We start from the raw sequence: 54756 nt of genomic DNA on the forward strand, positions 1-54756 counted from the left end.
GAGGAAGTTACCTTCAGGGGTTTCATCCTGAGGGAGCTTTTGCCCATGGGTCCGATGAGGGCCATCTTCCTCAGTTCGCTCATGCACTCCCTTTCCCACCTTTGGTATGCGGAGTTGGGTGTACCGGGTCTCACCATGTTTGGCTCGGCCTTTCTTTTTTTCCTCTGGATGGGAATGGTTTATGCCAAGACGGGGAACCTCATAGCACCTATCTTCATGCATGGTTTGAACAACTTCTCCCTCTCCCTAAGATTTTTCTTGGGTGAGGGAGCGGTGGAGGTCCTTTCCCTCTTCCTCCTCTTCCTCAGTTGGCTTTCCCTGCTCTATCTGCTCCTTTTCCGAGGGAAAGGTCTGAGGGAGGAGAGAAGAAAGGAGGAAAGACTCAGGGCGAGGGAGGAAGGATTGAAGAGGATGATGGAAAGACTGGATTCCTTCAGGAAGGAAGGAAAGATCTCGGAGGAAGAATGGAAGAGATTGAAGGGGGTCTACAAGGCTAGGCTGGAGGAATTGGAAAGGGAAAAGTCGGAGAAATAAATATAGGGAAAGGAGGAGAGGGAGTAGGATGCCAGAACTGACGGAAAAGGAAAGGGAGGAATTGGAGAAGTCCCTTTTGGAGCTGAACAGGGGAAGGGTCTTGATGGAGGCCATGAGGGAGCAAATAGCCCTCCTGAGCACCACCCTTTCCGAGCTTTCCTCGACCATAGAGACCATCAAAAAGCTCAAAGAGTTGCCGGAAGGGACGGAGATCCTGACCCCCATAGGTTCGGGTTCCTTCGTGAGGGCCAAGCTCATGCCCCTTGAGAAGATTTTGACTGGGGTGGGTGCGGAAGTCGTGATAGAAAGAACGCCCGAGGAGGCTTTGAAGTTCCTGGAGGAAAAATCCGCTGAGGTGGGGAGGGCAGTTCAGAGGCTCCAGTCGGAGATGGCAAACCTACAACAGAAAATGGAAGACCTCCGACCCCAAATAGAGAAGCTCCTTTCGAAGGTTAAAGAGAAGTGAGATGCTCGAGAAACTCAAGGAAAAACTGCGCAAGGTAAAGGCGAAGCTCACGAAGAAACTGGAAGAGAAAGCCACCCAGAAAGAAGAGGAACCAAAAAAACCCTCCAAGACCGCTCCAAAGCTTAAGGTGAAGAGGGCACTGAAGAGGGCCATAGGAATTGAGCTCTCTCCTCAGGATCTGGAGGACATTCTTTGGGACTTGCAGGTTTCCCTCTTGGAGAGTGATGTGGCGGTACCTGTAGCGGATGAGGTCCTACGGAGGGTGAAGGAAAGGCTCACGGGAAGAAAGTTGGGACTAAGGGAAAATCCAAGGAAGGTGGCAGAAGAGGTGCTGGAAGAGGCCCTCAGGGAAATCCTAGAACCGAAGGAGAAGGTGGATCTGATGGAAGTGATAAAGGCCAAGAACGAGAAGAACGAGCCTGCGGTGTTGGTTTTCTTCGGCATCAACGGAACGGGAAAGACCACCACCATAGCCAAGTTAGCCAAGTACCTCAGGGACAAGGGGTTCAGGGTGGTCCTGGCGGCTTCGGATACTTTCAGGGCCGGAGGGATAGAACAACTGGAAATACACGCCAAGAGATTGGGAGTGGAACTGGTGAAACAGAAACAGGGGGCGGACGCAGCCGCAGTGGCCTATGATGCCATTTCCCATGCCAAGGCCAGAGGTTTTCAGGTGGTTTTGGTGGATACCGCGGGCAGAATGCAAACCGATAGGGACTTGATGGATGAGATGAAAAAGATCGTGAGAGTCATCAAACCGGATCTCAAGATTTTCGTGGGGGATGCCCTAACGGGAAACGATGCGGTGGAACAGGCTAAGACCTTCAACCAGGAGGTGGGAATAGACGGTTCCATCCTTTGTAAGATGGATGCCGATGCGAGGGGGGGAGCAGCCCTTTCCATTACTTACGTGACGGGTAAACCAATCCTCTTCTTGGGTGTGGGGCAGGGATATGAAGATCTGGTGGAGTTCAAGCCGGAGCTAATCCTGAAGCCCCTCTTGGAGGAGGGCTGAAAGGCACTATCCTTCGGTTGGGTAAAGGGCTTTTTCAATCAACCCCAGTTCTGCTCCCGTCGTGGGTTTTCCTGTCAGGAAGCCTTTGGAGTTTGCGGCCACGCACATGCCCACATATTTTTCTCCATCGCATGCCGTCCCGGTGAAGACGGGTACTCCCAGTGTTTCCCTTATCCTCTCGATTTCCTCCTCCGTGGCGTCTGGATGGAGGAGGGCTCCCCTGTTGGTGACCACACCTGCGCTCCCCACCGTCTTGAGACCCGAAATGGTCCCCCTCTCTATGGGAACTCCTAGGGCTGAGCTGAGCTCCTCCACCATTTTCTCCGGGAGGGCTGAGCTGGCCAGCCCCCCCTTATCGTTCACCAGTAGGAGGTTCCCCAACGCCGTGAACTTTCCCTCGATCCTCTCCACTTCCACACCTCCTTCCTTCAGGTTTTTTTCCTCCTCCTCCGCGAGCAGGTGGGGGGCCACCACACAACGCGAATTCCCGGCCAAGAACACACCCAGCAGGGAGGAACCCATTACTTCTCCCCTGATTATCGGTACCCCCAGTTTTTCCTCCACTTCTCGCTCATCCAACTTCAAATGGCGGGGAAAGATGGCCACCTTGTCCGTGACGAGACAGAAAAGCCCTAGGTAGGGAGTCCTTCCAAAGTTGAGACGTAGGAAAGGCATACACCTTTACTCCGCGAGGAAAACCTCCACTGAGCCATCCTCCTTCTTCACCGCTTTAACCCTTATCTTGGAGGGAGGTTTTTTGGCCCCCCTGCTCCAAATCCTACGGTTGAGTTCCTGGTCTATCTTCACTTTCTCCGTCTTCAAATGTTTCATCAAGAACTTCCTGATGAGGTCTATAGCCTTGTTCGCCCTCTTGTATCGAGGCTTTTCCTTGGTTTCCCTCAGGGGGATGACATAAATTCTCTCTTCAGGCATGGGGCTCCCTCACGGTTTTAGTTTGGATCTGTACCAGCGCCTGCGCTTTATACTGTCCCTCACCCTTCCCCTCGTTTTTACCACAGCCCAGATGGGGGCTCTCCTCGTTCTCCTCCCAGCCTTGATGAGCCTCTTCTTCACCGAAAGCAGCTTGTTCCTGCTCATTTAAACCCTCCTTATCCTTATTTCCCTCCTCCTTTCCTGTAGCCTCCTCAGGAGCTCTTTTAGCTGGGCATCGGTGATGGGGGCCCTCAGCCTTCCCGCCTGGGCTAGGGCGATTAACTCCAGCTCTAGGCTTTCGGCGAATTCTGGTTTTACCATTTTCAGGTTGGTGAGCCTGCTCCTAGCCTCCGGGGTGAGGATCTGCTGAAGGATGAGTTTCTTCTGGAGTTCCAGTTCCCTCCTCATTTCCTCCCTCCTCTGTTGTTCTTGGAGTTGGGCCTGTAGTTCCAAAAGTTTCCTCCTCCTTATCTCCTCGAGTTCAGCTTCCTCCTCCAGAGCCCATCCCTCCCTTGATTTCCCTTGCCAATCTTTCCAAAAGTTCGGCCCCCTTTTTCGTAAGTTTTCTCCCTTCCCTTTCCTTCTTTTCCGCCAGTCCAGCCCTCTCCAATTGCTGGAGAAGGGTCCTGATGATTTTTCCCCCTCCCTTCCTGAAATGCTCGGGGGCGCTTCCCCTGTTCTTCCTTCCTCCGTAGTAAACGCGAAGCCTGGAAACCCCCACTGGACCATCCAAGTAAAGTCTCCGGAGGAGGGAGGCTCCCCTGATGTACCACCAATCCAGTTGCTCGGGGGGCCTTTCCTTATGTACCCCCGTCTTTACATACTTGCTCCACTCCGGAGGCTTCACCTCCTTTAGTTTTTTTAGTTCCTCGGCTGTCTTGGCAATGAGGAGTTGGGGTGGAACTTCTCTGACGGACATCTTCTTCGTCTTCCCCCCCTGCTTAATAATCCTATCGTCCTTTTCTTCCTCCCAGAGGTATGCGTACGGCATGTCCGCAGGTTAGGCAAACCTTCACCACCCTTCCCGATCTCACCCTTACCCTGCATGAAACACCCGGTTTCAAGAGGGTTCTGCATTTCCTACAAAACTTTTCACGCAGGTGGGGAGGAAGTTTGACCCTATATTTGAGTTTTAGTTTCCATGCCAGTTCTACATATCTCTTGGAAAGGGTCCTATCGGCGGACCAAACCTCCTCAGCCAATTGGAGGAGTCTCTCTATCCTCTCTAAGGCTATGGTCCTGTTGTCTTCCCTCACTTCCTCCCCAGCCTCCTTTCCTGTATCCCCCTCTTTTCTTCATAGGAAAAAATCAACCTAGCCACGATGGTGCTGGAGGGAAGGGGCTCGGGATCTACACAGACCCTTTCTAGAGAAAGTTCGCTCAGGTCGGAGAGGTATCCCCCTTCGGGAAAGCCACCCACTACCGCACAGACCTCTTCCTCCCCTCCGTAGAGTTCCTTCCAGAGTTTGGGTTCTCCCTTGGGGTCCAAAAGAAGGGTTCTAGCACCTATTCTTTGTATGAGCTCCCTCAGGCTTCCCCTCTCTAACTTCATCAAACCTCCTTCCGTCTCGCCCCGTAGAAAGAGCTCTTCCATCAGCCCCACGAAGCGGTGGAAGGATCTGGGAAGCCTAGTGGTTGGGTCTACGTGGATTATCTCGTTGTTTCTAGTGTGGACATAGATTTTCAATAGACCCTCCCTGTTCAGGGGAGAGTCCAAGCTGAGGAGTAGGCATCGATGCACGATATCTGGCCTTCCCCTCCGGAATCCATCCTTCAGTTTCTTCATGGCCGGATAGAAGAGGCTGGAATCCAACAGGAGCTCCGTAGGCTTTCTCCCCCTCCTCCTGGCCCACCACCTCACCACTTTATGATCCGCTATTTCCAAAGGTACCCTCTCGAGCTCGCAGTCCGCCAACACCAGATGAAGCATCAGTAGGCTTTTCATCCCGAGAGAAAAAACTTTTAAAGGTCTCCGTTAAAGGAAGGGGATAAGATGGATTTGAAAGGGATATTGCTGCTGGTGAGTGGATTGTACCTGTTGGTGATCTTTGCGGTGCTGGGGAGATTGGGACTAAAGGGGGACCTTCCAAAGTTCGTAGCGGTGATGAGGGCTGCCGTGCCCATTGGGATGCTCTTGGGTCTCATCGATCTACTTTTCCTTGCCTTGAGCCAACTTTAGACATTCGACAGTTTTATTAAGAGTAAAGGAAAAGGAGAGTCGTGAGGACTTCCGAAGAATATAGAGAAGCGCTCCGACGAATGAAGAAAAATGTTTACATAGATGGCAAACTCGTGGAAAGGGATGATCCCCTTCTCCAACCATCTCTCAACGTTCTTTCCAAGAGTTTTGATCTGGTGGAGGATCCCAACTTCAAAGACCTCATCGTTGTCAGATCCCACTTGGATGGGAGACCCATTAACCGTTTCACCCACATCAATCAAAGCGCAGAGGACCTCTTGAAGAAGCAAGAGCTGATAAGAAAGGCCTGTCATTTGACGGGCGGGTGCATTCAGAGGTGTATGGGATGTGACGCCATCAATGCCCTTTCCGTAATCACTTATGAAGTGGACAAGGCCCACGGTACAGAATACCATAGAAGGTTCACGGAGTACCTCAAGTATTTCCAAAAGGAGGACCTCACAGCGGCAATGGCTCAAACGGATGTGAAGGGTGATAGGAGTCTGAGGCCCCATCAACAGAAAGATCCCGATCTTTACGTGAGGGTGGTGGAAAGGAGGTCAGATGGGATAGTGGTGAGGGGAGCTAAAAATCACATCACCATGGCCGCTAATGCAGATGAGATCATCTGTGTGCCAACAAGGGCCATGGTTGAGGAGGACAAGGATTGGGCGGTAGCCTTTGCCATACCCGCCGATACGGAAGGGGTGAAGCTCATTACTCATGTGGCCAATGCGAGGCCCAGACAATACCTTAAAGCACCCATGGGCGAACTGGGAGCTGCCGATTCTTTCGTCATTTTCGACGATGTTTTCGTGCCCGAGGATAGGGTTTTCATGTGTGGGGAGTGGGAGTTCGCAGGTTTGCTGGCCCATGCGGCCGGCGGTCTTTTCCACAGGCATAGCTATTGCGGATGCAAACCAGCCCTGACCGATTTAGTGATGGGATCCGTGGCCCTTACCGCCGACTATTTGGGCATCGCCAACAAACCACATGTGCGTTCAAAGCTGGCCGAGCTGGCTTGTGTGGCGGAGTTGGTTTATGCGGCAGGGATAGCGGCCGCCGTCACGGGAGAAAAGCATGCTTCCGGTACCTTCCTCCCGAACATGGTTTACGTTAACGTGGGAAGGAGGCATGCGGGGGTTAACGTATACAAGGAGCTGGAAATCCTCACGGAGATTGCCGGGGGGCTCCCCGCTACCCTTCCCTTTGAAGGGGATTTCCTCAATCCCGAGACAGGGAAATATTTGGAGAAGTACATTAAAAGGAGGGAGGGTGTTTCCTCTGAGAACGTCCACCGCTGCTTCCGTATGCTTTCTGACATGCTGGCATCCTCTTTGGGTGGAGTAATGGCTATAGCCGGAGTCCATGGGGGCGGATCTCCCATTATGGAAGAAATCCTAATCCTCCTTACCTACGACTTTGATTCCAAAAAGGAATTAGTTAAATACTTGGCAGGCATAAAAGAGTGAGCGAAATGGGAGATAGGTTAGAAGCACTCTTGAGGATCCCTTTGGCTTTCGTCTACGGAATCATCATAGGTATCTGGGGACTGATCACGATTCTGGCCGTGATAATACACTGGCTCTACGCCATTATCTTGGGAAAACGACACAGGGGAATAGCCGAATTTACGAATCGCTTTGTATTCTATGTCTACGAGGTCTATCGTTACCTCTATCTGGTGACGAACGAGAGACCCTGGCCTATCGGAAAGACCAAAAGGACTCCTTCCCTACCGGCGGAAGTGGACTAGCTACCTTTCCCTCCATCTGGAGCCATACCTAGCAATGGCCCAGAGGAGGAAAGTTTGTAAAACTAGGGAAATCCAAGCCAGTCTCACGAAGCTCCTCGGGAAATGAAGGAGTCCGGTCTCTTGTTGGAGGATGATAGCACCACTTCCCGTGGGGATGAGTAGGGAGAGGGGTCTAATCTCTGGAGGAATGAGGGCAGCGGGATAATAGAGAGGTGGTAGGACGCTGAAGAGGATGGAAAGAATTCCCACCAGAGGCCAGGCATGTCTCGGTTCCCTAATGAAGGTGGAGAGGGTGAAGCCTAGGGAGGTGAAGGAAATCCAAACCAGCAGTAGGACGAGAAGGAGCTTCGGGAAATGTTGGGGGAGGAGGGGACCGTAAAAGTAGGAAATGAGGATGAGTAGAAGGAATCCAGGTAAAGAGTAGAAGAGGCTGGAAAGGGCCAGCCCAAAGAGGTAGGCAGAGGGAGAAACGGGGGAGGCTACAAACATATCCTGAATCTTACAAACGGTTTTGAAGTAAACCACGTCTCCTAATACCTCGATCCCAGTGTAAGCAAAAATGCTCAGGAAACCGCCTAGGACAGCGAAAGCCACCAGTTCTTCGGAGTAAAGTCTGAGGAGAAAAAGGAGGGAAAGGGGGAACATCAAGTAGGAAATGACCCAAAAGGGAGTACGCTTGATGGGGATGATACCATTTAGCCAGCCCAAAACGAGTGAGGCCTTAAGCTGTTTGAACAAGTTCATTTTCCCCACCCACCAGCAAGAAGAAGTCTTCTAAGTTGACTGGTCTGGATCTGGCCCTAATTCCTCTCCTTACAGCCCTCTTTACTATCTTTTCGGCCCCTTCTTTGCTGGTGTAAAGGAGAAGGGAGCCTGCATGGGGAAAGCACTTTCCGTACCTCTCCAGTTCTTCCCGTTTCCATCCACCTTCCACTTCCACCCTCACTTCCCATCCTATTCTGCGGACCAGGTCCTCCGCCTTCCCTCTTGCCAAGATCCTACCCCTTTCGATGAGGAAGACCTCATCGCTCAAGACTTCAGCCTCTTCCATGTTCTGGGTAGTAAGGAAAATGGTTCTACCTTCTTTTCTGAGTTCCCTGAGGAGCCTCCACACCTCCCCTCTACTCGGAAGATCCAAGCCGGCGGTGGGTTCATCCAAGAAAAGGACCTCCGCGTTCGTGGCTAGGGCCATGCCCAACAGGAGTTTTCTCTGCATACCTCCCGAAAGTTCAGAGGCCAGAGCTTTCCTCTTTCCCTCTAGACCTATCACTTTCAATACTTCCTCCGTTTTCATGCGGGCTTCCGAGGATCCTATACCCCTCATGAGGAGATAACCGTAAAGGTGTTCCCATACGGTGAGAAAACCTATCGGTTCCGCTTCTTGGGGGATACAAGCGATTTTTTTCCTAATCTTGTCTGGTTCCTTAACCACATCGTATCCCAATACTTTCGCCTTGCCAGAGGTAGGCATAAGCTGGGTGGCCAAAATGCGTATGAGGGTGGTCTTTCCCGCCCCATTCCTACCGAGGAGGCTGACTATTTTGCCCTTCTTAACCCTTAGAGTGATGTCCTGAAGGGCAAGGACACCACTTTTGTATCTCTTGGAGAGGTTCTGGCTTTCCACGGCGTTCATCACCAACTACCAAAGGAGGGTGGTTAAAGCCTTTGTACAGAGCGGGGTTCTGCGGGACCTTGTAATCAAGAGGGCCTGAAAAAGATTTCCAAAAGAGTGCGGCAGGCGGGATTTGAACCCGCGCTACAGGCTCGGCAAGCCTGTGTCCTGACCAGGCTAGACTACTGCCGCACCATAGGAATTCTCAGGAAGAGAGATATTTAAGTCGAAGGGGAGATTTAAGCGAAGGAGGGAGAGGGACTTGACCCTGCTGGAAGGTTTACTAGCCCTGGCCTTGGTCCTTTTGATAGGTTGGGTTTTCCTACCTGGCTGGAGGGTGCTGGAGGGAAGAAGGCTGGCAGTCAAGGTTAACAGGTTGGAAGGAGAAGTGAGAAGACTTACCCAAGAGAACATGAAACTCAAGGAGGAACTGATGAAAAGACCGGAACAAGAGAAGATAGAAGCCGATAAGATTTCTGCTTTGGTGAGGGATCTCGAGGCCCTTAGGAGTGCCATAGCGGGAGCTAAAGTAAGCACGGAGAGGCTCCAGAAGAAATATGGAGTGGGTCCTGGACCGGAGCTCCTCAGGAAGATCCTCCAATCTCAGCCTGACTTGACTTGGAGCCTGAAGGAGAAGCTGGCCCAAGACATCCTAGTGGGAGAAGTGGGAAGGGCAGTGCTTCGGTCCTTGGCTTCTTCCCCCTCGCTGGACCAAGCTTCTGCCAATACTGGTATTCCCCTGGCAGTAGTGAAGAGCGAGGTGAAGAGACTTCAAATTCTCGGATACCTGGACGAAAGGTTGGGTCTCACCCAGTTGGGAAAGATGAGTCTCAGCTGATTCAGAGGATCTTCAGGGCGGCTTTCCTTACTTTCTCCACTAGCTCGGGAAGGGTGAGCACTCTCAGGATGTATCTTGAGGCCAAGGTTCTCCTCAACGCTTCAGCGATCGGCGAAATTTCTGAGAGTTTGGTCTTTCCCCTCTCTAGGAGGACGGGTATTTCTACCTCTTCCATTCTTGGTTCGGACAAGAAGAGATCCACTAGGGGTATGTCCAGTAGCACGTAGCCTCTAGGCACCTTCGCCTTATCTGCTATTTCCTCCTGTAGATTCAGAAGAGAACTCCATCCCCTGAACCTCTTCAAAAAGCTTTCCCTCTCCCTTCCCTCCAGCCTCCTCCTCCTTTCCTCGTAGGCGGATTTGAAGAGCCTACGGTATTTCAGTCTCAGTACCATTTCCTTTCCATATCCCTCCATCCTCTTCAGCTCCTCCAACAATTCTCCGTCGGTTTTGGCATAGAGCTCCATGGGCGATTTACCTTCTTTGATGGACCATTCAACGGCATTGGCGAGCATGAGCTCCGCAGCCCTAACGGTGGGATGGAAGTAAACGGAAGAGTACATGAGGGCCCTCGCCGTGAGCATGCCTTCCACAGCTTCTATCCCTTTGCTCAGTATCATGAGGTGATTGTCTTGGACGACCAGTGTGCTCAGCAATCTCTCCACATCTATCATCCCCAAAGCTACACCCGTGAAATGGGCATCCCTGAGAAGGAAGTCCATTTGATCGAGATCCACCTCGCTCGAAAGTAATTCGACTAGGTATCTCTTCTTGTGCTTTTTTTCCAAAAGGGAAGCCACTTCCCTTGGTTTTATTCCCCATTTTTCGAGTTTTTCAGGAAGATTTTCGGTTTGTATTTCTTCCCCTTCCTCTCTTAGGAAAGAGGTTTTTCCTTCCACTAACTCACAGCTCATCTCCACGTGGTCTTTACCCAATTTTTCCAGCATCAGGGCTTCCAGAGTATGAGAAAAGGGAGGATGTCCTATGTCATGGAGGAGGGCCGCAGCACCTAAGAGGAGGAGCTCCTCTTCCTCCAGTCCTTGCAGTTCTCCGAATTTCTTCACCAAGTGAAGAACTCCAAGGGAATGCTCGAATCTGGAATGGTTGCCTCCAGGAAAAACCAAGTAAGCCATTCCCAGCTGTCGGATGCCCCTCAGTCTTTGCATCTCGGGGGTATCTAGGAGGTCCAGATAGGGACCTCCCACGCGTAGGCTTCCATGAATGGGATCATGAATGGTTTTTTCTTCCTTACCCACCTGTTTCCTCCTCCAAGAAATGAAGGAGGGGTGCGTAGGGGTCATCTTTGATGGTGCTGTGTACGATGAAGGTTTCCGTTTCCCTAACCCCCTCCAGGTCATGGATTTTCTTTACCACCTCTTTCAGCTCCTCGGGGCTCTTCACCATTACCACCATAACGGCGCTGTATCTTCCGAAGATGCGGTGAAATTCGCTCACATGTGGAATCCCCAAAATGACGCGTTCATTTTTTCTCCTTACCTCTTCGTGCGGATCTTCACTGATAAACACATAGGCTCTGGTTTCCAAGCCCAATTCGGAAGGATTCACTTTAACGGTGAAGGATAGCCCCCTTTTTTTCATTTCTTTGATCTTCTTGGATGCAGTTTGGCGGGAAATTCCCACTCTTCTCGCCAATTCGCTTACGGGTAAGGAACTGTCTTTGAGGAGCTCCAGAAGTAAACGTTTTTCGATTTCTTTCATCACCAAAAGTTTGTGTCTCTCTCTTTTAACATTTTGTTAATTTCATACCATTGGGGTTATCCAAAGGTAGGATTTAAGGAATCCTTAATGGAGTACATACAAAAAATTTTTTATAAGGATTTCCAAATTTTGCAGTTCATATGTCGGGATTCAAAGGGGGAGTCCATCCTAAGATTCAAAAGCTTACGGGTTACAAAAAAACCGAGGTTCTTCCGCTACCCCCTAGGGTAGTGATACCTTTGAGACAACACCTGGGTGCCCCCTGCGATCCTTTGGTAGAAAAGGGGGCCCAAGTAAAAACTGGGCAGAAGATAGGAGATTCCACAGCACCCGTTTCCGCACCCGTTCACGCTTCGATTTCGGGTACCGTGGTGGAGCTTTCCCCTAAGAGACTCCCGACGGGTGAGAAAGTGCTCTCCGTGATAATAGACTCGGATGGGAAGGATGAGTGGATCAAGATGCCCGCCTTGGACCCTGAGAAGTCTTCAAGGGAGGAGCTTCTTCAAAGGGTGAGGGAGGCAGGAATAGTGGGAATGGGTGGGGCAGGTTTTCCCACCCATATCAAGCTCAATCCTCCCAAGAAAGTGGATACACTCTTGATTAATGGGGTGGAATGTGAACCTTACATTACCGCCGATCATCGTCTGATGCTTGAGGAAGGTGAAAAGGTAGTGGAAGGGGCCAAGATCATGGCCAAGATCTTGGGTGTGGAGAGGATCCTCATAGCTATTGAGGACAACAAACCCGATGCCATAGAACACATGCAGAAGTTGAGCGAAGGGGTAGGTCGGGTGGTCAAGCTCAAGACCAAATATCCACAGGGGGATGAGAGACATCTTTTGAAAGCCGTTTTGGGCAGAGAGGTACCGGCAGGAGGCTTACCTTTCGATGTGGGTGCAGTGGTTCAGAACGTTGGCACAGCTAAGGCCGTCTACGATGCCGTGAAACTGGGGATCCCATTGGTGGAAAGGATAGTTACGGTGACGGGAGAAGTGGCGGAGCCCAAGAACTTGAGGGTTAGAGTGGGGACTCCCTTCACCTATCTTTTGCAGCAATGCGGTGGGACGGTGGGAAAGGTGAGAAAAGTGGTGGCGGGCGGACCCATGATGGGATTTGCCGTTCATGAAGATGTTCCGGTGATCAAGACTACGGGCTGTGTGCTGGTGATGGGAGAAGTAAAAGAGGAAGAAGAAGGACCATGCATCCGGTGCGGGAGATGTATTGAAGCTTGTCCCATGAGCCTGATGCCCACCCATCTTGTAAAACTGGTAAGGGCGAAGGACTTCGAAGCCTGTTTACAATATAACCTCTTGAGTTGTGATGAGTGTGGATGTTGTGCTTATGTTTGTCCCTCCAAGATTCCCATCGTTCATGTGATAAGGGAGGGGAAGAAAGGAGTGAGGAGGTTGAGGAAGTGATACCTGAAACCAAACTGCAGGTCTCCCCGAGTCCCCACATTAAGGACAGGGTTTCTGTTAGAAGGATCATGTTCACGGTCGTGTTGGCCCTCATGCCTGCCACGCTTTGCGGAATCTATCTCTTTGGTTTGCATGCCCTGTTCGTGATCGTGGTTTCCGTGAGCTCGGCCGTGGTTTCCGAATTCTTGGGATACAGGGTGATGGGCAAGAAGTTCACGATGGACGGTAGTGCGGTGATCACGGGTCTGCTCCTCGCCCTCTGTCTTCCCCCCTCCGTTCCCCTCTGGATACCCGCCGTGGGTTCTTCCTTTGCCATCTTGGTGGGGAAGTGTGCCTTTGGTGGTTTGGGTCAGAACATCTTCAATCCAGCCCTCGTGGGAAGGGCCTTCCTCTCCCTCAGCTGGCCCGCCCTCATGACCACTTGGGTTTCCCCCTTCGAGGGCGTGAGCACGGCCACTCCGCTGGGAACTTGGAAGACGGGAGGAGGGTATGCCTCCTATTCCGATCTCTTCTTAGGGAGAGTGGCTGGATGCATAGGGGAGACTTCTGCCCTGGCCATCCTGATCGGAGGACTCCTTTTGATAGCCCTCAAGTACATAGATTGGAAAACTCCCGTATCCTACATAGGCACCGTTGGTTTGCTCATGTTCTTGCTCGGTCAGGATCCCCTCTTCCACATCTTGGCCGGGGGGCTTTTCTTGGGAGCCTTTTTCATGGCCACCGACTACGTTACCACCCCCCTGACGGGAAAGGGCAGAGTAATCTTTGGCTTTGGGGCTGGGCTCCTCGTGGTGGTGATAAGGATGTACGGAGGCATGCCCGAGGGTGTCACCTATTCCATCCTCATCATGAACGCCTTCACTCCCCTGATAGATAGGTATACTAAACCCAGGGTTTACGGGACGGTGAGGAAAAGATGGTGGGAAAGGAAGAAGTGAAGCCGGTAGCGGTGTTGGTAATAACTTGCGTGGTATGGGGAGCCCTCTTGGGTCTCATTCACAGTGCCACAGAAAAGAAGATAGAGGAAGCGGAGAGGTCAGAACTTTATCGTACCCTTTCAGAAATCTTTCCCAACGCTCAGTTCGAAGAAGAGGAGGGCCACTATCTCTGTTTGGAAAACGGAAAAGTGGTAGGATATGCCATCGTGGTGGAGGAAAGGGGATTCGGTGGAAAGATGGAGGTGCTCGTGGGGATTTCCGAGGAGGGAACGGTGGCTGGGGTGAGAATACTTACCCACGGTGAAACTCCAGGTTTGGGATCCAGGGTGGCTGAGGAAGAATTTCTAGTTCAGTTCATAGGTAAGGATTTGGAAAAAATAGCCCTTAAGAGGGATGGGGGAGAAATAGAGGGAGTGACGGGAGCCACCATAAGCTCCAGGGCGGTGGTTAGGGCCGTGAGGAGCGGGTTGGAGAACCTCTTGGGAGTGGTGAGATGAAGGTCCAAGAATTCACGAAAGGGATCCTGAAGCGAAATCCCGTGCTGGGATTGGTCCTGGGTCTTTGTCCCGTTCTTGCCATTACTACGAAGGTGGAGAATGCCCTTGGCATGTCCTTGGCCTTCACCTTCGTGATAGTTCTTTCCAACCTTCTCATCTCTTCCCTCAAGAAGTTCATTCCCAGGGATGTGAGGATCCCTACCTTCATCGTGATCATAGCGAGTTTTGTAACCATCGTGGAAATGCTCATACACGGTTATTCCCCTCCTCTTTACGAACAACTGGGAATCTTTCTACCTCTCATCACCGTGAATTGTATTGTGCTCGGGAGGGCTGAGGCCTTTGCTTCCAAGCGCCCCGTTTCCGAAACCTTGCTGGACACCCTCGGTATGAGCGTGGGGTTCGCCCTTTCCATCATCGTCATTTCCTTTCTAAGGGAGTTCTTCGGAACGGGAAAGATAGTGGTTTTCGGTCATCAAATAATCCCTGGCCTCCTCTCCTCTCCTGCCGTGGGCATGATTTTGCCCCCAGGAGCTTTCTTGGTAATGGGTATCCTGTTGGCCGTCATGAAGAAGGCGAAGGTGATGTGAAATGGAAAACCTCTTGGGAATAGTCATAGCGGCCATCTTCATCAACAACATCGTTCTGACGAAGTTCCTCGGTCTCTGCTCTTTCTTCGGTATCTCCACTAGGATCAGGACTTCGGTAATGATGGGTATAGCCGTGACCTTCGTGGCCACATGTTCCTCCCTCATCACCTGGTTAATCCACAGGTACTTCCTCATGCCCTTCCACATAGAGTACATGAGGATCGTGGCTTTCATTCTGGTGATAGCTTCCTTTGTCCAGTTGGTGGAGATTACCATCAGAAGGTTCTCTCCTCCTCTCTACAGAGCTTTCGGGATCTATTTACCCCTCATCACGGTGAATTGTGCCATCCTCGGCGTGACCTTGATCAACGTGGATGTGGAAAGGTATTCCTTCGTGGCTTCGGTGGTTAACGGTTTCGCCACCGGTCTCGGCTATACCTTGGCCATCCTCATGATGTCGGGAATAAGGGAGAGATTGGAGATTTCCGAAGTTCCCTCTTCCTTCCGCGGTCTTCCCATAGCTTTCATTACAGCTGCCCTTTTGGCCCTGGCTTTCCAGGGCTTCAGTGGGATGGTGGAGTGAATGATAGAGGAGATGGGAATCATGGGGATCGTGGGCGCCTCCTTCGCCATCATGCTGGTGGTAGCCGCTAGGAAGATGGCCGTGAAGATAGACGAAAGGATTGAGAAGATCAGGGAAAAACTTCCGGGAGCATCCTGTGGGGCCTGTGGACTCAAGGGAGGTTGTGATGCCCTAGCAGAGGAACTGGTGAAGGATCCCTCCCTTCTCGGCAAGTGCAGGTTGGTTGGCCCTGAAGAGAAGAGGGAAATAGGGAAGATTTTGGGAATAGAGGTGAAGGAGGAGGAAGAAAAGAAGCTGCCACGGGTAAGGTGTACGGGAGAATCCAAGATCCTCTTTGAGGCCGCAGGTGAGAGGACTTGTTCAGCCTTTTCGGACCTGGCTGGGGGTCCCCTGGCCTGTCCTTACGGATGTTTAGGGATGGGTGATTGTGTGAGGGCCTGTCCCTTCGATGCTTTGAGGATAGAAAATGGGCTTCCCGTGGTGGACGAAGAGAGATGTAGGGGGTGCGGGCTCTGTGAACAAGCCTGTCCGAGGGGGGTGATAAAACTTCTACCCAAAGAAACCAAGGTCCTCCTCCTCTGTAATTCTCCAGCTTCAGGGAAAGAGGTGAATGCTTCATGTGCCAGCGGTTGTATCAAATGCAGGATATGCGAAAAGTCCTGTCCCGTTCAGGCCATAAAACTCGATCCTCTTCCCATCATCGATTCTTCCCTATGTAACGTCTGTGGAACCTGTGTGGAGAAATGCCCGCGAAAGGTGCTGAAACTTGGCGTGGCTCCACTCGCTTCGACCCCACCCATGCCTTCAGGTTAGTTCCCATATCTTGGGAAGATCCCAAGAAGCAGAGTAGGTGATTTTGCCATTTGAACCCACCAGCATGGCTTTCACCGTTCTTCCGGTGGAGGAAAGGTAATCTGCCAGGGCTCTTCCTTTCTCGGGTCCCAGCACGAAGAGGGTTGTGCTCAGGGCGTCGGCTTCCATGCAATTCTCCGCTATCACCGTGACGCTCATGCATTCCGTTGCCGGCTCCCCCGTCTTTGGATCCAAGATATGGTGGATCCTTCTGGAGCCGAGGAAGAAGAATCTCCTGTAATCTCCGGAAGTAGCGATGGAGAAGTTCTCCAATTCCAGTGCCAGCATGATTTCCTCCTTTCTCGGGTGCTGTATTCCTATTTTCCAAACCTTTCCGAATCCCCTCATCTCCCCCCCTACATTCACCAGGCCTGCCTTCACTCCCGCATCCTTTAGGATCTGATAGGCCCTATCCACGGCATATCCCTTTGCTATTCCACCCAGCGTTACTTCCATTCCCTCTTTTAGGAACCTAGCCCTACCATTTTCCACTTCCAAGCTCTCCCATCCCACTCTTTCCAGGACTTTTGAAAGGAGGTAGGAAGAAGGAAGTTTCCCCTTTTCTTTCACCTCTTTCATCCAAAAGTCCACGAGTGGTTTTACCGTGATGTCGAAGGCCCCTCCTGAGAGTTCGGAATACTGGAGGGAAGAGCGCAAGAGGAAAAGGGTCTCCTCCGAGAGCTCCACCCAGGAGGTCCCGCTTCGGTTCAGGGAGTAGATCTCGGTTCCATCTTTTTCCGCCGACATCAGGCTTTCCACCCTTTTTATTTCCCTGTAGGCCTTTTCCACAGCTTCCTTTGCCCTGTTTCGGTTTTCGTCCACCACCTGGATTTCCACGAAGGTATCCATAGCCAGACCCCTTCCTATCACCTTCTCTCCCCTGACTTCGATGGTTAGGGGATGTGCCGCCATGGAGCTGAGGAGGAGGGCGGTGAGGGCGATCATTCCCAGAAAGGCACCAGCCAGTTTTCTGTCTTCTTCTTCCAGTCTGGGAAGGAAGAAAAGAGAGGAGGAGAGGACGAGCTGGGAGAGGAGAAAGCCATACGCCATTCCTCCCACTCCGAACTTTTTTCCCAACACCACAATCCCCGCTAAGCCAACGGCTAAGGAAGAAAAATAGGAAAGGAGAACGGATGAGGTTTCTTGTCTGGAGTAAAGGCGGGAAAGTTCGATTTGGGTAAACGTAACTAGGGGAAGGGAAAAACTCATCACGCGCAGGACTATCGCACCCTTTTCAAAGGAAGGGAAAAGGGAGGAAAGGAACAAGGAAAGGGAAAGGGCGGAGAGGAGCAGGAGAGGAGAGGCTAGGAGGGCCTTCTTTTCGGTTTCCCCCACTTTTCTTCCAGATGCCCTTTCCGGGAGGAGATAGAAGAAAAAGATCTGGGGGAAGGAAGCGAAGAGGAGGAAGAACCTGTTTCCAAACTGGTACATGGCTAGTTCCTCTTTCCCGAAGAGTGGTCCTATGACCACCTTGTCTAGGAGGTTGAAGGAGGCCATCCCGATATCCACCAACCAGAGACCGAGCAGGAAGGTGGGAGGGGGGAAGGAAAACTTGCCTTCCTTCAGCTTGAGGAGAGGGAGAGAGAAGGGTAGGTAGGAGAGGGAAAGTCCCAACAGGAGCCCCTTCACTTCCCCCAACCTTAAGTAGAGGAGAAAGGGTAGGAGGAGGGTAAGGCTCCTGGCCCCTATCCAGAGCAGGAGATAACGGGAATAGGAGCGTTTGGAAAGCTCGAAATGAAAGCTCAGAGAAAAAAGGGAGAAGGAAAGGAGGAGAAGACCCGTCCATGGGTCCAGCAGGAGGGAGAGAAGAACGGCGATGGAAAGGCTGGGGAGGAGCCCCAGCAGTAGGCAACCCTTCAGGACCCCTTCCCCCCCTTTGGAATAAAGGGCTAGGGATGCCTTGCCAACCCCGAGGAGAGAGATTCCAGAAAGGAGCATGGCTAAAGAAACTCTCCAAGCTACTTCCCCGTATGCGAGGGGATGGAGGAGGAAGGCCAAAAGGACCCAGAAAAAAAAGCCTGAGAGGGTAGCGAAAACCTGTGCCATCGCCACTTGGAACACGCCGGTTTCCATCTCAGTCCCTTTTTCCAACCGCTTATATACTATCCTGCAGAGTCTCTTTGTGTTGGTTCCTTCTTCCCATGGGGATGTGAAGGTGGTGAAGAGTGGGGTGGAGTTCTCGGGTAGGGTGCCCTATTGGACGCACTTTTACCTCTACAAAGACCTGATCGTGGATACCGGGTGTTCGCATACGGCAGTGGAGGTGAGGGAGTTCTTGGGTGAAAGGAAGGGGGTGGTTTTGCTCACCCACCATCATGAGGACCATGTAGGGGGAGCGATAGCCCTTCAGGGAAGGCTCAAAATCTTTGCCCCCCTTAAATCCCTCCCGCTACTCGAGCACCCACCGGAGCTCCCAGATTACAGGAAGCTGGTGTGGGGCCAACCCCAACCTCTCAAAGCCCATCCCCTTCCTTCTTCCCTTTGCTTCGGTGGTTTGGAGGTGGAGGTTTTCGAGACTCCGGGGCATACCTTTGATCACGTTTCCTTCTTGGTGGATGGTAAGCTTTTTGCAGGTGACCTCGTGGTGGCGCCTGGACAGATGGTATGTATGAGACAAGAGGAGCTAAGGGATACGATGATTTCACTACGAAAAATCTTGAAGCTCGATTTCGAGTACGCCTATACGGGTGTGGGTGTTTTTTCCAAGGAAGAAGTGAGGGCCTATCTAGAGTATCTGGGAGGGTTGAGGAAGAAGGTGGAAGAGCTCCACCGAAAGGGGAAAAGTCCGAGAGATATAGTGGAAGAAGTCTTTCCCCATCCACCCGAAATAGTTCAGTTAATGGAAGTAGTGAGCGACGGGGAGTGGAGCAGGGAAAACATGGTGAGATCTCTGCTCGGCCTTCCGCGCTGAACATGCGGTGGAGATAAAAAGGGCCAGAACAAGGGGAATGATGCTCGGAGAAGTGGGGAAGATCCTCATGGCCCTTTTTGTCATCATGGATCCTTTCGGCAGCATCCCGATCTTTCTTCTTGTGACAGAAGGAATGGATGGAAGGAAGGTGAGTCGTGCGGCGGGTTACGCGGTAGGGGTAGCGGGTTTGGTGCTCTTCTTCTTCCTCTTCTTGGGTGACCCCCTCTTCAGGGTCCTGAGGGTGGAATTTTCCTCCCTCAGGATTGGAGGGGGTTTGGTGCTGGGCGTGCTCGGAATGGAGCTCGTGCTCGGCAGGAGTCTCCTCAAAAAGGAAGTGAAGGGATCACCTGCTCTTTCCCTGATAGGTACCCCCATGCTCACTGGACCTGGTGTTATCGTTTCCACCATGATTTTTGTCAAGACGTATGGGTACCTTCCCGTCCTCTTTGCCTCTTTCCCCCTCCTGTTTTTGAGTTGGATGGTACTGAGACTCTCCTCTTTTTTCCACCGGGTGCTGGGGAAGGATGGGATAGAAATCCTCTCCAGGTTGATGGGGCTCTTGTTAGTGACCATAGCCGTGGATTTGGTCATGGGTGGAGTAAAGGAAGCTCTGTGAAAGGAAAAACCGTTTTATTGGAGGAAGTTCCATCGGCTTCGGATGAAAAGGAGAATGGCCTTTGAAATGCTGTTGGTCATCCTAGCTTTCGTAAGCGTAGGCCTTCTCCTCTACGAACTGGACCATCCCGAGGTCGCTTGGTTTACCACTTCCTGTGATTTCTTCATAGCCATTCTCTTCTTGGGTGAGTACCTCTTCTCCACCTTTAAGGCTGAACGTAGGTTGCGTTACGCCCTCACCCATTGGTATGATCTGTTGGCTTCCATCCCCATTCCCTTTTCCGCCGTGAGGATGTTCAGGACCATAAGGATAGTGAGGATGGTCAGGATCATCCGAACCCTCAGGGTACTGAGGCTAAGCAGGACCCTAGGCTTCCTTTCGCAAAGCAGGATCGGTACCGTTTCCGTGGTCTTTTTGATGGCCGTTCTCCTTGGGGGTACTTCCTTTTATCTGTTGGAGTATGGACAGAATCCTTCTTTGGGGAAATCCTTAGATGGCCTTTACTGGGCGATCGCCACTGTTACCACGGTAGGTTATGGGGACATCGTAGCGGTCACCACGGTTGGAAAGGTACTCACGATCTGTCTCATGGTTTTCGGCATAGCCGTATACGCCACCCTCGCTGGATTGCTGGCAGGATATTTGGTGAGGAATAAAGAGGAGGGACTGGAGGAAAGGATAGGGAAGATAGAAAGGAAACTGGAGGAGCTTTCCAAGGCCCTCCGTTCCAAAGATTCAAAACTCCGTTAAATCCAGCACCTTTCCACCCTTCCTTTTCAGTAACTCAGCAGGTAAGTCCCAGATCGCTTTCGCCCTTTCCACGATTACCCTGTCACTCGAGGCCGAGATCTCACAGGAACTCACTTCCCTGTCGACTCCCTTCACCGCCCTGCATCTCGCTCTTATTCCTTCCCTTTGCAGGAGTTCTTCCATTTCCCTAGCTAGCTTCCCACTCCCGCTCGCTGGACTGTCGAAAAAGACCTTTACTTCGCCTGGTTCGACTTCTTTCAAGAGGAGGGCTATCTCCTCCATGACTTTCCAAGTTTCTTCACTCATTTTGTACTTTCCGAAAACCGTTCTCAGATCCCTTAGGAGACCATCATCACACCTTATCACGGTATCGCCGCGGAGGAGGCTTTCACAGGTGATGAGGACGTTGTATCCATCCACTCCTAGAAGCCTTCCCTTAACTTCCTGCATGTTCACGAGCTTTTTCCGGTTTTCCTCCGCTTCCTTCCGTGAAAAGACGCAACGGGCGAGGAGATGGCGCTGGTGGGAGGGGAGACAGTAGTGATCGGAAACCACCCTCACCGCAAGTTCCCTCGGGTATCCCCTATCCAGGAGATATCTGAGGTCCTTAACCGCTTCCCCTGTCCTTTCACTCCACATAAATGGCAGGTCTGAAGGGGAGGGCACCCTTACTCCTTCCCTTGGGGTCGTAAATTTCGGGATCGTCCTCCCTGAAGACCTTTACCTCTGCTCCCAGTAACCTCTGCAAATAGGCCGAGTTCTCTTTGAGGATTTGGTATTCATCCACTTTCGAGAGGAGGGTAAGCTTCTCGATGGGGGAGTCCTTGGTTTCTTCCAATACCTTCGCTAGGAAGGAAGCCAGTTCGGCTTTGGGCTTTCCCATCTTTTCCTCCAGATGTCGGAGGAGCTCACCTCTATCGGTCTTTCCCTCCAAAAGCTTCTCCACGATCATCTTCCCGGCTTCCCTCTTCCATCCGGAGGGGGTATAGAGACATACGAGCTTGGGCTTCACCTTCACCACCCTCACGATTTTCCCCACATCCTCCACCACGGAGGAAAGGAATTCCTCCACGAACTCCGCTTCGGGATCCTTCAACCCTTCCTCCACTTGGGGCCAAGGAGCAAGGGAGACAAAGCCCTTTTCTCCCATCTTGTTCCAGATTTCCTCGCAGAGATGGGGGATGAAGGGGGCAAGAAGGCGAATCCATGTGTGTAATACCTTTCTAAGGACCTCCCCCCTAGCTTCTTCACCCCTCCAGGAGAGATATTTTCTCACCTCCTGCATGAGGGAGAAGAAGGAGTGTTGTAGGGCCCTCCTAGTCTCGAATCTTTCCAAGGCTTGGGTGGCTTCTTCAACCCTTCTCTGAAGCCTACTGAGGAGCCATCTCTCGGGTGTTCCATGGGGGAGGGAGGAGAGGGGGAGGGAGAGGATTTCCTCGCAGAGGGAATGGAACCTTTCGAGCATCCTCAGCATGCTTTCGGCCTCCGTTTTTCTCCAGTTGAAATCCTGCCAGGGCTCGGAAGAGGAGGTCAAGTAAAGCCTCACGGCATCCGCCCCATATTCTTGAACGGCCTTGTTCACCTCTACCAAGTTCCCTTTGGAGGAAGACATCTTTTGCCCCTCCAAGATAGCCATTCCAAAACAGACTATCCCCTTGGGCAGACGGTGGGGGAAGAGGAGGGCGTGATGGAAGATGAAGAAGGTTAAGTGGTTGGGGATGAGTTCGCTGGCGGACATGCGATAATCCAGCGGATACCAGTACTCGAATTCCCTTTTCATACGTTCGAGTAATTCGACGGGAAGGCCGGAAGAGCGGGAGAGTTCCTGTGGATTGCCCTTCCCGTAGAAAACGAAGTCAAAGATTTCATCTCCCAGTTTCTCCGGATCCACCTGCTTGAGGAGGTGGGAGAAGGTATAGTATGCCATGTAGACGGTAGAGTCGCTGAGGGATTCTATGATCCAAGCTGGATCCCAGGGAGCCCTGGTCCCCATCCCCACCTTCCTCGTGCAGGGCCACTCCCTGAGCCATCCTATGGTATGCTCGTACTGGGCCCTGCTTTCTGGGGGGATGAGCTCCATCTTGGCCAAGACCTCCCTGGCTTTTTCCTTCCATTCCTCGTCTGCGTAATTTAGGAACCATTGATCTTCCACCACCTTTATTACCACCGGAGAACCACACCTGCACCTCACGGGTTTTAGGGAAAACTCGTACATGAGGGCGGCCTCCCCTCTTGAGAGGAGGTCCTGTTTTACCAGGTTCTTGGCTTCTGAAACCATCTTCCCCCCGTAAACGGGTATCCAATTCCTCATCCTCCCCTTCGCGAATTCCGTCCTGTAAACTCTGGAAGTGGCTTCCTCCAACTTGGGATCCAGTTGTCCCTTTATTCCCAGCCTCTCCACCTCCTCGGCGGCGGGGAATTCCCCATATCCTTCTACTTCGATGAGGGAGATGGGTTGGAGACTTTCCACTTTTACCCCCCATTCCTTCAACTCCTCTTCCCTGCTCTTGAGTTCCTCCAGGGCCACGTAGTCGTAGGGGGCATGGGAAGGAACGGAACCCACCACCCCCGTGGCATTTTCAGGATCCACAAAGGTGGCAGGGAGGATGGGAACTTTCCTACCTATGAGAGGGACCTCAACCTCGGATCCGAACTTCACTTGAAAAGGTCTCGCTTCTCCCACTCTGTATCCCTGTTCCGCTAGCTTGGGTACGGCCTGCTCGCTCACCACCCATTTCTCTCCGTTGACCTCTACTTCCACGTACCTGACGTTGGGGTTGAGCCAGAGGTTGGTTACACCGAAGACGGTCTCGGGTCGGAGGGTGGCGGCTGGAAAAATCCTTCCTTCCTGTTTGTACTTCAAGAGGGTGAACTCCAAGACTTCCGCCTCTTCTCCTTCCAACAAATCGTGGTCTGTGACGGGGTTGCCGTCCCTGGGACACCATCTCACCGGATGCTTCCCCTTCACGATTAGACCGGCTTCCATGAGTTTGTGGTATTGCCAAGTGATGAACTTGCTGTAGGGTGGATCTACCGTGGTGAAGTCCCTCCTCCAGTCTATGGAGAGACCGAGCCACTTCATCCCCTTTTTATAGCTCAGATCGCTGATTTCGGCGAAGTAAGTTCCAAAATATTTGGGATCTTCCAGTTGGGGAAGGAGCTCCTGAGGTACGCCATAGCGCTTGGTTAGGAGCTCTATGTAGCCTGGCTCCCTCCTCGCTACCCTCTTGGAAGCCCCCACGATCGGTGTGCCGGTGAAATGGAAGGCCATGGGGAAAAGAACGTTGTATCCCCTCATGCGTTTGTACCTCGCGATCACATCTGGAATGGTATAGGTGCGGGCATGCCCTATGTGCATGGGGCCTGAGACATAGGGATAGGCCACGGTGAGATAGAACTTGGGCCTCCCATCGGGTTCGGCCTGGAAAATCCCCGCCTTTTCCCACTCTTCCTGCCACTTCCTTTCCCTCTCCCTAAAATCCATTCTATCCCTCCAGTATCCTCTTCAGGTTTTGGAAGGCCGTTTCCAGGGCCTCCCCCAATCCCTCAACCCTTGGACCTCCCCCTTGTCCGAAGTTCTTCCTCCCCCCACCTCCCCCTCCCAGGGCCTTTGCCGCCGCTGAGGCTATCTCCCCACAGTTCACTCCTTTTTCCACCGCCTTTTGACCTGCCGCCACCACTAAGCTGGCTACCCTGTTGGAGCTCCCCAAAACAATCACCGTATACGGATCCTTACTCATTTCCTCCGCCAATTTTATCATTTCGTCCACCCCCATTCCGGGCATTTCTTCCCTTATCACCAGGAACCCTCCTATCTTGGTTCCCCTTTCCCTCAGAAGGGGGGAGGTCAGGCTGGCGAGCTTCTTCCTCAGAGCTTCCACCTCCTTATACAGCAACTTCCTCTCCTCCACCAACTTCACCACCGCTTTTTCCAGTCCTTCTTCCTGTACCTCAAGCAGGGAGGCCAATCTTGTCCTTTCCTCCTCCCTCTTCCTGATCTCCTCCAAAGCCGCCTTTCCGACCGCAAACTCCAGCCTTTCCACCCCATCCTGGATGCGTTCCGTACGCAGGATCTTCAGCATTCCTATCTCTCCCGTGCTGCTGCAGTGGGTACCCGCACAGGCTTGGGTGTTCCATCCCACCACTTCCACCACCCTGAGTTTCTTTCCCGGTACCACCCCTCCCTGATAGAGCACGAAACCATACCTCTTTTCCGCTTCGTTCCTGTCCATGAAGCGGGCACGGATGGGTAGATTGGCTAGGATCACTTCGTTGGCCTTTCTTTCTATCTCTACCACTTCCTCGGGTTCCAGTCTCTTGAAGTGGGTGATGTCCAGTCTGGACTTGTCTGGAGATTTCTGGGCGCCATGCTGCCATACATGGTCTCCCAGTACCCTCTTCGCCGCTTCCAGCAACACATGGGTAGCGGAATGATGGCGCATGAGGGAACTCCTCCTTTCCCAATCCACCCTGCCCAGAACCCTATCCCCCTTTTTGAAGGGGTTGGAGGTCAGATGGTGAACAACCGCTTCCCCCACCTTTTCAACCTTTACCACCTCAACCTTCTCTCCCTTCCCCTCCAAAAAGCCCGAATCTCCCTCCTGTCCTCCCCCTTCGGGATAAAAGGCCGTGCGGTCCAGGACTACCTCTTTCCCCTCGCTCCAAACCACCTTTGCCTTGAATTCCTTCAGGTAGGGATCTTCGTAAAAGAGAAGCCTGGTACGCGGAAGCCTTTTCTCCTCCCTTCTCTCCCCCCCTTCTTTTTTCCCGGAGGCATGCCTTTCGGCCACTTTGATGTAAAAGTCCTCAGGTACCTCCACCTTCACCCCCATTTCCTCTCCCACCTCTTTGACCACCTCCGGTGGAAGACCGTGGCTGTCGTAGAACTCGAAGAGCTTCTCTTGGGGTAGGGAGGGGGTTTCGAGGGAGGAGAGGGTCCTTTCCACCAGCCTCCTCCCCCTGGTTATGGCATCCAGATACCTCTTTTCCTCCAACTCCACCACCCTGAGGATGTATTCCCTTTTTTCCTCCAATTCCGGCTGGGAGAGGAACTCAAGTTCCATGACCATCAGCTCCGAGAGTGGAAGCTTGAGTCCAGCTTCCCTCAGGAGCCTGAGGGTTCTCCTCAACACCAATCTGGCCAGATACCCTTCCCTCACATTACTCGGGGTGATCCCATCTCCCAGCATAAAGGCCAGACATCTGAGGTGGTCCGCTATAGCGTAAAGGGCTTCGAGGGGGGTCATCCAACGGTCGAGCTTTTCCTTGTTCACTCCAGAGCGCTCCGCCACCTTTTCCCTGAGCAGTGCCAAATCCCTCCCGCTTTCAACGTCGATCAACCCCGCTATCTTCGAGTGCAGCTCTAGGAGTTCCTCGGGGGGCCTTTCGATGCCGGCCTCCCTTTCCAGTCTGCGGAGGAGGGGACCAAAAATGGCTTCGTAAACCGAAGTACTACCCTGTGAAACCCAGGCAATCCTCTCCAGCCCATATCCCGTGTCCACTATCTGGAGGGGGAGCTTCCTGTACTCTCCGTTCACCACCCCATATCTCATGAAAACGAGAGTGGCCAGCTCCAGTCCTCCGGCGTTAACTTCGAAGTCTTCCCCCGCATTCCCTCCTCCCTCCCAGAAATCCTCTACGTAGTTGAGGTCTTCTTCCCTTATCCCCAATTCTCTCGTGAAGAATTCGTGGCAGAGTTCCACCGTTCTGTCATTCCAGTAGATCCTCTCCCTCTTGGAGTTGAAGGCGTGATGCCCCCCCATGTGGAAGAGGGTTAGGTGTCTTCCCGATCTCCCCACGTTGTCTATGTCGTTTAGGCGTATGCTCGGTTGGCTGACCACCAGGGGATTGGCCGGTGGGGGGACCTGTCCGCTCGTTACCCAAGGCTGGAAGTTGGCTATGGAGGCTATGGTGAGGAAGATGTCTTCCCTCCACCTCGCCACAACCGGATACCTCTTGATGATCTTGTGTCCTCTCCTCTCGAAGAACTTGAGGAAGATCCTTTCGGCTTCCTTGAGCGAGAGCCTCCTTTTGGTGAGGGGTTTTCCTATAAAGGAATACTCGTCGCAGGGGGTGTCGCCACACGTTTTCCTCTCGGGATGAAGGGTCCAAAACCACCTCCCGCACCCCTCGCACTTCCTCCTCTCGAACCCTTTCTCCCTGAAGAGTTCTACACGGTAGAGCTTTCCCGCCTTTTTCATGTTCTGCATCCAGAATCCTCCCCCTTTGAAAGTTAAAACTACCCTCCCTTGAGGGCCCCTAAGATGAGCGGAAGACAGATAGTGGCATCTCCCTCTACCGTGATGTGTTTGGCCTTCCTTCCTATTTTCCCCCAAGAAATGGCTTCATGGGTTCTAGCCCCCGAAAGACTCCCATCGTATTCGTGGGCCGTAGTGAGGTAGACCGCATAGCTCAATCCCCCCTTGAACTGCGCCCACCAGATCAGGTGATGCTTGCTTATCCCTCCCCCCACGATGAGTCCCCCAGTCCTCTTGGAAGACCAAATCCTTTCGGAGAGGAGATCTTCATCCTTCATGGTGTTGATCCTGAAATCATGATCTTGGCAAAAGGCCCAGAGCTGGTAACCCACGGCACCATCGATTATCCCGGGTACGATGACGGGAACTTTTCTCTTGTAACACCAGTAGAGGAAGGATTCTTCCTTCCCTATCCATCTCCCCAACTCCCAGCAGAGCTCGTAAGTGGAAAATTCCCTCTTCCCCGATAGGTAAACCTTTTCCAAGAATTCCCTCATTTTTTCTTCTATGAGTATCCCATAGGAGGAATCGGGTATGAAAACATTTCCTAACCTGTTTATCCCCTTCTTCCTCAACTCCCCATCGTCCACGTGGAAGCTTCCATGATAATACTCCCCGTAGCTCCTCGCTAGGTCATGGTCAAGGGTTCCGCAGGTGGTGAGGACCAGATCGAAGAATCCCTCCTTCACGAAATCCCTTATCACGCCTCTGGTTCCCGTGGCCATCAGACAGGCTGGGAAGGAGAGCATCTTCAGACATTCCTTGTCGGAAAGCATCTCCTTCAGGATCTCCACACCTTGGGCTAGGAGCTGGGCGTTGAAGCCACCACAGGAGCTAAACTGTTCTATGAGTTCCTTTATCCCTGTGCGCGAGGAAATCCTGAGATCCTTCACGGCTCGCCCTTTCATGAACCCAGAAAGGAGGTCAGCCGAAGAGGGCAGCCAGCCCAGCCATGGCTTCTTCTTCCTTCTTCTCTTCCTCTTTCTTCTCTTCCTTCTTCTCCTCTACTTTGGGGGGAGCAGGAGCCGTTTGGGCCACAGGAGCAACGGCCACTGTGGAGGCACTTTTCAGGACCTCATCGATGTTTATCCCTTCCAAAGCGGAGAGGAGCGCCTTCACCCTAGCTTCGTTTACTTCTATGCCCGCAGCCTTGAGCACGTTCGTTAGACTCTCCTCATCTGGCTTCTTACCGGCCGCATGCAGGAGCATCACGGCATGTACGTATTCCATTTTTACACCTCCAGAGGATCATTTTTTTACTCCTACCCCTTTATGAACCTTTCCCCTCTACTTGAGAGGAAAGGTAGAGGGCTTGCAGATGGGCCTGAATCAGGAGCTCGGAAACGGTTTCCTTGGTGAGGAAGATTGGGGAAAGGGAACGGGCTAGGGCTAGGGCCTTCGTGTGGGATTTCAGGAGTAGATGAGGCATGGTGAACTTGGTTGGATAATCCAAGGCAAGGGCGAGGGTGAGGGCCTCCTCATGGGCCTTCCTGAGCTCGCTGGAAACCACTTCTTCATCCAATTCCAACAATTCCCCGGAAAAGATCAGACCCCCTTCATATGCCGCTCTGAGCTTGAGGATGAGTTCCACCGGTTCTATCCCTATCTTGGAGAGAAGGTCTGCGATTTCCCTCGTTATCACTTCTCCCCTTTTCACCACCGTGAAGTCCTCGGAAACCACCACCTTTCCTGCTTGCACTTTGGCCTTCACTCCCACCCTTTGAAGTTCGCTGACGATGGGTCCGGGAGGAAAGTCCGTTTCTCCGGCTTTGATGATGACGTCGGTGGAAGCGACCCTCCCAGGCTTGGGTGGAGCCCTTTCCCTTTCCTCTTTGATGAGGCGGTTGAGCTTAAGGGGTGGAAGGTCTGTGAAGACAAGGGCGCTCTGACCTTTTACGTGCTCTGAAAGTTTCTCCAGTCCTTTCCTCTCCTTTGAGGCCTCGGAAAGGGCCAACTTGATGAGGGTATTCCTAGCCACCAAGATTTCGGCCTTTCCCCTCAACTTTTCCCTGATCCTTTGGAAGAGGGGGGCAGGAAAGCCCTCGAAGTCTAGGACCCCCACCACCTTCGAGGAGAGAATTTTCTCCTTCAATTTCTTCAGGGTCTCCACTTTCCAAGAAGGATAGGTGGTTCTTTTCATCTCCTCACCTCCAGCTTTACGGGTTTGCCCATGGTGGTCTTCAGATAGACGGCTTTGATGCGACCTTTTCCCTTTTGGAGGGCGGTCTCCAAAGCCTCCAGTACACTGAGGGCGTTTTCAGCCACTTGTTCATCGGGCATTCCTTCATCCCCTATTCTGGCCCTAATGGCGAGCTGGTCCCTGGTCCTGAGAAAGAGGAGCTTTCGATATCTCTGTAGGACTTGCTGGAGGTTTACGTTAGGGGGTAGAGGTCTCGGAATCTTATCCCTTGGACCGAGGATACGTCCCAGCAACCTTCCGACCAGAGGCATGAGGTCGGGTTGGGCTAAAAAGAGATCGTATTCCTTTGCCAGTTTTTTGACCTTTTTGGGATTTTTGCCCAATTCTTCCAGTTCTTCCCTGGAGAGTACAAGGTCTGCCCCTGCTTCCTTGGCCTTCAGGGCCATCTCACCTTCCGCAAAAACGACAATCCTTCTGGTCTTTCCGGTGCCATGGGGGAGAAAAGCCTCGAAGGAAATCCTTTCTTCGGTCTTCTTCAAGTCCAGATTTTCTAAGCTTATTTGGATTTCTATTCCCTGCTTGAACTTTCTCCCCTTTCCGTTTTCCTTTGCCTGCTTTATGGCTTCTTTAAGTGCCTCTTTGGAAATCATTTCAGCTCCTCCTCGTATTTGCCTTCGTCGATCTCCCTTTGGACTTCCCTCGGATCTTTACCTTCAACGGTCACCCCCATGCTCTTGCAAGTTCCCAGTACCTCCTTCACCTTCTTCTTAAGGTCTCCACCTTTCTCCTTGGCTATCTTGATGACTTGGGAAAGGGTAAGGTTGCCAACCACTTCCTTACCCGCAGTTTTAGCTCCCTTTTCTATCCCCAGCTCCTTTTTTATTAGGACCGAGACGGGAGGAGAGCCCACTTCTATCTGGAATTCCTTCGTTTTTCTGTCCACGGTAAGGATGACGGGTACTTTCATGCCACTGAACTTTGCGGTAGCTTGGTTTATTTTCTGAACTACCTGCCCCACGTTGACCCCTAGGGGTCCCAGGGCTGGGCCAAGGGGGGGTCCTGGATTGGCCTTTCCTCCTTCTACCAGTAGCTTTATCCTAGCCTTCATCGAAACACCACCCCCTCATCCACTAAAAAGCTTCTCTATGGGGATTGTTCTCCTTCGGCACCCTTTTTCTGTATCACCTTTACAGCTTCTGACTTGACGGTCACGGGTATGGGTACGGTGGCTTCGAAGAACTCAACCGTCACTTCCTCTTTCTCCCTATCCACCTGTACAATCCTCGCCCTCTCCCCCTTAAAGGGTCCTGAACAGATTTCTACCAAGTCTCCCACCTCCATCCTCGTTACGGGAGGTTTGGGAAAGAGATATTGCTCCAGTTCTTCTATGGAAAGCTCTCCAGAGACCATCCCCCTGGCATGCTTTACCCCTGCCCTGGCTTTTTCCACGGAGCTCCTTCCGTATGCTTCGACGAAGAGATAACCTGAGAGGTTGGCAGGAGCCATCACGGCTAGGATGGGAAGGTTCTGTTTTTTGGCGTGAGCGATGATCACATCAGCAGTATTCTTTTCTTGACCTACCGTGACCCTTATGGCATAGATGGATGACCGCTGGGCCTCTTCCTTTTCTTCTTCCAAACTTAGGCACCCCCCAACAGAAGCCTGCTGATGGCCATGATGAGAAAGCCCACCATTCCGATAAGCAAAATCCCCACTCCAGTAACTTTCGAGGCTTCAGTGAATTCCTCTTGGTTCGGTTTCCTAGCTACCAGGAGAACACGCCTTATTTCGCTCAGTTTGGTGCTCATATCCTCTTCAACCCTAGATCTATTTGCTCTGGTTTTAGTTTGGGGGTGGGTGGCTTGGGCTGGGAATGGGGAGAATAGACTCCCGTCACTACCAACAACACCCTCAAGTTATTCTTCATTTCTTCGGAAATTTGGGCGCCGCATATCACCAGGGCATCGGGGTCCAGCACCTCAGAAACCTTGCCGAAGACTATCCCGGCTTCGCTGAGGGTAAGGCTGGGTCCACCTACCACGTTGATCAGGGCCCTTTTGCCCCCCGAAATGTCGACTTCCAGCAAGGGACTGTGGATGGCCTCTTCCACGGCTTCTTCAGCCCTGTTTTCGGTATCGGATTCTCCTATTCCTATAAGCGCGGTACCGCTATCCTTTAAAACGGTTTTCAAGTCGGCGAAGTCCAAGTTGATAAGACCTGGCTTGGTTATAGTTTCCGTTATTCCCTTTACGGCATTCATGATGATTTCATCGGCTACTTTGAAGGCAGCCCCCATGGGTAGGGCCGGAGCCAATTCCAAGAGCTTGTCGTTGGGGATGACGATCATGGCATCCACGTTCTGCTTCAGCCTTTCCAAACCCTGCCTCGCGTTGAGCATTCTTCTGTTTCCCTCCACCCTGAAAGGCAAGGTTACCACGGCAACCGTTAGGGCGTTGAGTTTTCTAGCTATTTCCGCCACGACCGGCGCGGCACCCGTTCCCGTACCTCCACCCAACCCGCAAGTGATGAAAACCATGTCGGCTCCGTACAGGTGATCTTTTATCAAATCTTCGTCCTCCCTGGCAGCCTGCTCCCCCTTTGCAGGGTCCGCTCCTGCCCCCATTCCACCGGTAGTTTGTTTACCTATGAGGATCTTGCGATCGGCTAAAGTGTAGAGGAGGTCTTGGGCGTCCGTGTTGATCGCAATGGTTTCGGCCCCATAAATTCCTACTTCCATCATTCTGGAGAGGGTATTTCCTCCACTTCCTCCACATCCCACCACAAGGATTTTTACCGCAGCCTTTTCGTGGATTTCCTTGAGTTCCTGGTCTGTGTACCCTCTCTTGGCAGGTTTTTTCTCCCTTCCTATTTCTATGCCTGGTTTGACAGAGTCTACAAAGGATGGAGCACTCATTTCATCAGTGAAAGGAGTTTTCTTTGGTTTTAAAGCTTTTGAGAAAGAGAGCGTTTTACCGTGAGCTTCGTCACTCCCAATTTCCTACACGTTTCGCTTACTATTTTTTTCTGTTCCGAGTTTAGACCGTCTTCGTCCGAGAGGACTAAATCGGCTCCTCCTTGAGTTCTAGAGAGGGCTTGTTTCAAGAGCCCTTCCGTGAAGGTCACATATTTTGGAAGGAGATGACCTATCCAGTACTTGGTTTTGAGGACGGTTTCGGTGTGTCTAGGTGCGTAATGTGGTCCTCCCACTCCTATTGCCCTCAAGCATTCTCCAGGAGGGGAAAGAACGGCTTTCGCCACGGCTTTTCCAGCCTCTTCTTTGGTCCACTCTTCTCTGGTGCTGCCTATCTCCACGAAAGTTACTGGGACGCTCAGATCGGTGGGACCGTGATGGGTGGCCTCTAAACAGACTTGGTGGGGAAGGTTCATTTCTTCCTTTGCCTCCTGGAGAGAGCGCAGAATCGATCCCACCGTTTCAGGTTTAGCAAACGCCAGCTTTTCCCTTTGGGGTTCTCCTGGAACATGTACCGAAAGGGTAGGTACTCCTGAGATGCTGACATGTCTTGAGAGGATTATCACCTCCTCGACGGGAAAGGGGAGGAACCTCATCTCCAGCGGGTTTTCCTCCGAGAAAAGGAGAGCGAGTTTCCCATAATAATATACTTCTCCCCGTTTTTGGAAGGGGTAAGATTTGAGGAGATGGCGGCAGATGTTTTGGGCAGCTGGATCTTCCAGCGGGGCTAGAAGGAGCCTGGAGACCCAAGTCCTTTCTCGTGAAGTCATCTTCCCTGTTGCAGGAGGTTCCTGAGTTCATCCACCACGGCTGGATCCTCAATAGTAGAGTAATCTCCTAGGGGTTGGTTGGAGAGAAGGGCTTTTAGTAGCCTTCTCATGATCTTGCCGCTCCTGGTTTTGGGCAACCTGTTCACGAAGAAGAAACCACCGAAAACCACAAGCGGACCCATCAAGTTCCTCACCTTCTCCCTTATCTCCTCCTTGAGGGCATCCGAGGGAGAAAAACCGCTTTTGAGCACCACAAAGGCACAGGCCACTTCCTTTCTGATGGGGTCTGGCATTCCCACCACGGCAGCTTCCGCCACCGCGGGATGGGTGAGGAGAGCACTTTCCACTTCTATGGCCCCTATTCTATGCCCTGAAATCTTTATTACCTCGTCCGTTCTGGCAATGAACCAAATGTATCCGTCTTCGTCCTTCTTGGCAGCATCCCCCGTGTAGTAATAGGGAGGGATCCTATTCCAATATTCTTCCACGTATCTTCCTTCCGCCCTCCAAAGGGTTTGGATGAGACCCGGAAAGGGTTTTTTCACCACAAAGATTCCTTCCACTCCGGGGGGTACGGGATTTCCCTTCTCGTCCACCACTTCCCCTTCCACTCCGGGTAGGGGGATGGTCGCTGATCCGGGTTTGATGGGGAGGAGGGAGATACCGTAGGGATTGCCCACAATCGGTCCACCGGTTTCGGTTTGCCACATGTGGTCTACCACCGGTGCCCTATCTTTCAGCACTTTCTTCTGTAACCATTCCCAGGCTGCAGGATTGAGAGGTTCGCCCGCCGAGGCCACGAACTTGAGGGAACTTAGGTCATACTTGGAGGGGAGTTCCTCCCCATACTTCATGAGGGTTCTGATGAGTGTGGGTGAAACCCACATTTTCGTTACCCTGTGTTTTTCTACCAATTTCCAAAGGATGTCGGGGGAAGGATAATCGGGGGTGCCCTCGTACATCAGAGTGGTGGCACCTACCAGCAACGGTCCAAAAAGCACGTAGCTAGATCCAACGATCCATCCAATGTCTGAAAGGCAGAACCAGATGTCCTTTTCCTCCAGACCATACACCCATTTCCCCATGGCGTACACGTAAACTTGATACCCTCCATGGTTGTGCAAAGCTCCCTTAGGTTTTGCGGTGGTTCCGGAGGTATATAGGATGAAAGCAGGTTCATTGGCTTCCATGGGAACGAGTTCCGCATTTTCCCTTTTCCCAAGCTTGAGGGCTTCTTCCCAGTACAGATCCCTTTCTGGTTTGGTAATGGCTCCCCCCTCACCCCTTTTCAGGATTATTACCTTCTCCACATGGTTGGGAAACTCCAAAGCCCTGTCCAAAATTTCCTTCAGGCGTATGGTGGTTCCCCTCCGATAGGCTAAATCGGCGGTTAATACTACCTTGGGATCGGCATCAGCTATTCTCTCTGCAAGCGCATGATAACCGAAGCCCGCAAAAACGGGCGAATAAATGGCGCCTATCCTGAGACAAGCAAAGATGCCCACTGCGGCTTCGGGTACCATGGGCATGTAAAGGGTTACCCTATCCCCTTTCTTTACCCCTAAGGCCCTCAAAGCGGAGGCGAACCTCTTTACCTCTTCCAGAAGCTTCCTATAGGTGAAGGTCCGATTTTCTCCCGTTTCGGCAGACTCCCAAATCAGTGAGGGTTTATCACCCTTTCCCCTTTCCACATGGCGGTCCAAACAGTTGTAAGAAATGTTGGTGGTTCCACCTACGAACCACTTGAAGAAAGGATATTTTTCCTTCTCGAAGACTTTTTTGTACTTCTCGAACCAGTGAAGCTCTTCGGCGACCTCTCCCCAAAGCTTCTCTGGGTTTTTTCTGCCTAGATCTATCATTCTTTGGAGTTCGGGTGGAAGTGCCAGAGCCATTCCTTCTTCTTGATCCCTTACTTAAAAAAGGAATAGGTTCAGACCTTTATGATCCTATATCCCGAGGCCTTCCTCAGCCTATTTGCCAGCGCCACTCCCAGCCCCTTCAGGGGCATTCCTTCTGCCAAAATGATTTCCACGCCTTGGGTATCCAACTCCCTTAGGGCTCCGAAAAGCCTTCTGGCAGCCTCTTCCAAATCACCCCTTTTTCCCAGCGAAGAGGTTGCATCCGCGCTACACCCAGAAAGGGTCTCTTTCGTGGCTAAAATCCCCACTTTCTTACCCTTTTTTCTGAGTTCCTCAGAAAGTCTTCTCAGCTCTTTCTCCACGGCTTGAGGTTCGCCTTCTACCACCCACATCTCTGCTTTGGGAGCATAGTGTCTATACTTCATGCCCGGAGACTTGGCCTCTTTTATTTCCGGTTCTTTTTCCAATAGCACGGAAGGATGGAAAGCCACTTCTCCCAACACTTCTTCTAGGGCCTCCTTGGGGATTCCTCCTGGTCGGAGGATTTGGGGCGGTTGGACCGTTAGGTCAAGTACCGTCGACTCCACGCCTATGGGAGTGGGTCCTGCATCTAGAATTAGGTCTATTCTACCCCCTAGATCCTCTAATACATGTTCGGCTCTGGTGGGACTGGGTCTTCCCGCTAAGTTGGCGCTTGGTGCTGCTATGGGTGTTCCGCTCCTGCGGATGAGGGCTAGGGCTACTTCATGTTTGGGCATGCGTATGGCTATGGTTTCCAGCCCACAGGTGGTGATGGAGGGGACGGAAAGGGAGCGTTTCAGAACAAGGGTGAGAGGCCCTGGCCAGAACTTCTCAGCCAGTTTCTTGGCTTCGGAAGGAACTTCCCTCGCCAACAGATAAAGTTCCCCTTGGTCCCCAATGTGCACGATTGGTGGGTTGTCGGGGGGTCTTTTTTTGGCTTCGAAAAGGTGGAGTATGGCTTTGGGGTTCAGGGCATCTGCCCCCAGTCCGTACACTGTTTCGGTGGGAAAGGCCACTAGCCCACCTTCCCTAAGCTTCTTGGCGGCTAGGGCTATCTTCTCCGGCTCAGGGTTTACCGGATCCACCTTCAGGACTATCGTTTTCATCTTCGTCCTTTCGTCCTAGAATAAAAGAAGTCAGCGAGATAGTGGGCCCGGAGGGATTCGAACCCTCGATCTTCGCCTCGTCAAGGCGACGTCATTGGCCACTAGACCACGGGCCCCAATTTTTCTCCTCTTCTCCCGTTTTTAACCCCGCCGGGAACCCCTCTTGGGGAGTGCCATCACCGCACCGGCTAGGAATCCCCCTATGTGGGCCCAATATGCCACTTCGGAAGGAGCCCCCGCCACCAGAAAAAGGGAGGCGCTGAGGGCTTGGAGTATGAACCAAAAGCCCAAAAAGAAAAAGGCCGGAATCTTGATCACCCTGATGAAGTAGAAGTACATGACGGCGGTGAGCACCTTAGCCCTGGGATAAAGGACAAGATAGGCACCCAAAACTCCTGAAATGGCTCCTGAGGCTCCTATGGCTGGAATGGTTGAGGAGGGATTGGAAAGGAGGTGTGAGAGGGAAGCCGCAAGCCCGCAGAGGAAATAAAAGATCAAGAACTTCTTTCTGCCGAAGGCGTCCTCTATATTGTCCCCGAAAATCCAGAGGTAGAGCATGTTCCCTCCTATATGGAGGAAGCCACCATGGAGGAACATGGAGGTGAAAAGAGTATAAAGTTCCTTGCCTTGGGATACCAAAAAGGGTTTCATTCCGTATTCGTTCACGATTTCTTCGAAGGATCCCGAAAAGTAAGACCAAAGGAAGATCCCGAAGTTCAGGATTATGAGGAGGGTGGTAAGGATGGGTCTACGGCGGGTAGGGTTTTCATCCTTAAGGGGAAACATTCTTTCAGGAAACTTGTTCTCCGAGTTTTTCTTTCCATCGGAATCGAGAATTTTTATTGAGCTAGGTTAGTATTCTCAGGCGGGAAGAGCGTCTTGCTATTCATGGAGTCCAAGGGTTTCACCCTTATCATCTGGAATTCCAGAAGCTCAGACCCTTTCCTTTCCCCATCTTAAAGCTCCCCGGATGGGACAGATGAGGTTTTTTGGACGAGAGCGAAGGCCAGTTCTTGCCCACACCCTGCACCTTTGTGGACATTCCCGTCGTAGTATACCCCCGACAGGAATTCCATTATCCAATCCTTTCCGGTAAAGGCTTGGTCTTTCCAGAAGGGTGAAGGGTTTCATCCCCTCAGGAAGAAATATGGGCCCATCTCGATTTGAGTTATAGGCAAACAAATTTTTTTTTCTCGGTTTTCAGAAAATAAAAGTGAGGTTGTGGTCACTTAGTCCCAAGTATTTGGATGCGAGGGGATTGGTTGCCCTTTGGAGGGAGGGCCTTTTGGCCAAGGGAATTTTGGAGGGCCGCTTAAAGGGCTACAGCAAACATCCGCAATTGCTGAGGTTCAGAAGGTATAAAGATCCCCCCGTTTTGATCAATGCCTATCTCTACCAGGTGTATTTGGAAGCCGAGAGAAGGGGCTACGAGTTCGATGTTTCCAAGATAAAGCCTCTGGTTTTGGAAAAGGAAGTGCCGGTAACTAGGGGGCAACTGGGGTTTGAGTTTTTGCATCTGTTGGAGAAGATTCGGAAAAGGGACAGGAAAAAATTCGAGGAGGTAAAGAAAGTACCCTTGGACAAGGTGGAACCACATCCCGTTTTCAAGGTGGTAGAGGGAGGAATAGAGGAGTGGGAAAAATCCATTCAAAAAGGTGGACCGGGCGGGATTTGAACCCGCGACCTCCCGCATGCCAAGCGGGCGATCATACCAGGCTGATCTACCGGCCCACCATCCTCCTTTGGTAAGGGAGGATATAGATTTTTGACCGGTTTATCTCAGCCTTAGTCTCTGTACGGATTTAGTCTTCCAGCTGTACTTATACATCCTTCTGGTCCTGCCGAACCCGCAAGCCGCACACTTGCCTTTTTGAAGGTGGAAAGACCTCCTTCCGCACCTGCGACACCTGACGTGTACCGGTTTGTGCTTTTTACCCATCGAGGGAGTACCCTTTGTCATGGTTTCACTCCGCAGGGGAGATGTAAACTACGTTGTCCCCTCTTATCATCATAGTTCCAAATCTTCTCGTTGGTTCACCGTTCTGGAGCTCCTCTGCATCCTCTAGCACTAGGTTAACATGGACATCGAAACCAGCCAGCTTACCCCGGAATTCCCGTCCTCCTTTGAGACTCACCAGTACCGAGGACCCCAGAGCACGGTTCAGCAGGTCCATTGGCCTTTGTGCTCCCATCGAATTCACTACTCTCTTTTCCCCCGTTATTAATCTCTTTCTAAAACAAGCCTGGTTCCTTTTTAATATGGCTGGGAATCATCAACTGGATGGTAAGGAGGTACTGTCTGAGGAAGTCGGAAATCAGGGAACTAAAAGAAAGGGTGGAGAAAGAATTGGGTCTGGAAGTGGAGGGAAAAAGGTTTGAAGTTATGGAGGAGAAAGGGAGGAGGCTGATCTTGGTAGACAGTTCCCTTTCTTTACTGGAGGAAGGTGGGAAAATCTTCCCCTTTCTCGGCTGGGCGGACAGGCTGAAAAGGAAGGTGGTGGTAGACATGGGTGCAGTACCCCATTTGGCCAGGGGGGCGGATGTGATGTCTCCTGGAGTGGTTAGGGTAGAAGGCGAGATAAAGCCTGGGGAAATCGTGGCCGTGGTGGACGAAAGGCACGGAAAGGCACTTGCAGTTGGGGAGGCTTTGGTGGCTGGAGGTGAAATGATGGGGAGAAAAGGTAAGGTGGTCAGAAATCTACATCATGTGGGAGATGCGATTTGGAAATTGGCGGGAGGAGGAACTTAAGTTTAATAAATCCTTAAATAATGGGGAAGATGAGGAAAATTGAGTCCTATGAAAGTCTTTAAAAAACTCTTCCCAAAGCGGGGGGAAGTGGAAGGAGTACAAGTGGTGGAAACCGAGATAAGCAAGGAAGAAAGGTTGGGGATTGAACCCATTCAGATAAAAAGCATGTCTTTGGAATCTTCAGAAGACCTCAAAAAGGTGGGTGATGAGCTGAGAGCCGGTAATATCGTTATCCTCAACATCGCTTCTTTCATGAGCAGGGACATAGAGGGCCTTAAACAAGCCATAGCCCAGCTCAAGGGCATGTGTTATGCCATAGGAGGAGACATAGGAAGACTGGGAGACTCTTGGATAGTGGCTACTCCCAAATACGTGACCATCCAATTCAGGGAACAGGAGACGGGACCCGTTACCTGAGTCTTATAGCTTCAAGGTTGGGGGGAGCCCTCGTTTCCACCCGAAGGATTTTGTGGAGGGTGCTGGCTAAGTTTAAGCACCTGCTTTCTTCCCCATGGCAGCATACGATTCTGGAGGGTTTGGGGGAAAGTCTCTTCACGTAATTGATGAGTTGGTTCCTATCCGAATGGCCGCTGAAACCGTCTATCGTTTCTACCCTCATCTTCACTTCTACCACTTCCATCCTACCGTCCTTCCCCCGTAGGGGAATTTCCCTCCAGCCCTTCTGAATCCTCCTTCCCAGGGAACCCTCGCTTTGGTACCCTACGAAGACCAGCGTGTTTTTGGGATCCGGAGCGAGGTGCTTGAAGTATTCCAGTACGGGTCCTCCAGTCATCATTCCAGCCGTGGCCAAGATTACGGAGGGGCCACCGTCCACGATGGCTTGTCTGTCTTCGGGTTTCCTGACTTGGATGAAGATTTCGGAGAGGAAGGGGTTTTCATCCTGAAAGATCAGCTTTCTGAGGCTCGGTGAGAGGTATTCAGGATAGAGGGCGTGGATGGCAGTGGCTTCCCAAATCATTCCATCCAAGTATACCTCACCCTCAAACTCTCCCCTTCGATGGGCCTCTTCTAAGAGCATCATTATTTCCTGCGACCTTCCCACGGCGAAAACCGGGACGAGTACCTTTCCACCCTCTCCTAACGTTTCCTTCACCAGCTGGAGGAACTTCTCTTCGGCCTCGGCCCTGGGGAGTTGAAGGCTATCGGGTCCTCCATAGGTACTTTCCATGATGAGGGTCTCCACCCTGGGGAAGGAACAAACGGCCGGAAGAAAAAGCTTGGTGCGATCGAATTTGATGTCTCCAGTATAGACCACATTATGTAATCCTTCTCCGAAGTGGATGTGGACTATAGAGGAACCCAGAATGTGGCCTGCGTTGTAAAGGGCAATCTTGATGTCCGGGGAGATATCCGTGATCTCCCCCCATTCCAAGGTAATGCAATGTTGTACGAAGGCCTTTACCTCCTTCTGGGTGAAGGGGGCAGTCTTGTCCTCCCTTTCCCCGACCTCCAGGTAATCTTGGAGCAGGAGTACGGCTAGGTCCCTGGTGGGTGGGGTACAATAAACGGGTCCCTCATAGCCATACCGATAAAGGTAGGGTAGGAACCCCACATGATCGAGATGGGCATGGGAGATTACTACGGCATCCAATTCCGCAAGCCTGAGCTCGGGAGCTTCCAGATGGGGATAGGCCCTCTCTTCCGAGGCCACGTTTATTCCACAGTCCAGCATCACCTTACTTTCTGGGGTTTGAAGGAGAATGGAAGATCTTCCCACTTCCCTGGCTCCACCCAAGAAGGAAATCCTCAACCAATCTCCCCTCCCCCTGGGTTGCCTGTGAATCCTCCTTCCTATCCCATGTAAGATTTCCAACTTCCTTCCGCTGTTCTGGAAAAGGGAGAAGCGTATTCCTTGGACGAGCTCGGACTGGATGGGGGGAGTACGCACCACCTTTGGGGCCCATCCTATTTCCTTCATCAACATTCTCAAGTTGGAGCCGTCCTTTCCTATGGCCACTCCAGGTCTCTGAGCTTCTATCACCACCTCTCCTGTGGCTTTGTCGAAGAGAATGGCCGTTATCCCTGCTTCTGGTGGGATGAGTTCCTTTATCCTCTTCTCGGCCTCCTTTTCTTCCATCAGAAGTCTTGGATCTGGCCGGACGAGGATACGCTTATGCAGTTTTCTCGCCAAATCCTTGATAACCTCACCCTTTTCGGTGAGGAGGTTAAGGTTTTTACAATACATGACGATTTTAGGTCCCTCGAACTCCACTTCTGAGACCGACTCCGCTAGCACGGGATCCTGCCTGATCAGCTCTTTTGCCTCTTGTAGCAAATCTCCCGCCGACATGTTCTCACGTTTTGAGGATCAGGAGAGCTTCAGGATTTCTTCCGGTGAGAGGGATTGAATGCCGCTTTCCCTTATCACCATCACTTCCACTTCGTTCCCAGTGGCTATGTCCCTTTGCATGGCTGTTTTTACGGCTTTTATGGCCACGGGGAGGACTTCCTTGACCTTGGCCCCTTCCTTGATTTCATTTTCCAGGACTCCGTAGGCGACGGGTGAACCCGAACCCGTGGCAACCATTTTTTCTTCCGTGAGGGTACCTTCCATACCTACGAAATAGAGCCTCGGTCCCCTCTCGTCTATCCCTCCCACGAGGAGATGGGCTAGGTAGGGGAAGAAGAATTGGGAGTGGAGGAGATTGGAAGCCATCTTGGCCACCGCACTTACGGTTATGGGTTTTCCTTCCTTAACGGTGTAAAGGGAAGCCTCAGCCCTGAGGATTCTTACCAAGGCCTGTACGTCCCCCACACCTCCAGCCATGGTAACGGCTATTTTGTCGGAGATTTGGTAGAGCTTCTTGGCTCTTTTGCTGGCGATTAAGTGTCCGGCCGTGGCCCTGGTGTCCGCGGCCAGCACCACGCCATCCTTGCAGACCACTCCCACAGTGGTAGTGCCAGTGATTTTTTTCTGATCCACCAGCTCAACTCCTTAGAAAATGACCATTTCTTTTTTGTGATTTCATATTTAAATTTTGCCTATTCGATGGGAGAAGTGCTGGAAGACTTCGAAGTAAAAAACGTTTTCGAACATCTAGACAAGCTGGCGTATGAAATAGGGCCTAGGAGAGCGGGGGGAAGGGGGGACAGTAGGACGGTAGAATACCTTTCCTCCAAGCTCAGGGAATACGGTTTGAGGGTTCGCGTTCAGGAGATCGGATTCATCAGCAAGACACGTCGTTTGGGCTTCCTCCTCGGTTTGGGCTTCCTTTTCCTTTCCCCTTCCCTTTTCCTTTCCCCTTCCCTCTCCCTCTTCCTCTGGATCTTCTTTCTATTCCTCTCCGAGTTTTCGGAGAAGATCCTCCCAAAGCAAAAAAGCTGTAACCTGCTGGCGGAGTTGGGAGGAAAGGAGGGAAGAAAGGTATTAATAGCCCATCGGGACTCAGCCCCTTGCGTCTCCCATCCCCGGTTGTTGGAAATCTCCTCTTTCTTTCTTCCCCTATCCTTTCTCCTCCCTTCCCTCCTCCTCTTGCTGAGGCTTCCCCTTTCTTCCCTTTGGCCTTGGGGGGGTTTTCTCTCCCTCTTCTTTTTCGCCCTTTTCCCCTCCCTCTACCTTTTCTCCCTCTCCTCTAGGGTTTCACCTGGAGCCAACGACAATGCTTCGGGGGTTTCCCTGCTCTTAGAAGTAGCGAGGGTATGTTCCCAACTAAACCCCAAGCCACCCCTGCTCTTGGTCTTCACGGGGGCTGAAGAAGAGGGTCTTTGGGGGTCAAAGACCCTGGCTTTGAGGGGAGGACTGGAAAAGGAGGATAAAATCCTCAACGTGGACACGGTGGGAATAGGGAAAGTATACTTGGTGACGGGAGGGGGAATCTTCCGGAGAACAAAAACACCTCCAGATCTCAACGAGGAAGTGGAGAGATGCCTGAAGGAGGAGGGATTAAAGCCGGGTAGATGGTGGACGGTTTTTTCCGTTCATGACCATTTACCCTTGTTACGTAAGGGTTTCAAAGCAACCACCCTCACCGCCGACACGGGGTTGAGAAAGGTTCCTCTTCTTTCCAAGCTTTTCGCGCACTTGAGCAGGAGGGGATGGAAGTATGTGCATACGGAAGAGGACCTTCCCCAAAGGCTGGAGCTTCATACCCTGGAAAAGGTGGGGAGGGCCCTCCTGAGGTTCGTGGGAGCGGGAATGGGGTGAGGCAATGGAATTTCCCCTCTTCCTTTCCCTTTCGGCTTCCCTCCTTTTGGCGGCCGGAATAGGGGCCAGCGATACCGCCGATGCGATGGGGACGGCAGTGGGGGCAAGGATTCTTTCTTACAGAAAGGCCGTCCTGCTCTTTTCCTTCTTCCTCTTCCTTGGAGCAATAATCGAAGGAGGAAAAGTGGTGGAACCCGTGGGAAGGGGGGTGGTTTCAGGTCCCTTCTTCTCGGATCATCCCCTCCCCCTTTCCCTAGTCCTGCTCCTCTCAGGTCTGGCCGTGATGGTGAGTGCCTGGTACGGAATTCCCCTTTCCACTCACCAAGTAATCCTCGGGGGGATAATCGGGGGAGGGATGATCGGCCATCTGCTCCTGGGGTCTTCCGAGGTGGGGTTGCGTGGGGTAAAGGTGTTGCAGATCCTCCTGGCTTGGTGTTTTGCCCCCCTCCTCTCCCTCTTCCTTTCCTTCTCCTTCTACAGGCTCTTCAGGCGCTTTTTCCTTTCCGTGAAGAATCCAGCCACTCTGAACTTCCTCTTTTCTCTGGGCGTGGTTTCCAGCGGGTGTTACATGGCTTACGTGATGGGTGCCAACGGTTTGGGTACCATCATGGGGGGATTCCTCGCCACGAGGAAGGGGGAGCTCACCCCTTCCTTTCTCCATGAAATGGCCTTGGGAGGGGCCCTCTTGGCCGTGGCCGGTGCTTTCACTTTGGGGGAGAGGGTGGTGAGGACGGTGGGGAGTGGTCTGGCCCCCCTCTCACCCACCAGCGCCATCGCCTCTCAACTGGGTGCTAGTTTGAGTGTGCATTTCTTCACCCAGTACGGTTTGCCCGTCTCCATGAGCCATGCCATCGTGACCAGCGTGGTGGGAGCAGGCCTGGCCATGGATGTTTCGATGGTGAGGGGTGGGAAGGTTAGAGAACTGATGGCGGTTTGGGTCCTTTGTCCCCTTCTCACCTTCGTCGCGGGAAGTCTCCTGTACCTCCTTTACCTCCACTGACTCATACTCTGAAACCGTAGATGAGGATGAGGAGGAGATGGCTGGCTTCCTCCGCTTGGTCCGAGATATCCCCTATTCCATGGATGATCTGATCCAGCTGGATGACCGTTAAGGGATCCAGACCCTTTTCCTTCTCGTAGAGGTACACTATCAGCCCCTGTTCTATGAGATCGGATTCATGTTCCTTCCTTCCCACTTCTTTCGCCTGGGCCTCCGCCAGGTCCATGTTGGAAAGGAGGGTTTGTACGGAGGAGGAAAGGGCTTCGGCACAGCGCGTGGCCAGCTCCCCCATCTTTGTTATTCCTTCCCTCAGCCTCTCCATCTTCCTTCCCATCCTTTTCACCACCCTCCAAGTCCTCTCCCTGCTCAGGATGGTCCTACTCACTTCCTCCGTCACATCGGCTACGTTGTCCAGCTGGGATCCCAGCCTAGCCAGATCCCCCCTATAGGCTGGGAGAAAAGCACCTCGCGCCAAAGCACGGTTGAACTTCTCCAACCTTTCGTCCGCCTGACTTTCCAGTAAGGTGACCTCCCTTCCCAAACAGCAGGCTTTTTCCCATTCGAAGGAGGAAAGGGCTTGGAGCAGCTCCTCGAACTTCCTCACCACGGCCACCATCGCTTCCGAATGGAGCCCCAACAGCCTCAAAGTTTCCTTCTCTTTACTCTTCCACACCCTCACACCCTTGCCTTCTCACCTATCCTCTTGAGTTCGGAACCACAGACGGAGCAGTATTTGGCCCTTGCAGGATATCTTCTCCCGCAGGCAGGACACATCCTAGACCATTTCACCACTTTCCTTATCCCTGGCATTAACAGTCCCCTGTGGGGAATCCCCAACAGACTGGCTACATTTTGGATACCGTAATCATCCGTGACCACCTCCACTTTTTCCCCTTCCCCCCACAGAGAAAGGGCCAAGGCAAGCAGCTCCACATCGGTTTTGGAGAGTTTGTCCCCCGTCTTTTCCACCAGCTTGCTCACTTCTTTTATCTTTTCCGCGGATGGTTCTAGGATTTTGACCTTTTTACCAGCCAGACCGGCCTCCAGTCTGAAGCGGGAGATCCCCTCTTTGAGTTCATTCAGAACGGAGGGGACGGTGACTTGTTCTGCTTCTTCCCTTCCGGGGGAAAAACCCCCTATGAGGGCAGAAGTATCCAGCACGCACACTTTCTTCACCATATCTTTTCCCTCAACCTTTCGTAAAAGTTATCCTTCCATTTTAGGAAAAAGGCTGGTTTCTCAGACTTGGAGAAGAGCAACCTTTCTCCTGGGTTTACCTTTTTCATGAAATGCCCATCCAGAGAGATGGAAGCGAGGTTGTCTGCCCTCACCACCTCCACTTCTACCTTCCTGGAGCCGGGTACAACCATGCGGGGTATGGGGGGAGAGGTACATAGAGGGGTAAGCAACAGGGCTTCCATGGTAGGTTCCACCACCGGACCACCCGCGGAGAGGGAGTGTCCGGTGCTTCCGGTAGGTGTGGCCACTATCAGACCATCCCCCCTTGCCTCGTAGAGGACCCTCCCTTCCAGCGAAAGCCTGAAGGAAATGGATTTGCCAGGGATGAACCAGCTGAGAAAGGCATCGTTGATGGCATCGGGTAGCCTTTCCCCCTCCACTTCCGTGGCGAGGGACATCCTCCTTTCCACCTCCAGCCTTCCCTCGAGCATTTCCCTAACGGCATTTTCGGCTTCTGAAGGGGGGACCTCGGCCAGAAAACCCTTCTTTCCCATGTGGATTCCCAAAATGGGGAGATGGGGGGCGAGCAGATGGGCACTCAAGAGAGTACCATCTCCCCCGATCGTGAGAAGGGCATCCACCTCCATCCTCTCCACTTCTTCCCCCTTTTCCCCTATTTTCATGGCCAATTTACTTTCGAGCACGAAAGCTTCCTTTGGAAAGACTTTGAGGAGCCTACGGACGAGGTCCAAGGCGGAGGGAAGATCTAGACGGGCTACCACTCCTATCTTCACGTTTTCACCATCCCTTACTCGGGTTGGCTTCTTTTAATCCCACCGGAGCACCAAAATCAAAAACTTCTTTAAAGGAAGCGGTTTAGTGTAGTAGATCCCGATGAAAGAGGTAGTAGAAGTGGGGAAGCTCAGGGAAGGCAGGTTCATCATCATAGACGGTGAACCCTGCAAAATCGTGGGATACAGTACCTCTGCTCCGGGCAAGCATGGACATGCCAAGGCCAAGATAGATGCCATCAGTTTCTTCGATGGTCAAAAGAGGACGGTGATCAAGCCCACGAGTGCCAAGGTAGAGGTACCCATCGTGAAGAGGGGAAATGCTCAGGTTTTGGCCGTGGTGAAGAACAATGCCCAGCTCATGGATCTAACCACTTACGAAACCTTCGAGCTTCCCATCCCCATGGAGCTCAGGGGAGAAATCAAGGAAGGTGTGGAGGTCGAATACATAGAGGCCCTGGGAAGGCGGAAGATAGAGAGAGTGAAGTAGCTCCATCCACCGGTCTGAGAGCTTGAAATTTGAAGTGGAGAAGATAAGGGCGCAGGCTGAAGAGGATTTCGAGAAGGCCTGGAAGGAAAGCGCGAGGCTCCTGAAGGTGGAGAAGGGTACCCATCGGCATGCCAGGAAGACCAAGACCCATCCCCTCATGGATTTGGTGATAGAGGTAAGGAAAATCCTGCTCGACGAGGGATTCACCGAGGTGGTCCTTCCCATGATCGTTGACTCGGCGGAAGTGGTGAAACAATATGGACCAGAGGCCCCCGTGATCCTGGACAGGGTTTTTTTCCTTGCGGGCTTGGAGAGACCGGATATAGGTATGAGCAAGGAAAAGAAGGAGGCGGTGTTGAGGCTAGTTCCGGGCTTCAACAGGTTTGAGGAGCTCCAGTCCATACTGAGGAGATACAAACGAGGGGAGGTAAGTGCCGACGATCTACTGGAAGTGATGGTTAAGGAGCTTGGAATTTCGGAGGAAGAAGCTTCTGAGATCGTACAGGGGATCTTCCCCAAGTTCAAGGAGATGGAACCCGTTCCCTCCACCCTTTCCCTCCGCTCCCACACCACTTCCCTCTGGTTTCCTACCCTGGCGGAGTTCCTCAAGAGGGAAACCCTTCCCATTCAGCTCTTCTCGATAGGACCCAAGTTCAGGAGGGAACAGAGGCTGGACAGGACCCACCTATACGAATCTTGGACCGCCTCTCTGGTGGAGATGGACGAGGATCTCTCGCTGGAAGATGGGAAAGAACTCACCAGGAGGATCTTCGAAAGGTTGGGATTCAAGGAAGTGGAGTTGAGGACGAAGATGACCACTTCCAAGTATTACGCTCCCGGGATGGAGTTTGAAGTCTTCCTGATCTCCAAGGGGGAAGAGGTGGAAGTGGCGGATGGAGGAATGTACAGTCCTGTGGCCCTCAGTCGCTATGGCATTCCCTATCCCGTTTTTAACTTGGGAATAGGGTTGGAAAGACTCCTCATGGTAAGGATGGGGGAGGAAGATGTGAGGAGGTTGGTCTATCCCCATTTGTATGTCGAGCCATCCTTTTCCGACCAAGAGCTGGCCAAAATGGTCAGAATAGGGGAAAAACCCCAGACGGAGGAGGGAAAGAGGATAGCGGAGGCCATCGTGGAGGTGGCCAAGAGGCATGCCGATGCCCCCAGCCCCTGTGAATTCGAGGTTTACAGGGGAGAGGTGGGGGGAAGGAAGGTGGTGGTGAAACTGGTGGAGCCGGAGGAGGGAACGAAGCTCATAGGTCCGGCAGGCTTTAACACCCTCTACGTCTTCGATGGAAATCTGGTGGGTCTTCCACCGGAGGGATGGAGGGACGATGAGTTCTTGAAGAAGGTGAGGAGGGAGGGTGTGAACACGGGTATCACTTACATGCAGGCCCTTGCCTCCTTAGCAGCCCGTAGGATAGAGGAGGCGGCGAAGGAGGGAAAACCCGTCAAGGTGAGGGTGAGGAACGTGAAGTCACCCTCGGACATCAACGTGGTGGTGGAGGAAGTGGCCCAGCGCTATCTCACTTCCAAGCAGAAGAAGGTGGATGTGAGGGGTCCCGTGTTCACCACCATCACGGCTGAGTTCCTTTAAGATATTTCCTAAGGCTCTCCATCCCCTTTCTCGCCACTTCTACGGGTTTGTTTGGATCCCAGAGTTCGGCAACGATCATTCCCTTGTATCCCATCTCTCTCAGGCAGAAAAAGAGGGAAGAGAAGTCGATTTCCCCTTCCCCCGGCACCAGGTGGTCGTCATCCACTCCCTTGTTGTCGTGTACGTGCAAGTGCAGGAGGCTCTTACCCATGCTCCTGATATGGGAGCGGACATCGAGCTTCCTTCCCTCCGCCCTTTCTCTGAGGTTGGCATGTCCCACATCATAGGTTATCCAAGCCCCCACTTCCTCCACCACCTCCTTCAGCTCTTCCGGTCTGGAAAAGGGGCTGGAGGCTGTCATCCCATTCTCCACGGCCAGTTTCACCCCCACCTCGCGGGCTTTTTCGGCCAGGGAACGGAGGAGCGAGAGGGCCCTCTGCTTGCTCAGCTCGAGGAATTCTGGAGTGGGCACCCTGCAGGATCCCGTATGAACCACCACCACTTCTCCTCCCAAGAGTCTACAGGCCTCCATACCCCTCTCCGCCAGCCTGCGGTTTAACTCGAAAACCTCTGGCAAATGACTTATGGGATTGAGATCCACAAAGCTGGTGTGGACGGAGGGTTCTAGCCCCCTTTCCTTCAGTTCCTTTCCCAGCTTCCTCAACCTTTCCCTGTCTTCCTCCCACCTGAGGGTGAAATGTGGAACTTCGTAAATCACCTCTAGGCCCTCATACCCCAGTTCTTGGACGAGGGGAAGAGCTTCTTCCAGCTTCTTCCTCACGAAGAGCAGGCTTGAGAGGGCTGGTTTCATCTGGAAGCCATCATCCCCGAGGCTTAAAAGGTTAGAAGGGCATTCAAAACTTCCTTGGAACCTCTTTGGGCCACTCACGGAAGAGGAGGAAGGAGAGGGGAGCACCGGAAAGGAAGAGGAAGAAGGAAACCCACATAACCAGGGAAGGGGAGATGGAATAGAAATATCCTCCCGTCGCGGTTCCCAGAGAGGAGCCGAGGTAAAAGGAGAGGTCCATGAAGGCCTCCGCCCTCCCCCGGAGGACCTGCGGGGTGAGGAGGGCCACGGATCCCCTTTCTATCCCATAGGTAAGGGAACCGCACAGGTTGAGGATGACGAGGGAGAGAAAAATACACGGGATCGAATGGGTCAGGACGAGGAGGGGGGAAAGGCTCCCCATCAGTAGCAGGTGGCTGTAGAGAAAGGAAGGTGGGACCTTTCCCAGCCTCTTGCTGAGGGGAAGGGAGAGGGGATAGATGAGGGAGGAGAGGGCAAGGGCGAGACCGAATTCCGTGAAGCTCATGAGTTTGAGGTCCCTGATCGCGTAGAGCACGAGGAAGAAGTTGAACATCGAGAGAGCGCTTATGAGGAAAAAGATTCTGAGGAGGATCAGGCCCTTCAGCAGGCGGTGAAAGGAAAGGAGGCCCTTGAAAGGGTTCTGGGAGATCTTCTTTTCCTTGAAGGTTTCGCTCAGCCACCATTGCCTGACGAGGGCCATGAGGAGGACCATGGTACCTCCTGCTAGAAAAGCCATCCTGAGCCCTAGGATTTCCCAGCGATCCCTCATCATTCCTCCCAGCACGGGGGAAAGGGAATAGGGAAGATGCTCCACCACGACCGCCAGCGTGAAGACCCCTAGAAATCCTTCCTTTACCGAATCCATGATCATGGCATTGAAGGCTGGGAAATAGAAGTAGGCAGTTCCTTCGAGGAGGGAGGCCAACACGAGGTCCTTAGCGTTCCCAGCAAGGGAATAGAGGAGGAGGGAAAGACCCAAGAGGAAGGTCCCCCACACGATGGGTTTTTTCCTTCCCAGTCTGTCCGCCACCATTCCCCCGGCGAGGAAGGAAAATACACAGGTGAGGCTACGCAGGGAGCTTATCATCCCGGCGAGGAAGGGGTTCCCCGTGAGGGAGTAGGCGTATTCGGAAAAATAGGGATAGGCCAGACCCATCGAGAGGCTGATGAAGGCAGCCGAGAGGAGGAGGGTCCTAACGTTGTTCTTCACCTTCTCACCAGCAGAAGGAGGAAGGGAAGGGAGAGGAGCTCGGCCGTGACGGAGAAGGTCACGAGCAGGTTGGGAGAGGAATAGAGCACGCCCATCAGGGCATTGCCAGCAAAACCCGAGAGGCCGTAAAGGGAGGAGAAGAGGCCATAGGCAGTGCCCCTCCTGCGGGAGGGAACCATTTCACCCACTGCCGCCCTCATCACGGTCTCCTGCATGCCCATGGCCGCTCCCCAAAATACTACGCCCAGGAGACCGGCCATCCTTCCCCCCCATAGGAAGACGAGGGGGGCGATGGGGAGGGAAAGGAGGGGGACGAGGAGGAGGGAGGAGAGACCCCTCCGATCGTAGGTTTTACCCGCCCAGAGGGCGAAGAGGGCATCCGTGCCCATGGCGAGGGCATAAAGGAGGGGGACCTCGGCTTCCGAAAAGGGAGAGGTGAGATGGTAGGCTAGGAGGGGGAAGGTGAGGAAGCCGCAGGTGGAGAAGACCACGAAGAGGAGATAGAGTCTGAAGCTTTCCTCGCTCTTCCCCCTTCCCTCCCCCCTCTCCAGCTTCGAGGGGTGTGGGTAGAGCCTCCAGCTCAGGAGGAGAAAGACCAGCAGCAGGAAGGTCGGGAGGAAGAGGAAGGAGAAGGTTCCTCTGTACCCCCTGAGGGAGAAAAGGAAAGCGATGAGGAGGGGACCGATCACCGCCCCCACTTGGTCCAGGGCCTCGTGAAGGGCGAAGCCCCATCCCCTCCCCACCCTGGAAGCCGCATGGGAGAGCATGGCGTCCCTGGGAGGGGTCCTCACGGCTTTTCCCATCCTCTCCACCAGGAGAAGGAGGACGGCCAGTTCCCAGGAGCCCGCTAGGCACAGGAAGGGGAGGGAGAGGAGGGCCAGGTAGCCTAGAAACGTGAGGGGCCAGTAACCCCCCCAGCGGTCGGAGAGGTAGCCCGAGAGGGGACGTAGGCCATATCCTAGGAACTCACCCAGGCCGGAGGCCGCCCCCACCACGGCAGCGCTTGCCCCCAGGGAGGCCAGGAAGGGACCGATCACACCTCTGGTCCCCTCGTAAACGATATCCCCCAGCAGGCTCACCATTCCCAGCAGGAGGATGAACCTGAGGGCCCTGTTCTTGGTTCCTGGCACCTTTTCCTTTTTCCCACGGGATATAGGAGCCTTTCTCTTTGGGATTCGGAGCTCCATATCGCGAGTTGCGTGGCACGCTTTCAGGAATTTTTATGCTCTTACTTTGGAGTGACCTTCCCACGGTTCGTGGCCCTAGATCGGGCAAAAGAAATACCTCCAGAAGTTAGGTTTATATCCCCTATTCCTTCTCACCAAACGGATTTCCAGTGCTCCGTATGTTCTCCGCTATTGAAGTGTGGGGAGGTAGCACGAGACCTCTCGCACAGGTTTTCCCCCTTAGCCTCTCGATGATCTTGGGAAAATCGATGGAGCCCGGGCAGATCTCCCTGCAAGCCCCACAACCCGTACAGGCGAAGAGGCCGGCCCTTATCGCTTCTTCCGGCCCCAGCACAAACCAGGTCCTCACCACTCCAATGGGTCCCGCCCCTACCTTGGAAGAGAAGGCGTGGGCCGTTTCCAGCAGGACGGGACAAACCGAGAGGCAAGCCCCACAATTACAGCAATAGAGGACCTCCTCCAGCCCCATCCTCACGGCTTCTCTCCTCCATCCATCCAACAGGACCACATGTACTTCCTTAGCTCCATGCATTCCCAGTTGCTCTATCCCCATAACGTCAGCCGTCCTGGAGGGTCCCTTGATGAAGGAGTGATAGGCTCCCACTACCGTCAGGAAGGTTTCACAGGTCTTCATCACCGTAACAGCTTCCTCCATCGTGGGCACGATCTTCTCTATTCCTGCCACCGCAAGATGTTTTTCCGGTAACCTAGTGATGAGGCTGATATTCCCCTCGTTCTCCACGAGCCCCACTGCCCCTTCTTCAGCCGCAATGGCGTTAGCCCCGGTAAGCCCTACCCTCGCCCCCAGGATCCTCTCCCTGAGCCTCTCCCTGGAAGCTTTGATGATTTCCTCCACGTCTGCGGGCAGTTCCCTCCCCACTTCCCTGGAGAGGGCCCTCGCCACTTCTTCCAGCGTGAGATGGACGGCGGGGCCAACGGGATGTAGCGGCTCCTCTCCAGCCAGCTGGATGATCCTGTCCCCCAGGTCGGTCTCCACCACCTCCACTCCCCTTCTCTCCAGTTTCTCCACCAGCTCCAGCTCCTTCAGGGTGTTGGACTTAGACTTCACCACCATCCTTTCCTCCCCTATCTGTTTCAGTAGGTACTCCACCGCCTCCTCCCCTTTTCTGGCCTCGAACACCTCACACCCCACCGCCCTCAGGGAGTCCTTCGCCAGGCCCACCAGTTCTTCCAGCCTACCCACCGCCCCTTCCTTGATTTTCCTATACCTTTCCTTCATCCTCCTGAGCTTCCCCTCATCCGCCCTCAGCCTGGAGAGGACCACCGAGGCAATCACCTTCAGGGTTTCCGTCCTTCCGTCCTTCATCCCCCTTTCCAGCCTTTCCCTGGTTTCCTCGTAAAGGCCCATCTCATCCCTCCATCAGATCCCTCACCAGCAAGGAGAGGTCCTTCACCTCCACCTTTCCTTCAGCAGCTTCCTTGAGATGGTGGTAACAGAAGGGACAGGAGGTTACTAAGATTTGGGCACCTGAATCCAGGGCATCCCCTATCCTGCTTCTCGAAACGGCGGAGGAAAGCTCTTTGAAGGCCGATCTCACCCCCCCTCCAGCCCCACAGCATCTGGAGAACTCGCGGGAAAGAGGCATCTCCACGAGTTCCAGTCCGGGAATACTCCTCAGGATTTCCCTAGGTTCCTCGTAGATTCCCATGTGCCTTCCCAGATGGCAGGGATCGTGGTAGGTCACCCTCATCCTTTTCTCCTTCAGTCTCAGTTTCCTCTCCCGTAGCATGTGGTGCAGTAGGTGGACGAGGTGGAGAACCTCCACTCCAGAGAGGGAATATTCGCGAAAGGTTGAGTAACAGCCCGGACAAGCCGTTAGGAGTCTCCTTACCCCTAGCTTGGAGAACTCTTCTTCGTTTTTCCTCCTCACCCTCTCCGCTTCCTCCCTCAATCCCGTTCGGAAGAGCACGGAACCGCAACAGGTTTCACGTTCGAAGAGGTGGAAAACCACTTCCAGCCTTTCGAGGATTTCCAGGGTAGCTTCCGTTATTTCTCTCTCCCTGAAGGTACTCATGCATCCCCTGAAGAACCAGAACTCCACCCTCCCCACCTCTCCAAGAGAAACTCGGTGAGATCCATCACCTTCATGTCATAACGTAAGGTTTCCGCCACTTCTTTCAACTGCCTCAAGCAGAAGGGGCAGGCGGTGAGCAGGAATTGAGCCCCAGTTTCCCTGGCTTCTTCCAACCTCTTCCTCGCCACCCACTTGGAGGCCTCGGGATATCCCGCCCTGAAACCCCCACCCGAACCACAGCACCAGGAATTTTCCCTGTTCCTAGGCATCTCCACCAGTTCCACTCCTGGAAGGGAGGAGAGCACCCTTCGAGGTTCCTCGTAGATTCCCATGTGCCTTCCCAAATGGCAGGGATCGTGGTAGGTCACCCTCACTTCTTCCTCCCTCACCTTCAACCTGTTTTTCTCTCTCTCGAGGAGTTGTACCAAATGCAGAACCTCCACCTCCGGTTGTATCCCAAGTTCAGGATAGTCGCTTTTCCAAGCCCTATAACATCCCGGACAGTTTACCACTATCTCTTTCGCACCCCTTTTCCTCACTTCCTCCAAGTTGTGCCTGGCCATCTCCTCTACCTTCCTTCCATCGATCCTCCCCTGTCCCGTCCTGAGGAGGAAGGAACCGCAGCACCATTCGTCTTTCAGCAAGGTGAAGTTCAGGCCCATTTTCCCTAACAATTCCACCACTTTCCTAGCCAGTTCCTTCTCCCGGTAGGAAGAGGTGCAACCCACGAAGTAGACCAGGGGGGCCCTTTCTGGAAGGTTCAATCCCGGTAGCCAGGAGAACCTTTTGGCATGGGATTCCAGATAGGGATTGTGCTCCCTACCCACGTGGCTGCCCCTTTCCTCATGTTTGGAGGGGAGAAATCCCCTTTCCACCAGTCTTTCCCTAGCGGCTTCTATTACCCTCGATGGACCCGCTCCCACCGGACAGATGGCATCACAGTTCCCGCAGAGGATACAGGAAAACATGGTTTCCATCAACGAAGGGGAGGGAAAAAGATTACCTCGGAGCAAGTGGGCACAAAGGGCCATCCTCCCCCTGGGGGTTCTCGCCTCCCTTCCCCAAAACTCCAAGGAGGGACATTGGTTGCGGCAAAGACCGCAGGCCGTGCTCGAGCTCATGCAGGCATTGATCTTCGTGGAAAACTCTTCCAGCCTCATCCTTCCCTCCACCAACTTTCCATGAAGGCTATCCTTGGAATGCCCTCCAAGGCCATCTTACCGGGATTCAGAATGCCTTGGGGATCCAGGAGCTTCTTGAGGGAGCGCATGAGCTCCAGGGCATATCCGTGTTCCTCTTCCAGGTAGGGGGCTTTCCACAATCCCACTCCGTGTTCAGCGGTGAGTGTTCCACCCATCGAAAGGGCGAGCCTTATGGCTTCTTCTTGAAACCTCCTCGCCCTTTCCACCTGTTCGGGAGACTCCGGTACGAAAGTGGAACCTATATGTACATTTCCGTCTCCAACATGACCAAAACATACTCCCATGATGCCTTTTTCCTCCATGAGTGCCTTTACTTTCCTCACGTATTCCAGCATTCTGGAAAGGGGTAAACCCACATCCACGGAAGCTTGGAAAACCAACCTTGGGGTTTCCGGTGGGGGGAGGAGTTTGGTGAGGGAGGCACTGATTTTTTCCCTGGCTTCCCACAACCTTCTTCCCACTGCCTCCTCCACTTCCAAGAGTTCTGCGCCCTTCCCCTTACAAATCCCCTCCATTTCCTCCATCTCCTTTTCTACCGTCTCCTGGTACCTTCCATCCGAGCGCAGCATCAGGGCACCCTTTCCCTCGGGAAGGGAAAAACCGCTCATGTTGAGGGCGAGAAGGCAGAGCTCGTCCAGCAATTCTATGGAGGCGGGGGTTATCCCCTTCCGCAGGATTTCCATGGCGGCCTCGAAGGCATTGTCAAGCGTGGGAAAGAGGGCCAGCGTAGTTTTGCGGATGGGTGGATAGGGTTCAACCTTCAAGGTAATTTCCGTGATGACGCCCAAGGTTCCCTCGGATCCCACGAAGAGATCCTTCAGGGAATAACCCGAAGAAGACTTGGCTACCTTCCTGCCCAGTCTCACCACTTCCCCGCTTGCCAGTACCACCTCCAAGGAGAGGACGTAGTTCCTAGTGGCGCCGTACTTCACGGCCCCCGAACCGCTGGCGTTGGTGGCTACCATTCCTCCCACGGTACAGGCCATCGCACTCCCAGGCTCAGGGGGGAAGA

At 52.9% G+C, this 54756-nt stretch carries 64 protein-coding genes and 3 tRNA genes (2 of these 67 running past the window's edge); 24 read left to right on the top strand and 43 right to left on the bottom strand.

The genetic code is table 11. The annotated features are described in order from the left end of the window. The 3 genes in view from QXG22_05350 to ftsY are tightly spaced (at most 28 nt apart) and all read left to right on the top strand, a layout consistent with a single transcriptional unit that may run on beyond the window. On the top strand, positions 1–534 hold the 3' portion of the coding sequence (locus QXG22_05350) for a type II CAAX endopeptidase family protein (protein ID MEM0359411.1). Its footprint begins 399 nt before the window's first position; only the last 534 of its 933 coding nucleotides appear in the window; its start codon lies off the left edge, out of view; it ends in the stop codon at positions 532–534. A gap of 28 nt (positions 535–562) precedes the next feature. Continuing rightward, positions 563–1000: a prefoldin subunit alpha gene (gene pfdA / locus QXG22_05355; GenBank protein MEM0359412.1), complete on the top strand. Its 438-nt coding sequence runs from the start codon at positions 563–565 to the stop codon at positions 998–1000. 1 nt (position 1001) lies between these two features. Continuing rightward, positions 1002–2015: a signal recognition particle-docking protein FtsY gene (ftsY, locus tag QXG22_05360; protein ID MEM0359413.1), complete on the top strand. Its 1014-nt coding sequence runs from the start codon at positions 1002–1004 to the stop codon at positions 2013–2015. 6 nt (positions 2016–2021) lie between these two features. Here the strand turns inward: ftsY and QXG22_05365 are convergent, their stop codons facing one another. From QXG22_05365 to QXG22_05395, 7 genes are read right to left on the bottom strand one after another with little or no spacing between them, the layout of a single operon-like run. After that, positions 2022–2690, bottom strand: a complete 669-nt coding sequence (locus QXG22_05365; protein ID MEM0359414.1) for a translation initiation factor IF-6 — start codon at positions 2688–2690, stop codon at positions 2022–2024. A gap of 6 nt (positions 2691–2696) precedes the next feature. Continuing rightward, positions 2697–2948: a 50S ribosomal protein L31e gene (locus QXG22_05370; protein MEM0359415.1), complete on the bottom strand. Its 252-nt coding sequence runs from the start codon at positions 2946–2948 to the stop codon at positions 2697–2699. Positions 2949–2957: 9 nt separating this feature from the next. Then, positions 2958–3113 carry a hypothetical protein gene (locus QXG22_05375; protein ID MEM0359416.1) on the bottom strand — a complete coding sequence of 52 codons (156 nt, stop codon included), beginning with the start codon at positions 3111–3113 and terminating at the stop codon, positions 2958–2960. Further along, positions 3114–3548: a DNA-binding protein gene (locus tag QXG22_05380; protein ID MEM0359417.1), complete on the bottom strand. Its 435-nt coding sequence runs from the start codon at positions 3546–3548 to the stop codon at positions 3114–3116. Then, positions 3430–3867, bottom strand: a complete 438-nt coding sequence (locus QXG22_05385) for a 30S ribosomal protein S19e (GenBank protein ID MEM0359418.1) — start codon at positions 3865–3867, stop codon at positions 3430–3432. The genes QXG22_05380 and QXG22_05385 overlap by 119 nt, the downstream gene beginning before the upstream one ends. Before the next feature lie 31 nt (positions 3868–3898). After that, positions 3899–4204: a hypothetical protein gene (locus QXG22_05390; GenBank protein ID MEM0359419.1), complete on the bottom strand. Its 306-nt coding sequence runs from the start codon at positions 4202–4204 to the stop codon at positions 3899–3901. After that, positions 4201–4893: a 16S rRNA methyltransferase gene (locus QXG22_05395; protein MEM0359420.1), complete on the bottom strand. Its 693-nt coding sequence runs from the start codon at positions 4891–4893 to the stop codon at positions 4201–4203. Before QXG22_05395 ends, QXG22_05390 begins: the two co-directional genes overlap by 4 nt. A 48-nt stretch (positions 4894–4941) precedes the next feature. Between QXG22_05395 and QXG22_05400 the strand changes: the two genes are divergently transcribed. From QXG22_05400 to QXG22_05410, 3 genes are read left to right on the top strand one after another with little or no spacing between them, the layout of a single operon-like run. Beyond that, complete coding sequence (locus QXG22_05400) at positions 4942–5127, top strand: hypothetical protein (GenBank protein ID MEM0359421.1); 186 nt, start codon at positions 4942–4944, stop codon at positions 5125–5127. Between the two features lie 41 nt (positions 5128–5168). After that, positions 5169–6599, top strand: coding sequence for a 4-hydroxyphenylacetate 3-hydroxylase family protein (locus QXG22_05405; protein MEM0359422.1), 1431 nt, complete (start codon positions 5169–5171; stop codon positions 6597–6599). 5 nt (positions 6600–6604) lie between these two features. After that, on the top strand, positions 6605–6883 hold the full coding sequence (locus QXG22_05410) for a DUF4389 domain-containing protein (protein ID MEM0359423.1): 279 nt from the start codon (positions 6605–6607) through the stop codon (positions 6881–6883). Here the strand turns inward: QXG22_05410 and QXG22_05415 are convergent, their stop codons facing one another. From QXG22_05415 to QXG22_05425, 3 genes are all read right to left on the bottom strand, one after another. Continuing rightward, positions 6884–7627: an ABC transporter permease gene (locus QXG22_05415; protein ID MEM0359424.1), complete on the bottom strand. Its 744-nt coding sequence runs from the start codon at positions 7625–7627 to the stop codon at positions 6884–6886. Further along, positions 7605–8516 carry an ABC transporter ATP-binding protein gene (locus tag QXG22_05420; GenBank protein ID MEM0359425.1) on the bottom strand — a complete coding sequence of 304 codons (912 nt, stop codon included), beginning with the start codon at positions 8514–8516 and terminating at the stop codon, positions 7605–7607. Before QXG22_05420 ends, QXG22_05415 begins: the two co-directional genes overlap by 23 nt. Positions 8517–8613: 97 nt before the next feature. Then, a tRNA-Gly gene (locus tag QXG22_05425) sits at positions 8614–8687 on the bottom strand. Positions 8688–8757: 70 nt separating this feature from the next. On the opposite strand from QXG22_05425, the gene QXG22_05430 reads away from it, so the two are divergent. Next, positions 8758–9333, top strand: a complete 576-nt coding sequence (locus QXG22_05430; GenBank protein ID MEM0359426.1) for a hypothetical protein — start codon at positions 8758–8760, stop codon at positions 9331–9333. Position 9334: 1 nt separating this feature from the next. Here QXG22_05430 and QXG22_05435 read toward each other — a convergent pair whose 3' ends face one another. Both QXG22_05435 and QXG22_05440 read right to left on the bottom strand, forming a co-directional pair. Continuing rightward, a complete protein-coding gene (locus tag QXG22_05435) occupies positions 9335–10633 on the bottom strand; it encodes an HD domain-containing protein (GenBank protein MEM0359427.1) in 1299 nt (432 codons plus the stop codon). After that, positions 10581–11051 (bottom strand): Lrp/AsnC family transcriptional regulator, encoded by a 471-nt coding sequence (locus tag QXG22_05440; GenBank protein ID MEM0359428.1) that lies wholly within the window; start codon positions 11049–11051, stop codon positions 10581–10583. The genes QXG22_05435 and QXG22_05440 overlap by 53 nt, the downstream gene beginning before the upstream one ends. 140 nt (positions 11052–11191) lie before the next feature. Here QXG22_05440 and rsxC point away from each other — a divergent pair, with 140 nt between their 5' ends. The 6 genes from rsxC to QXG22_05470 are packed head-to-tail and all read left to right on the top strand — an operon-like array spanning position 11192 to position 15890. Next, a complete protein-coding gene (gene rsxC, locus QXG22_05445) occupies positions 11192–12469 on the top strand; it encodes an electron transport complex subunit RsxC (protein MEM0359429.1) in 1278 nt (425 codons plus the stop codon). Then, positions 12466–13407, top strand: coding sequence for an RnfABCDGE type electron transport complex subunit D (locus tag QXG22_05450; GenBank protein MEM0359430.1), 942 nt, complete (start codon positions 12466–12468; stop codon positions 13405–13407). Before rsxC ends, QXG22_05450 begins: the two co-directional genes overlap by 4 nt. Beyond that, entirely contained in the window at positions 13386–13904 is a 519-nt protein-coding gene (locus QXG22_05455; GenBank protein MEM0359431.1) for an RnfABCDGE type electron transport complex subunit G, read from the top strand. Before QXG22_05450 ends, QXG22_05455 begins: the two co-directional genes overlap by 22 nt. After that, entirely contained in the window at positions 13901–14494 is a 594-nt protein-coding gene (locus QXG22_05460; protein MEM0359432.1) for an electron transport complex subunit E, read from the top strand. Before QXG22_05455 ends, QXG22_05460 begins: the two co-directional genes overlap by 4 nt. Before the next feature lies 1 nt (position 14495). Further along, entirely contained in the window at positions 14496–15077 is a 582-nt protein-coding gene (locus QXG22_05465; GenBank protein ID MEM0359433.1) for an RnfABCDGE type electron transport complex subunit A, read from the top strand. Continuing rightward, positions 15078–15890, top strand: a complete 813-nt coding sequence (locus QXG22_05470) for a 4Fe-4S binding protein (GenBank protein MEM0359434.1) — start codon at positions 15078–15080, stop codon at positions 15888–15890. Here the strand turns inward: QXG22_05470 and QXG22_05475 are convergent. After that, positions 15882–18002, bottom strand: coding sequence for an FAD:protein FMN transferase (locus QXG22_05475; GenBank protein MEM0359435.1), 2121 nt, complete (start codon positions 18000–18002; stop codon positions 15882–15884). The two genes, QXG22_05470 and QXG22_05475, sit on opposite strands and share 9 nt — an antisense overlap. A 52-nt stretch (positions 18003–18054) precedes the next feature. On the opposite strand from QXG22_05475, the gene QXG22_05480 reads away from it, so the two are divergent. Genes QXG22_05480 through QXG22_05490 form a run of 3 tightly spaced genes read left to right on the top strand, consistent with a single transcriptional unit; the run spans position 18055 to position 20206 of the window. Next, complete coding sequence (locus QXG22_05480) at positions 18055–18840, top strand: MBL fold metallo-hydrolase (GenBank protein MEM0359436.1); 786 nt, start codon at positions 18055–18057, stop codon at positions 18838–18840. Between the two features lie 7 nt (positions 18841–18847). Further along, positions 18848–19456 carry a MarC family protein gene (locus QXG22_05485; GenBank protein MEM0359437.1) on the top strand — a complete coding sequence of 203 codons (609 nt, stop codon included), beginning with the start codon at positions 18848–18850 and terminating at the stop codon, positions 19454–19456. Between the two features lie 42 nt (positions 19457–19498). Continuing rightward, positions 19499–20206, top strand: a complete 708-nt coding sequence (locus tag QXG22_05490; protein ID MEM0359438.1) for a potassium channel family protein — start codon at positions 19499–19501, stop codon at positions 20204–20206. On the opposite strand, the gene QXG22_05495 is transcribed toward QXG22_05490, so the two are convergent. From QXG22_05495 to QXG22_05570, 16 genes are all read right to left on the bottom strand, one after another. Next, positions 20192–20845, bottom strand: a complete 654-nt coding sequence (locus QXG22_05495; protein ID MEM0359439.1) for a DUF434 domain-containing protein — start codon at positions 20843–20845, stop codon at positions 20192–20194. The genes QXG22_05490 and QXG22_05495 overlap by 15 nt on opposite strands. Then, positions 20835–23690 (bottom strand): leucine--tRNA ligase, encoded by a 2856-nt coding sequence (leuS, locus tag QXG22_05500; GenBank protein MEM0359440.1) that lies wholly within the window; start codon positions 23688–23690, stop codon positions 20835–20837. Before leuS ends, QXG22_05495 begins: the two co-directional genes overlap by 11 nt. Position 23691: 1 nt before the next feature. Beyond that, positions 23692–26415, bottom strand: coding sequence for an alanine--tRNA ligase (alaS, locus tag QXG22_05505; protein MEM0359441.1), 2724 nt, complete (start codon positions 26413–26415; stop codon positions 23692–23694). 29 nt (positions 26416–26444) lie between these two features. After that, positions 26445–27371, bottom strand: a complete 927-nt coding sequence (locus tag QXG22_05510) for a deoxyhypusine synthase (GenBank protein ID MEM0359442.1) — start codon at positions 27369–27371, stop codon at positions 26445–26447. A 16-nt stretch (positions 27372–27387) separates the two neighbouring features. Beyond that, positions 27388–27693 carry a 50S ribosomal protein P1 gene (gene rpl12p / locus QXG22_05515; protein MEM0359443.1) on the bottom strand — a complete coding sequence of 102 codons (306 nt, stop codon included), beginning with the start codon at positions 27691–27693 and terminating at the stop codon, positions 27388–27390. Between the two features lie 40 nt (positions 27694–27733). Next, a complete protein-coding gene (locus tag QXG22_05520; protein MEM0359444.1) occupies positions 27734–28603 on the bottom strand; it encodes a 50S ribosomal protein L10 in 870 nt (289 codons plus the stop codon). After that, entirely contained in the window at positions 28600–29253 is a 654-nt protein-coding gene (locus QXG22_05525; protein ID MEM0359445.1) for a 50S ribosomal protein L1, read from the bottom strand. The genes QXG22_05520 and QXG22_05525 overlap by 4 nt, the downstream gene beginning before the upstream one ends. Continuing rightward, complete coding sequence (locus QXG22_05530) at positions 29250–29711, bottom strand: 50S ribosomal protein L11 (protein MEM0359446.1); 462 nt, start codon at positions 29709–29711, stop codon at positions 29250–29252. The genes QXG22_05525 and QXG22_05530 overlap by 4 nt, the downstream gene beginning before the upstream one ends. A 35-nt stretch (positions 29712–29746) precedes the next feature. Then, positions 29747–30241: a transcription elongation factor Spt5 gene (locus tag QXG22_05535; protein MEM0359447.1), complete on the bottom strand. Its 495-nt coding sequence runs from the start codon at positions 30239–30241 to the stop codon at positions 29747–29749. A 2-nt stretch (positions 30242–30243) separates the two neighbouring features. Further along, entirely contained in the window at positions 30244–30411 is a 168-nt protein-coding gene (locus QXG22_05540; protein MEM0359448.1) for a protein translocase SEC61 complex subunit gamma, read from the bottom strand. Beyond that, positions 30408–31517 carry a cell division protein FtsZ gene (gene ftsZ / locus QXG22_05545; GenBank protein ID MEM0359449.1) on the bottom strand — a complete coding sequence of 370 codons (1110 nt, stop codon included), beginning with the start codon at positions 31515–31517 and terminating at the stop codon, positions 30408–30410. Before ftsZ ends, QXG22_05540 begins: the two co-directional genes overlap by 4 nt. A 29-nt stretch (positions 31518–31546) precedes the next feature. Next, positions 31547–32344: a D-aminoacyl-tRNA deacylase gene (locus QXG22_05550; protein ID MEM0359450.1), complete on the bottom strand. Its 798-nt coding sequence runs from the start codon at positions 32342–32344 to the stop codon at positions 31547–31549. After that, positions 32341–34236, bottom strand: a complete 1896-nt coding sequence (gene acs, locus QXG22_05555; protein ID MEM0359451.1) for an acetate--CoA ligase — start codon at positions 34234–34236, stop codon at positions 32341–32343. The genes QXG22_05550 and acs overlap by 4 nt, the downstream gene beginning before the upstream one ends. A gap of 38 nt (positions 34237–34274) precedes the next feature. Then, positions 34275–35330, bottom strand: a complete 1056-nt coding sequence (locus QXG22_05560; GenBank protein MEM0359452.1) for an L-threonylcarbamoyladenylate synthase — start codon at positions 35328–35330, stop codon at positions 34275–34277. Positions 35331–35372: 42 nt separating this feature from the next. Next, positions 35373–35446, bottom strand: a tRNA-Val gene (locus tag QXG22_05565). Positions 35447–35471: 25 nt separating this feature from the next. Continuing rightward, entirely contained in the window at positions 35472–35981 is a 510-nt protein-coding gene (locus QXG22_05570) for a rhomboid family intramembrane serine protease (GenBank protein ID MEM0359453.1), read from the bottom strand. Here QXG22_05570 and QXG22_05575 point away from each other — a divergent pair. Then, positions 35901–36176, top strand: coding sequence for a hypothetical protein (locus tag QXG22_05575; GenBank protein ID MEM0359454.1), 276 nt, complete (start codon positions 35901–35903; stop codon positions 36174–36176). The genes QXG22_05570 and QXG22_05575 overlap by 81 nt on opposite strands. Positions 36177–36543: 367 nt before the next feature. Continuing rightward, complete coding sequence (locus tag QXG22_05580; GenBank protein MEM0359455.1) at positions 36544–37005, top strand: pyrimidine dimer DNA glycosylase/endonuclease V; 462 nt, start codon at positions 36544–36546, stop codon at positions 37003–37005. Here QXG22_05580 and QXG22_05585 read toward each other — a convergent pair. Next, positions 36987–37061 (bottom strand) — tRNA-Ala (locus tag QXG22_05585). The two genes, QXG22_05580 and QXG22_05585, sit on opposite strands and share 19 nt — an antisense overlap. Before the next feature lie 233 nt (positions 37062–37294). Then, positions 37295–37522 (bottom strand): LSm family protein, encoded by a 228-nt coding sequence (locus QXG22_05590; protein ID MEM0359456.1) that lies wholly within the window; start codon positions 37520–37522, stop codon positions 37295–37297. A gap of 89 nt (positions 37523–37611) precedes the next feature. On the opposite strand from QXG22_05590, the gene QXG22_05595 reads away from it, so the two are divergent. After that, positions 37612–38079: a DUF1947 domain-containing protein gene (locus QXG22_05595; protein MEM0359457.1), complete on the top strand. Its 468-nt coding sequence runs from the start codon at positions 37612–37614 to the stop codon at positions 38077–38079. A 48-nt stretch (positions 38080–38127) separates the two neighbouring features. After that, entirely contained in the window at positions 38128–38496 is a 369-nt protein-coding gene (locus QXG22_05600; GenBank protein MEM0359458.1) for a cell division protein SepF, read from the top strand. Here QXG22_05600 and QXG22_05605 read toward each other — a convergent pair. Beyond that, a complete protein-coding gene (locus QXG22_05605) occupies positions 38489–40390 on the bottom strand; it encodes a beta-CASP ribonuclease aCPSF1 (protein ID MEM0359459.1) in 1902 nt (633 codons plus the stop codon). The two genes, QXG22_05600 and QXG22_05605, sit on opposite strands and share 8 nt — an antisense overlap. Positions 40391–40408: 18 nt before the next feature. Then, positions 40409–41023, bottom strand: a complete 615-nt coding sequence (gene psmB / locus QXG22_05610; protein ID MEM0359460.1) for an archaeal proteasome endopeptidase complex subunit beta — start codon at positions 41021–41023, stop codon at positions 40409–40411. A 66-nt stretch (positions 41024–41089) separates the two neighbouring features. Between psmB and QXG22_05615 the strand changes: the two genes are divergently transcribed. Then, on the top strand, positions 41090–42244 hold the full coding sequence (locus QXG22_05615) for a M28 family peptidase (protein ID MEM0359461.1): 1155 nt from the start codon (positions 41090–41092) through the stop codon (positions 42242–42244). Between the two features lie 4 nt (positions 42245–42248). Next, entirely contained in the window at positions 42249–43244 is a 996-nt protein-coding gene (locus QXG22_05620) for an inorganic phosphate transporter (GenBank protein MEM0359462.1), read from the top strand. Position 43245: 1 nt separating this feature from the next. On the opposite strand, the gene QXG22_05625 is transcribed toward QXG22_05620, so the two are convergent. The 3 genes from QXG22_05625 to QXG22_05635 are packed head-to-tail and all read right to left on the bottom strand — an operon-like array spanning position 43246 to position 45217. Then, positions 43246–43917, bottom strand: a complete 672-nt coding sequence (locus QXG22_05625) for a DUF47 family protein (GenBank protein MEM0359463.1) — start codon at positions 43915–43917, stop codon at positions 43246–43248. Positions 43918–43919: 2 nt separating this feature from the next. Beyond that, positions 43920–44420: a hypothetical protein gene (locus QXG22_05630; protein ID MEM0359464.1), complete on the bottom strand. Its 501-nt coding sequence runs from the start codon at positions 44418–44420 to the stop codon at positions 43920–43922. Beyond that, positions 44417–45217 carry an NAD(+)/NADH kinase gene (locus QXG22_05635; GenBank protein ID MEM0359465.1) on the bottom strand — a complete coding sequence of 267 codons (801 nt, stop codon included), beginning with the start codon at positions 45215–45217 and terminating at the stop codon, positions 44417–44419. The genes QXG22_05630 and QXG22_05635 overlap by 4 nt, the downstream gene beginning before the upstream one ends. 100 nt (positions 45218–45317) lie before the next feature. Between QXG22_05635 and QXG22_05640 the strand changes: the two genes are divergently transcribed. After that, positions 45318–45704: a translation initiation factor IF-5A gene (locus QXG22_05640; GenBank protein ID MEM0359466.1), complete on the top strand. Its 387-nt coding sequence runs from the start codon at positions 45318–45320 to the stop codon at positions 45702–45704. A 22-nt stretch (positions 45705–45726) separates the two neighbouring features. Beyond that, positions 45727–47301 (top strand): O-phosphoserine--tRNA ligase, encoded by a 1575-nt coding sequence (gene sepS, locus QXG22_05645; GenBank protein MEM0359467.1) that lies wholly within the window; start codon positions 45727–45729, stop codon positions 47299–47301. Here the strand turns inward: sepS and QXG22_05650 are convergent. From QXG22_05650 to QXG22_05680, 7 genes are all read right to left on the bottom strand, one after another. Next, entirely contained in the window at positions 47282–48112 is an 831-nt protein-coding gene (locus QXG22_05650; GenBank protein MEM0359468.1) for a sugar phosphate isomerase/epimerase, read from the bottom strand. The two genes, sepS and QXG22_05650, sit on opposite strands and share 20 nt — an antisense overlap. Positions 48113–48155: 43 nt before the next feature. After that, positions 48156–49319: an MFS transporter gene (locus tag QXG22_05655; GenBank protein MEM0359469.1), complete on the bottom strand. Its 1164-nt coding sequence runs from the start codon at positions 49317–49319 to the stop codon at positions 48156–48158. Further along, positions 49316–50449 carry an MFS transporter gene (locus tag QXG22_05660; protein ID MEM0359470.1) on the bottom strand — a complete coding sequence of 378 codons (1134 nt, stop codon included), beginning with the start codon at positions 50447–50449 and terminating at the stop codon, positions 49316–49318. Before QXG22_05660 ends, QXG22_05655 begins: the two co-directional genes overlap by 4 nt. Positions 50450–50627: 178 nt before the next feature. After that, on the bottom strand, positions 50628–51875 hold the full coding sequence (locus QXG22_05665; protein MEM0359471.1) for an LUD domain-containing protein: 1248 nt from the start codon (positions 51873–51875) through the stop codon (positions 50628–50630). Between the two features lies 1 nt (position 51876). Further along, entirely contained in the window at positions 51877–52569 is a 693-nt protein-coding gene (locus QXG22_05670) for a heterodisulfide reductase-related iron-sulfur binding cluster (GenBank protein ID MEM0359472.1), read from the bottom strand. Then, the gene (locus QXG22_05675) at positions 52539–53714 is read right to left on the bottom strand and encodes a (Fe-S)-binding protein (protein ID MEM0359473.1); all 1176 of its coding nucleotides are present in this window, start codon (positions 53712–53714) and stop codon (positions 52539–52541) included. The genes QXG22_05670 and QXG22_05675 overlap by 31 nt, the downstream gene beginning before the upstream one ends. Continuing rightward, positions 53699–54756, bottom strand: partial view of an FAD-binding oxidoreductase gene (locus QXG22_05680; protein MEM0359474.1) — the 3' portion only. The gene runs 415 nt beyond the window's last position; 1058 of the gene's 1473 nt are visible here — the last part of the coding sequence; its start codon lies beyond the right edge, outside the window — the gene reads right to left on this strand; its stop codon occupies positions 53699–53701. Before QXG22_05680 ends, QXG22_05675 begins: the two co-directional genes overlap by 16 nt.

This window comes from Candidatus Hadarchaeales archaeon (assembly GCA_038736355.1).
GTDB lineage: Archaea > Hadarchaeota > Hadarchaeia > Hadarchaeales > WYZ-LMO6 > WYZ-LMO6.

What these genes read in the sequence shown, in the direction of transcription:
- pfdA (MEM0359412.1), top strand. Translation starts at nt 563, where the DNA reads ATGCCAGAACTGACGGAAAAGGAAAGGGAGGAATTGGAGAAGTCCCTT.
- ftsY (MEM0359413.1), top strand. Translation starts at nt 1,002, where the DNA reads ATGCTCGAGAAACTCAAGGAAAAACTGCGCAAGGTAAAGGCGAAGCTC.
- QXG22_05365 (MEM0359414.1), bottom strand. Translation starts at nt 2,690, where the DNA reads ATGCCTTTCCTACGTCTCAACTTTGGAAGGACTCCCTACCTAGGGCTT.
- QXG22_05370 (MEM0359415.1), bottom strand. Translation starts at nt 2,948, where the DNA reads ATGCCTGAAGAGAGAATTTATGTCATCCCCCTGAGGGAAACCAAGGAA.
- QXG22_05375 (MEM0359416.1), bottom strand. Translation starts at nt 3,113, where the DNA reads ATGAGCAGGAACAAGCTGCTTTCGGTGAAGAAGAGGCTCATCAAGGCT.
- QXG22_05385 (MEM0359418.1), bottom strand. Translation starts at nt 3,867, where the DNA reads ATGTCCGTCAGAGAAGTTCCACCCCAACTCCTCATTGCCAAGACAGCC.
- QXG22_05395 (MEM0359420.1), bottom strand. Translation starts at nt 4,893, where the DNA reads ATGAAAAGCCTACTGATGCTTCATCTGGTGTTGGCGGACTGCGAGCTC.
- QXG22_05400 (MEM0359421.1), top strand. Translation starts at nt 4,942, where the DNA reads ATGGATTTGAAAGGGATATTGCTGCTGGTGAGTGGATTGTACCTGTTG.
- QXG22_05410 (MEM0359423.1), top strand. Translation starts at nt 6,605, where the DNA reads ATGGGAGATAGGTTAGAAGCACTCTTGAGGATCCCTTTGGCTTTCGTC.
- QXG22_05415 (MEM0359424.1), bottom strand. Translation starts at nt 7,627, where the DNA reads ATGAACTTGTTCAAACAGCTTAAGGCCTCACTCGTTTTGGGCTGGCTA.
- QXG22_05420 (MEM0359425.1), bottom strand. Translation starts at nt 8,516, where the DNA reads ATGAACGCCGTGGAAAGCCAGAACCTCTCCAAGAGATACAAAAGTGGT.
- QXG22_05435 (MEM0359427.1), bottom strand. Translation starts at nt 10,633, where the DNA reads ATGACCCCTACGCACCCCTCCTTCATTTCTTGGAGGAGGAAACAGGTG.
- QXG22_05440 (MEM0359428.1), bottom strand. Translation starts at nt 11,051, where the DNA reads ATGAAAGAAATCGAAAAACGTTTACTTCTGGAGCTCCTCAAAGACAGT.
- rsxC (MEM0359429.1), top strand. Translation starts at nt 11,192, where the DNA reads ATGTCGGGATTCAAAGGGGGAGTCCATCCTAAGATTCAAAAGCTTACG.
- QXG22_05455 (MEM0359431.1), top strand. Translation starts at nt 13,386, where the DNA reads ATGGTGGGAAAGGAAGAAGTGAAGCCGGTAGCGGTGTTGGTAATAACT.
- QXG22_05460 (MEM0359432.1), top strand. Translation starts at nt 13,901, where the DNA reads ATGAAGGTCCAAGAATTCACGAAAGGGATCCTGAAGCGAAATCCCGTG.
- QXG22_05465 (MEM0359433.1), top strand. Translation starts at nt 14,496, where the DNA reads ATGGAAAACCTCTTGGGAATAGTCATAGCGGCCATCTTCATCAACAAC.
- QXG22_05470 (MEM0359434.1), top strand. Translation starts at nt 15,078, where the DNA reads ATGATAGAGGAGATGGGAATCATGGGGATCGTGGGCGCCTCCTTCGCC.
- QXG22_05475 (MEM0359435.1), bottom strand. Translation starts at nt 18,002, where the DNA reads ATGGAAACCGGCGTGTTCCAAGTGGCGATGGCACAGGTTTTCGCTACC.
- QXG22_05490 (MEM0359438.1), top strand. Translation starts at nt 19,499, where the DNA reads ATGAAAAGGAGAATGGCCTTTGAAATGCTGTTGGTCATCCTAGCTTTC.
- QXG22_05495 (MEM0359439.1), bottom strand. Translation starts at nt 20,845, where the DNA reads ATGTGGAGTGAAAGGACAGGGGAAGCGGTTAAGGACCTCAGATATCTC.
- leuS (MEM0359440.1), bottom strand. Translation starts at nt 23,690, where the DNA reads ATGGATTTTAGGGAGAGGGAAAGGAAGTGGCAGGAAGAGTGGGAAAAG.
- alaS (MEM0359441.1), bottom strand. Translation starts at nt 26,415, where the DNA reads ATGCAGAACATGAAAAAGGCGGGAAAGCTCTACCGTGTAGAACTCTTC.
- QXG22_05510 (MEM0359442.1), bottom strand. Translation starts at nt 27,371, where the DNA reads ATGAAAGGGCGAGCCGTGAAGGATCTCAGGATTTCCTCGCGCACAGGG.
- rpl12p (MEM0359443.1), bottom strand. Translation starts at nt 27,693, where the DNA reads ATGGAATACGTACATGCCGTGATGCTCCTGCATGCGGCCGGTAAGAAG.
- QXG22_05520 (MEM0359444.1), bottom strand. Translation starts at nt 28,603, where the DNA reads ATGAAAAGAACCACCTATCCTTCTTGGAAAGTGGAGACCCTGAAGAAA.
- QXG22_05525 (MEM0359445.1), bottom strand. Translation starts at nt 29,253, where the DNA reads ATGATTTCCAAAGAGGCACTTAAAGAAGCCATAAAGCAGGCAAAGGAA.
- QXG22_05530 (MEM0359446.1), bottom strand. Translation starts at nt 29,711, where the DNA reads ATGAAGGCTAGGATAAAGCTACTGGTAGAAGGAGGAAAGGCCAATCCA.
- QXG22_05540 (MEM0359448.1), bottom strand. Translation starts at nt 30,411, where the DNA reads ATGAGCACCAAACTGAGCGAAATAAGGCGTGTTCTCCTGGTAGCTAGG.
- ftsZ (MEM0359449.1), bottom strand. Translation starts at nt 31,517, where the DNA reads ATGAGTGCTCCATCCTTTGTAGACTCTGTCAAACCAGGCATAGAAATA.
- QXG22_05550 (MEM0359450.1), bottom strand. Translation starts at nt 32,344, where the DNA reads ATGACTTCACGAGAAAGGACTTGGGTCTCCAGGCTCCTTCTAGCCCCG.
- acs (MEM0359451.1), bottom strand. Translation starts at nt 34,236, where the DNA reads ATGGCTCTGGCACTTCCACCCGAACTCCAAAGAATGATAGATCTAGGC.
- QXG22_05560 (MEM0359452.1), bottom strand. Translation starts at nt 35,330, where the DNA reads ATGAAAACGATAGTCCTGAAGGTGGATCCGGTAAACCCTGAGCCGGAG.
- QXG22_05575 (MEM0359454.1), top strand. Translation starts at nt 35,901, where the DNA reads ATGGAGGAAGCCACCATGGAGGAACATGGAGGTGAAAAGAGTATAAAG.
- QXG22_05570 (MEM0359453.1), bottom strand. Translation starts at nt 35,981, where the DNA reads ATGAAACCCTTTTTGGTATCCCAAGGCAAGGAACTTTATACTCTTTTC.
- QXG22_05590 (MEM0359456.1), bottom strand. Translation starts at nt 37,522, where the DNA reads ATGGGAGCACAAAGGCCAATGGACCTGCTGAACCGTGCTCTGGGGTCC.
- QXG22_05595 (MEM0359457.1), top strand. Translation starts at nt 37,612, where the DNA reads ATGGTAAGGAGGTACTGTCTGAGGAAGTCGGAAATCAGGGAACTAAAA.
- QXG22_05600 (MEM0359458.1), top strand. Translation starts at nt 38,128, where the DNA reads ATGAAAGTCTTTAAAAAACTCTTCCCAAAGCGGGGGGAAGTGGAAGGA.
- QXG22_05605 (MEM0359459.1), bottom strand. Translation starts at nt 40,390, where the DNA reads ATGTCGGCGGGAGATTTGCTACAAGAGGCAAAAGAGCTGATCAGGCAG.
- QXG22_05615 (MEM0359461.1), top strand. Translation starts at nt 41,090, where the DNA reads ATGGGAGAAGTGCTGGAAGACTTCGAAGTAAAAAACGTTTTCGAACAT.
- QXG22_05620 (MEM0359462.1), top strand. Translation starts at nt 42,249, where the DNA reads ATGGAATTTCCCCTCTTCCTTTCCCTTTCGGCTTCCCTCCTTTTGGCG.
- QXG22_05640 (MEM0359466.1), top strand. Translation starts at nt 45,318, where the DNA reads ATGAAAGAGGTAGTAGAAGTGGGGAAGCTCAGGGAAGGCAGGTTCATC.
- QXG22_05650 (MEM0359468.1), bottom strand. Translation starts at nt 48,112, where the DNA reads ATGAAACCAGCCCTCTCAAGCCTGCTCTTCGTGAGGAAGAAGCTGGAA.
- QXG22_05665 (MEM0359471.1), bottom strand. Translation starts at nt 51,875, where the DNA reads ATGGGCCTTTACGAGGAAACCAGGGAAAGGCTGGAAAGGGGGATGAAG.